General features: G+C 71.1%; 52 protein-coding genes, 1 tRNA gene and 3 pseudogenes (2 of these 56 cut by a window edge). 24 read left to right on the plus strand and 32 right to left on the minus strand.

Annotated elements, in window-relative coordinates; translation table 11 throughout:
- The 4 genes from OG310_RS04305 to OG310_RS04320 all read right to left on the minus strand — a co-directional run.
- Window positions 1-23, minus strand: the 5' end (the start) of a protein-coding gene (locus OG310_RS04305; RefSeq protein ID WP_329454533.1) for an ATP-binding protein. 448 nt of this gene lie to the left of the window's left edge; 23 of the gene's 471 nt are visible here — the first part of the coding sequence; it begins with the start codon at window positions 21-23; its stop codon lies off the left edge, out of view.
- Window positions 24-126: 103 nt separating this feature from the next.
- A complete protein-coding gene (locus OG310_RS04310; RefSeq protein ID WP_329454534.1) occupies window positions 127-576 on the minus strand; it encodes a response regulator in 450 nt (149 codons plus the stop codon).
- Window positions 573-2,210: a sensor histidine kinase gene (locus tag OG310_RS04315; protein WP_329454535.1), complete on the minus strand. Its 1,638-nt coding sequence runs from the start codon at window positions 2,208-2,210 to the stop codon at window positions 573-575. The genes OG310_RS04310 and OG310_RS04315 overlap by 4 nt, the downstream gene beginning before the upstream one ends.
- The gene (locus OG310_RS04320) at window positions 2,207-3,487 is read right to left on the minus strand and encodes a PP2C family protein-serine/threonine phosphatase (RefSeq protein ID WP_329454536.1); all 1,281 of its coding nucleotides are present in this window, start codon (window positions 3,485-3,487) and stop codon (window positions 2,207-2,209) included. Before OG310_RS04320 ends, OG310_RS04315 begins: the two co-directional genes overlap by 4 nt.
- 232 nt (window positions 3,488-3,719) lie before the next feature.
- Between OG310_RS04320 and OG310_RS04325 the strand changes: the two genes are divergently transcribed.
- Together OG310_RS04325 and OG310_RS04330 are read left to right on the plus strand one after the other, a co-directional pair.
- Window positions 3,720-4,142, plus strand: coding sequence for an ATP-binding protein (locus OG310_RS04325; RefSeq protein ID WP_329454537.1), 423 nt, complete (start codon window positions 3,720-3,722; stop codon window positions 4,140-4,142).
- Window positions 4,143-4,675: 533 nt separating this feature from the next.
- Window positions 4,676-5,497, plus strand: coding sequence for an MmyB family transcriptional regulator (locus OG310_RS04330; protein ID WP_329454538.1), 822 nt, complete (start codon window positions 4,676-4,678; stop codon window positions 5,495-5,497).
- 125 nt (window positions 5,498-5,622) lie between these two features.
- Here the strand turns inward: OG310_RS04330 and OG310_RS04335 are convergent, their stop codons facing one another.
- The 3 genes and pseudogenes from OG310_RS04335 to OG310_RS04345 all read right to left on the minus strand — a co-directional run.
- Window positions 5,623-6,696 carry a transporter substrate-binding domain-containing protein gene (locus tag OG310_RS04335; RefSeq protein WP_329454539.1) on the minus strand — a complete coding sequence of 358 codons (1,074 nt, stop codon included), beginning with the start codon at window positions 6,694-6,696 and terminating at the stop codon, window positions 5,623-5,625.
- A gap of 126 nt (window positions 6,697-6,822) precedes the next feature.
- Window positions 6,823-7,572 (minus strand): amino acid ABC transporter ATP-binding protein, encoded by a 750-nt coding sequence (locus OG310_RS04340; protein ID WP_329460017.1) that lies wholly within the window; start codon window positions 7,570-7,572, stop codon window positions 6,823-6,825.
- A gap of 126 nt (window positions 7,573-7,698) precedes the next feature.
- Window positions 7,699-8,691, minus strand: a pseudogene (locus OG310_RS04345) (amino acid ABC transporter permease); the annotation flags it as partial.
- Window positions 8,692-9,915: 1,224 nt separating this feature from the next.
- Between OG310_RS04345 and OG310_RS04350 the strand changes: the two are divergent.
- The 7 genes and pseudogenes from OG310_RS04350 to OG310_RS04380 form a co-directional block, all read left to right on the plus strand.
- A pseudogene (locus tag OG310_RS04350) lies at window positions 9,916-10,410 on the plus strand (GNAT family N-acetyltransferase); the annotation flags it as partial.
- Window positions 10,411-10,541: 131 nt separating this feature from the next.
- A complete protein-coding gene (locus OG310_RS04355; RefSeq protein ID WP_329454540.1) occupies window positions 10,542-11,873 on the plus strand; it encodes an MFS transporter in 1,332 nt (443 codons plus the stop codon).
- Between the two features lie 223 nt (window positions 11,874-12,096).
- Window positions 12,097-12,681, plus strand: coding sequence for a GNAT family N-acetyltransferase (locus OG310_RS04360; RefSeq protein ID WP_443078545.1), 585 nt, complete (start codon window positions 12,097-12,099; stop codon window positions 12,679-12,681).
- 145 nt (window positions 12,682-12,826) lie between these two features.
- Window positions 12,827-13,633, plus strand: a complete 807-nt coding sequence (locus OG310_RS04365; protein WP_329454542.1) for a DUF427 domain-containing protein — start codon at window positions 12,827-12,829, stop codon at window positions 13,631-13,633.
- A 211-nt stretch (window positions 13,634-13,844) separates the two neighbouring features.
- Entirely contained in the window at window positions 13,845-14,444 is a 600-nt protein-coding gene (locus OG310_RS04370) for a molybdopterin-dependent oxidoreductase (RefSeq protein WP_329454543.1), read from the plus strand.
- On the plus strand, window positions 14,414-15,169 hold the full coding sequence (locus OG310_RS04375) for a ferredoxin reductase (RefSeq protein WP_329454544.1): 756 nt from the start codon (window positions 14,414-14,416) through the stop codon (window positions 15,167-15,169). Before OG310_RS04370 ends, OG310_RS04375 begins: the two co-directional genes overlap by 31 nt.
- Before the next feature lies 1 nt (window position 15,170).
- Complete coding sequence (locus OG310_RS04380; RefSeq protein ID WP_329454545.1) at window positions 15,171-15,554, plus strand: DUF6510 family protein; 384 nt, start codon at window positions 15,171-15,173, stop codon at window positions 15,552-15,554.
- A 161-nt stretch (window positions 15,555-15,715) separates the two neighbouring features.
- Here OG310_RS04380 and OG310_RS04385 read toward each other — a convergent pair whose 3' ends face one another.
- Complete coding sequence (locus OG310_RS04385) at window positions 15,716-16,573, minus strand: NAD-dependent epimerase/dehydratase family protein (protein WP_329454546.1); 858 nt, start codon at window positions 16,571-16,573, stop codon at window positions 15,716-15,718.
- A 545-nt stretch (window positions 16,574-17,118) separates the two neighbouring features.
- The gene (locus OG310_RS04390; protein ID WP_329454547.1) at window positions 17,119-17,688 is read right to left on the minus strand and encodes a hypothetical protein; all 570 of its coding nucleotides are present in this window, start codon (window positions 17,686-17,688) and stop codon (window positions 17,119-17,121) included.
- Between the two features lie 148 nt (window positions 17,689-17,836).
- On the opposite strand from OG310_RS04390, the gene OG310_RS04395 reads away from it, so the two are divergent.
- On the plus strand, window positions 17,837-18,484 hold the full coding sequence (locus OG310_RS04395) for a TetR/AcrR family transcriptional regulator (RefSeq protein ID WP_329454548.1): 648 nt from the start codon (window positions 17,837-17,839) through the stop codon (window positions 18,482-18,484).
- A gap of 418 nt (window positions 18,485-18,902) precedes the next feature.
- On the opposite strand, the gene OG310_RS04400 is transcribed toward OG310_RS04395, so the two are convergent.
- Window positions 18,903-19,046 carry a hypothetical protein gene (locus tag OG310_RS04400; RefSeq protein WP_329460533.1) on the minus strand — a complete coding sequence of 48 codons (144 nt, stop codon included), beginning with the start codon at window positions 19,044-19,046 and terminating at the stop codon, window positions 18,903-18,905.
- Here OG310_RS04400 and OG310_RS04405 point away from each other — a divergent pair.
- Window positions 19,020-19,604: a helix-turn-helix domain-containing protein gene (locus OG310_RS04405; RefSeq protein WP_329454549.1), complete on the plus strand. Its 585-nt coding sequence runs from the start codon at window positions 19,020-19,022 to the stop codon at window positions 19,602-19,604. The genes OG310_RS04400 and OG310_RS04405 overlap by 27 nt on opposite strands.
- On the opposite strand, the gene OG310_RS04410 is transcribed toward OG310_RS04405, so the two are convergent.
- A complete protein-coding gene (locus OG310_RS04410) occupies window positions 19,586-20,050 on the minus strand; it encodes an RrF2 family transcriptional regulator (RefSeq protein WP_329454550.1) in 465 nt (154 codons plus the stop codon). The two genes, OG310_RS04405 and OG310_RS04410, sit on opposite strands and share 19 nt — an antisense overlap.
- Before the next feature lie 218 nt (window positions 20,051-20,268).
- On the opposite strand from OG310_RS04410, the gene OG310_RS04415 reads away from it, so the two are divergent.
- Window positions 20,269-20,742 (plus strand): nuclear transport factor 2 family protein, encoded by a 474-nt coding sequence (locus tag OG310_RS04415; protein WP_329454551.1) that lies wholly within the window; start codon window positions 20,269-20,271, stop codon window positions 20,740-20,742.
- 214 nt (window positions 20,743-20,956) lie between these two features.
- On the opposite strand, the gene OG310_RS04420 is transcribed toward OG310_RS04415, so the two are convergent.
- The gene (locus tag OG310_RS04420; protein ID WP_329454552.1) at window positions 20,957-21,190 is read right to left on the minus strand and encodes a hypothetical protein; all 234 of its coding nucleotides are present in this window, start codon (window positions 21,188-21,190) and stop codon (window positions 20,957-20,959) included.
- A gap of 266 nt (window positions 21,191-21,456) precedes the next feature.
- On the opposite strand from OG310_RS04420, the gene OG310_RS04425 reads away from it, so the two are divergent.
- The 3 genes from OG310_RS04425 to OG310_RS04435 all read left to right on the plus strand — a co-directional run bounded on the left by OG310_RS04425 (window position 21,457) and on the right by OG310_RS04435 (window position 23,968).
- The gene (locus OG310_RS04425; RefSeq protein ID WP_329454553.1) at window positions 21,457-21,858 is read left to right on the plus strand and encodes a BatC protein; all 402 of its coding nucleotides are present in this window, start codon (window positions 21,457-21,459) and stop codon (window positions 21,856-21,858) included.
- The gene (locus OG310_RS04430; RefSeq protein ID WP_443078546.1) at window positions 21,855-23,060 is read left to right on the plus strand and encodes a cupin domain-containing protein; all 1,206 of its coding nucleotides are present in this window, start codon (window positions 21,855-21,857) and stop codon (window positions 23,058-23,060) included. Before OG310_RS04425 ends, OG310_RS04430 begins: the two co-directional genes overlap by 4 nt.
- Before the next feature lie 68 nt (window positions 23,061-23,128).
- Window positions 23,129-23,968 (plus strand): sucrase ferredoxin, encoded by an 840-nt coding sequence (locus OG310_RS04435; protein WP_329460019.1) that lies wholly within the window; start codon window positions 23,129-23,131, stop codon window positions 23,966-23,968.
- Between the two features lie 302 nt (window positions 23,969-24,270).
- On the opposite strand, the gene OG310_RS04440 is transcribed toward OG310_RS04435, so the two are convergent.
- Window positions 24,271-24,344 (minus strand) — tRNA-Pro (locus tag OG310_RS04440).
- A 162-nt stretch (window positions 24,345-24,506) separates the two neighbouring features.
- Here OG310_RS04440 and OG310_RS04445 point away from each other — a divergent pair.
- Window positions 24,507-25,019 (plus strand): mycothiol transferase, encoded by a 513-nt coding sequence (locus OG310_RS04445; protein WP_329454554.1) that lies wholly within the window; start codon window positions 24,507-24,509, stop codon window positions 25,017-25,019.
- Here OG310_RS04445 and OG310_RS04450 read toward each other — a convergent pair.
- Window positions 24,991-26,046 (minus strand): LysR family transcriptional regulator, encoded by a 1,056-nt coding sequence (locus OG310_RS04450; RefSeq protein WP_329454555.1) that lies wholly within the window; start codon window positions 26,044-26,046, stop codon window positions 24,991-24,993. The two genes, OG310_RS04445 and OG310_RS04450, sit on opposite strands and share 29 nt — an antisense overlap.
- A gap of 110 nt (window positions 26,047-26,156) precedes the next feature.
- Here OG310_RS04450 and OG310_RS04455 point away from each other — a divergent pair, with 110 nt between their 5' ends.
- Window positions 26,157-27,014: an aldo/keto reductase gene (locus tag OG310_RS04455; RefSeq protein ID WP_329454556.1), complete on the plus strand. Its 858-nt coding sequence runs from the start codon at window positions 26,157-26,159 to the stop codon at window positions 27,012-27,014.
- Between the two features lie 266 nt (window positions 27,015-27,280).
- Here the strand turns inward: OG310_RS04455 and OG310_RS04460 are convergent, their stop codons facing one another.
- The 6 genes from OG310_RS04460 to OG310_RS04485 all read right to left on the minus strand — a co-directional run bounded on the left by OG310_RS04460 (window position 27,281) and on the right by OG310_RS04485 (window position 32,298).
- Window positions 27,281-28,213 carry an alpha/beta hydrolase gene (locus OG310_RS04460; protein ID WP_329460020.1) on the minus strand — a complete coding sequence of 311 codons (933 nt, stop codon included), beginning with the start codon at window positions 28,211-28,213 and terminating at the stop codon, window positions 27,281-27,283.
- Window positions 28,214-28,303: 90 nt separating this feature from the next.
- The gene (locus tag OG310_RS04465; RefSeq protein ID WP_329454557.1) at window positions 28,304-28,834 is read right to left on the minus strand and encodes a GAF domain-containing protein; all 531 of its coding nucleotides are present in this window, start codon (window positions 28,832-28,834) and stop codon (window positions 28,304-28,306) included.
- Window positions 28,831-29,394, minus strand: a complete 564-nt coding sequence (locus OG310_RS04470; RefSeq protein WP_329460021.1) for a GTP-binding protein — start codon at window positions 29,392-29,394, stop codon at window positions 28,831-28,833. Before OG310_RS04470 ends, OG310_RS04465 begins: the two co-directional genes overlap by 4 nt.
- 211 nt (window positions 29,395-29,605) lie before the next feature.
- A complete protein-coding gene (locus OG310_RS04475; protein WP_329454558.1) occupies window positions 29,606-29,977 on the minus strand; it encodes a DUF742 domain-containing protein in 372 nt (123 codons plus the stop codon).
- Between the two features lie 3 nt (window positions 29,978-29,980).
- Complete coding sequence (locus OG310_RS04480; RefSeq protein WP_329454559.1) at window positions 29,981-30,415, minus strand: roadblock/LC7 domain-containing protein; 435 nt, start codon at window positions 30,413-30,415, stop codon at window positions 29,981-29,983.
- Between the two features lie 8 nt (window positions 30,416-30,423).
- Entirely contained in the window at window positions 30,424-32,298 is a 1,875-nt protein-coding gene (locus OG310_RS04485) for an ATP-binding protein (RefSeq protein ID WP_329454560.1), read from the minus strand.
- A gap of 663 nt (window positions 32,299-32,961) precedes the next feature.
- Here OG310_RS04485 and OG310_RS04490 point away from each other — a divergent pair.
- The gene (locus tag OG310_RS04490; protein ID WP_329454561.1) at window positions 32,962-35,322 is read left to right on the plus strand and encodes a GH92 family glycosyl hydrolase; all 2,361 of its coding nucleotides are present in this window, start codon (window positions 32,962-32,964) and stop codon (window positions 35,320-35,322) included.
- A gap of 537 nt (window positions 35,323-35,859) precedes the next feature.
- On the plus strand, window positions 35,860-36,675 hold the full coding sequence (locus OG310_RS04495) for a response regulator (protein ID WP_329454562.1): 816 nt from the start codon (window positions 35,860-35,862) through the stop codon (window positions 36,673-36,675).
- 285 nt (window positions 36,676-36,960) lie between these two features.
- Here OG310_RS04495 and OG310_RS04500 read toward each other — a convergent pair.
- The 4 genes and pseudogenes from OG310_RS04500 to OG310_RS04515 all read right to left on the minus strand — a co-directional run bounded on the left by OG310_RS04500 (window position 36,961) and on the right by OG310_RS04515 (window position 39,709).
- Window positions 36,961-37,492: pseudogene (locus OG310_RS04500) on the minus strand (hypothetical protein).
- Between the two features lie 325 nt (window positions 37,493-37,817).
- The gene (locus OG310_RS04505; protein WP_329454563.1) at window positions 37,818-38,561 is read right to left on the minus strand and encodes a (2Fe-2S)-binding protein; all 744 of its coding nucleotides are present in this window, start codon (window positions 38,559-38,561) and stop codon (window positions 37,818-37,820) included.
- Entirely contained in the window at window positions 38,558-39,436 is an 879-nt protein-coding gene (locus OG310_RS04510; RefSeq protein WP_329454564.1) for a CbtA family protein, read from the minus strand. Before OG310_RS04510 ends, OG310_RS04505 begins: the two co-directional genes overlap by 4 nt.
- 51 nt (window positions 39,437-39,487) lie before the next feature.
- Complete coding sequence (locus tag OG310_RS04515) at window positions 39,488-39,709, minus strand: CbtB domain-containing protein (protein WP_443078547.1); 222 nt, start codon at window positions 39,707-39,709, stop codon at window positions 39,488-39,490.
- A gap of 555 nt (window positions 39,710-40,264) precedes the next feature.
- On the opposite strand from OG310_RS04515, the gene OG310_RS04520 reads away from it, so the two are divergent.
- Window positions 40,265-41,059 carry an SDR family NAD(P)-dependent oxidoreductase gene (locus tag OG310_RS04520; protein WP_329454565.1) on the plus strand — a complete coding sequence of 265 codons (795 nt, stop codon included), beginning with the start codon at window positions 40,265-40,267 and terminating at the stop codon, window positions 41,057-41,059.
- 165 nt (window positions 41,060-41,224) lie between these two features.
- Here the strand turns inward: OG310_RS04520 and OG310_RS04525 are convergent, their stop codons facing one another.
- Window positions 41,225-44,680, minus strand: a complete 3,456-nt coding sequence (locus tag OG310_RS04525) for a phosphodiester glycosidase family protein (RefSeq protein ID WP_329454566.1) — start codon at window positions 44,678-44,680, stop codon at window positions 41,225-41,227.
- A gap of 795 nt (window positions 44,681-45,475) precedes the next feature.
- Here OG310_RS04525 and OG310_RS04530 point away from each other — a divergent pair.
- Window positions 45,476-47,170, plus strand: a complete 1,695-nt coding sequence (locus OG310_RS04530) for a hypothetical protein (protein WP_329454567.1) — start codon at window positions 45,476-45,478, stop codon at window positions 47,168-47,170.
- Between the two features lie 309 nt (window positions 47,171-47,479).
- Here the strand turns inward: OG310_RS04530 and OG310_RS04535 are convergent, their stop codons facing one another.
- A complete protein-coding gene (locus OG310_RS04535; RefSeq protein WP_329454568.1) occupies window positions 47,480-48,334 on the minus strand; it encodes an EamA family transporter in 855 nt (284 codons plus the stop codon).
- Window positions 48,335-48,380: 46 nt separating this feature from the next.
- Between OG310_RS04535 and OG310_RS04540 the strand changes: the two genes are divergently transcribed.
- On the plus strand, window positions 48,381-49,220 hold the full coding sequence (locus tag OG310_RS04540) for a MurR/RpiR family transcriptional regulator (RefSeq protein ID WP_329454569.1): 840 nt from the start codon (window positions 48,381-48,383) through the stop codon (window positions 49,218-49,220).
- A gap of 348 nt (window positions 49,221-49,568) precedes the next feature.
- Entirely contained in the window at window positions 49,569-49,871 is a 303-nt protein-coding gene (locus tag OG310_RS04545) for a hypothetical protein (protein WP_329454570.1), read from the plus strand.
- 353 nt (window positions 49,872-50,224) lie between these two features.
- Here the strand turns inward: OG310_RS04545 and OG310_RS04550 are convergent, their stop codons facing one another.
- From OG310_RS04550 to OG310_RS04570, 5 genes are all read right to left on the minus strand, one after another.
- The gene (locus tag OG310_RS04550) at window positions 50,225-50,749 is read right to left on the minus strand and encodes an Ig-like domain-containing protein (protein WP_329454571.1); all 525 of its coding nucleotides are present in this window, start codon (window positions 50,747-50,749) and stop codon (window positions 50,225-50,227) included.
- Window positions 50,750-50,923: 174 nt separating this feature from the next.
- Window positions 50,924-51,976: an IPT/TIG domain-containing protein gene (locus tag OG310_RS04555; protein WP_329454572.1), complete on the minus strand. Its 1,053-nt coding sequence runs from the start codon at window positions 51,974-51,976 to the stop codon at window positions 50,924-50,926.
- Window positions 51,977-52,107: 131 nt separating this feature from the next.
- Window positions 52,108-52,851, minus strand: coding sequence for an IPT/TIG domain-containing protein (locus OG310_RS04560; RefSeq protein WP_329454573.1), 744 nt, complete (start codon window positions 52,849-52,851; stop codon window positions 52,108-52,110).
- 778 nt (window positions 52,852-53,629) lie between these two features.
- Window positions 53,630-53,890 (minus strand): hypothetical protein, encoded by a 261-nt coding sequence (locus OG310_RS04565; protein WP_329454574.1) that lies wholly within the window; start codon window positions 53,888-53,890, stop codon window positions 53,630-53,632.
- 313 nt (window positions 53,891-54,203) lie between these two features.
- Window positions 54,204-54,452, minus strand: a complete 249-nt coding sequence (locus OG310_RS04570; RefSeq protein ID WP_329454575.1) for a hypothetical protein — start codon at window positions 54,450-54,452, stop codon at window positions 54,204-54,206.
- Between the two features lie 92 nt (window positions 54,453-54,544).
- Here OG310_RS04570 and OG310_RS04575 point away from each other — a divergent pair, with 92 nt between their 5' ends.
- Window positions 54,545-55,312 carry a class I SAM-dependent methyltransferase gene (locus OG310_RS04575; protein WP_329454576.1) on the plus strand — a complete coding sequence of 256 codons (768 nt, stop codon included), beginning with the start codon at window positions 54,545-54,547 and terminating at the stop codon, window positions 55,310-55,312.
- Window positions 55,313-55,768: 456 nt separating this feature from the next.
- On the opposite strand, the gene OG310_RS04580 is transcribed toward OG310_RS04575, so the two are convergent.
- A protein-coding gene (locus OG310_RS04580; protein ID WP_329454577.1) for a ricin-type beta-trefoil lectin domain protein crosses the window boundary here: on the minus strand, window positions 55,769-56,547 show its 3' portion. Its footprint extends 358 nt past the window's final position; only the last 779 of its 1,137 coding nucleotides appear in the window; its start codon lies beyond the right edge, outside the window — the gene reads right to left on this strand; the stop codon is at window positions 55,769-55,771.

Consider the following 56,547-nt stretch of genomic DNA (forward strand, 5'->3'; position numbering starts at 1 on the left):
CCTGAGATGGTCTGTTCGTTCATTCGCTCCTGCCCGCGCACCTGTGGGCGTCCGGGATCTCCCTCGTCCGTCCCGGCTTATGCCCTCTCAGACGCATCTCATGCACACGACCGTCGGTGAACGCCGTCATGAACGGCCGGGAAGCCGCACCACGGTCACGAAGAACTCGTCGATCTGCCGGACGGCGGCGATGAACTGGTCGAGGTCGACCGGCTTCGTGACATAGGCGTTGGCGTGCAGTTTGTAGCTGCGCAGGATGTCCTCCTCGGCGGAGGAGGTGGTGAGGACGACCACCGGGATGAGTGCCATCTCGGGGTCGGTCTTGATGCGTTCGAGAACCTGGCGCCCGTCGTAGCGGGGCAGGTTGAGGTCGAGCAGGATCAGGTCGGGACGCGGTGCGTCCTCGTGGGGGGCGAGCCGGTACAGGAAGTCCAGCGCTTCCTGGCCGTCGCGGACCACATGCAGCGTGTTGCGGATCTTGTTGTCCTCGAACGCCTCGCGGGTCATCAGCTCGTCACCCGCGTCGTCCTCGACCAGGAGGACCTCGATCGGCCGCGGCTGTGCGGGGTTGGTCATGCGACTGCTCCTGGAGTGGTGCCGACGGTGGCAGGGGCGGAGAGTGCCGGCGGCCTGGCCCCTGAGTGCTGGTCCGCGGCGGCGACGGGCAGGAGGAAGTGGAGGGCGGTGCCGCCGGTGGGCACCGGCTCCAGCCAGATCCGGCCGCCGTGGAACTCCACGATCTTCCGGCACAGGGCGAGTCCGATGCCGGTTCCCTCGTACTCGTCGCGCGCGTGCAGGCGCTGGAAGATGACGAACACCTTCTCGCTGAACTCGGGGGCGACCCCGATGCCGTTGTCGGTCACGCTGAGGTGCCACGCGGCGCCGTCCCCCGCACCCGGTTCCGAGTCCTCGCGCACGCAGTCGATCACGATGCGGCTGGGCCGGTCGGGCTTGCGGAACTTGATGGCGTTGCCGACGAGGTTCTGCCAGAGCATCGCGAGGGTGGTGGGATCGCCGTGCACCTCGGGCAGCGGCGCCTCGCGTACGACGGTGACCCCGTTCTCCTCGATGACCATCGCGAGGTTGCCGAGAGCGCGGTCGAGGGTCGTTTCCAGCTCGACGGCCTGCCAGGCGTCGTGGACGCGTCCGACGCGGGAGAACGTCAGCAGGTCGTTGATGAGGACCTGCATGCGCTTGGCTCCGTCGACGGCGAAGTCGATGTACTGCTTGCCCCGGTCGTCCATCCGGTCCCCGTACCGCTTCTCCAGGAGCTGGCAGAACGAGGCGACCTTGCGCAGCGGCTCCTGGAGGTCGTGCGAGGCGACGTACGCGAACTGCTCCAGCTCCGAGTTCGAGCGGCGCAGTTCCTCCGTCTGCTCGGCGAGGAGCGCCTCGCGCTCGTTGCTGGCTTCCAGTTCCTCGACGATGCGGGCACGCATCGCCTCGACGGCGGCTCCGACGGCGCGCAGATCCGACGGGCCCGCGACCTCGATACGGCTGCCGAAGGCGCCGGCCCGCACCCCGTCCGAGGCGGCCCGGAGCTGGTTCAGCGGCCGGCCGACCATGAAGTGGAGGAGGAAGGCCAGGGCCACCACGGCGGCCACGAACACCGCCAGCATGATGAGGAAGACGACCTCGCTGACGTGCCGGCTGTGATCGAGCCGGGTCCGCGCCTGGTCCCTGGCCGCATCGAGGTGGTTCCCCTGGATGGTGAACAGGGCCCGCAGCCTGTCGAACTGGGTCTTGCTGCGGTTGAGCTGGGCGCCGGATGCGGTGAGCTTGCCGTTCTGCCGGACCTGGGCGATGAGCGGATCGGCGATGTCGCGCCGCCAGGTGGCGGCTGCGCGCGAGATGGCGTCGCTGTCGCCGAGGAGCTTCGGGTCACCCGCCAGGATGCGGTGCACGTTGGCCGTGAACTGCCGTTCGCCCGTGACACCGTCGGTGTAGGGCTGCAGGAAGGACGGGTCCCCCGTCAGCGCGTAGCCCCGTACGCCGGTCTCCTGGTCGAGCAGGGACTTCTGGAGCTGGAAGACGGCGGCGCGGGCCGGCTGGATGCGGTCGGTCAGCTCGTTGCTGCGGTCGTTGGTCTGGGAGATCAGCACACCGCCGACGGCGGCGCAGCCGCACACCACGACGGCCATGGCGGCCAGGATGAGCCGGCCCCAGCCCTGTACGGACAGCCGGTCGCGGGTCAGGTGCCAGAGTTTCATGCGGGGCCTCCCCAGCCGAGGTGGAGCACGGCGACATCGTCGGCGAGCCCGCCGAAGGGCGCGGCGCCCGCCGTGGCCTCGGCGACCAGCGTGTCGACGAAATCCCGGGCGGGCAGCGTGCTGTGCCGTCTCGCGAGGTCGAGCAGACCCTCCTCGCCGAGGCGGCTGGTCGGGCCGGTACGGCCCTCGAAGAGGCCGTCGGTGAACAGGACGACATGCCCGCCGGGCGGCAGCGGCACCGTGCTCTCGGTCCAGCGGCCGGCGCCGGGCAGCAGGCCGAGCGCCATGCCGACGCGCGGCTCCACCCAGGTCACGGAGGAGCCGTCGCGCACCAGCAGGCCGGGGTGGCCGGCCCGGACGATGCGCACCTCGGTGCCACCGGGCGGGAAGGCCAGCGAGGTCACGGTCGCGAAGACGTGGTGGTCGGAGCGCTCCGCGACGAGGATCTCCTCCAGCAGCCCCGCAAGGGCCAGGGGCGGGGTGCCGCACAGGATGGCCGTGCGCCAGGCGACCCGCAGGCAGACTCCGAGAGCGGCCTCCGCGGCGCCGTGGCCCGACACGTCTCCTATGACGGCGTGCACGGTGCCGTCGGCGGTCTGCACGACGTCGTAGAAGTCGCCGCTGAGAAGAGCGTGGGCGCGGCCCGGCTCGTAACGGGCGAACGCCTGGAAGTCGTCGCCGCGCAGCAGCGGTACGGGCAGCAGCCCCCGCTCCAGGCGTGCGTTCTCGCGGGCCATCAGCTCGTTGGCGCGCAGGGCCGCCGTGGTGCGCTCGACCTGCTTGCGCTGGAGCGCGTAGCGGACGGCGCGGCTGAGGATCTCCGGGTCGAGCCGGTCCTTGACGAGGTAGTCCTGGGCGCCGGTGGCGACCGCGGTGAGGCCGGTCCCGCCCTCCGCCATGCCGGTGAGGACCACGATGGCCGCGTCGGGTGCGGCACTGACGATCCGGGTCACGGCGTCGACGCCGTGGGCGTCGGGGAGGTGGAGGTCGAGCAGGACGCAGACGGGTCCAGTGGACGCGGTGAGGTGCCGCTGTGCCTCGGTGATCGTCTTGCACCAGGTGAGGGTGGACTCCAGATCGCTGTCCGTGAGCATCTCCTCGACGAGCAGCGCGTCGCCGGGGTCGTCCTCCACGAGAAGCAGCACGGGGTCCACGGCACGCCGCGGATCGTGTACTCCCGTGGCGCTCTCCTGCGCGGGTACGGTGCGGGAGACCCGCGCGCGCACTCGTCCTGGCCGCAGTTGCGGCGAAGGCACCCCCAGGGGCGACTCAGCCACGGCTCACACCCCCACTCACCACGCGACGCCCGGGTACGACGCCACTCTTCGGCGCGAAGCATATGCGACAACCGCTGTGGTGTTTCCAGGGCGGCCGGATACCGGCCCACGGGCCTTGGGGCATATGCCCGAGGGCTCAGGACCGGATCCGTACCAGGAAGGACGCGTCACCTCCGGGCTCAGCGGGCAGACGGACCGGCATGGACAAGAGCCGCAAACGGGGGGTGCGAGGATGACCACCGTGGATGAGGGGCCCAGGAGCACGGTCGCCGGGAACGCGGTGCGGCTGGATGCCTTGCCCGCGGGCGCCGCCGAGGCACGCGATCTCACCGCCACGTATCTGTCCGGACACCGCGACCGGGTACCGGGACCCGTCCTGGACGACGTCCTGCTCGTGGTCTCCGAACTCGTGACGAACGCGCTGCGCCACGCGGGCGGGGTGACCGGTATGAGTGTCGCCCTGCGGCGCGGCGGCGTGGAGGTGACCGTTCAGGACGGCAGCCGCAAGCGGCCCGTGGCACGCCACCATGGCGCGAACTGGCTCCCGGGCGGGTACGGCTGGCAGATGGTGTCGCGGCTCGCGAAGGCCTGTGTGCTGCCGCTCGGCGCCGACGGCAAGCTCGTGCGGGCGACGGTCCCGCTGCACCGCGCGTGACCGGGCTCCGCCGGAGACAACCGGGGCAGGAGCAGACGGTGCGGGCCGCGCGGGAGCGACGGGGCACGGCCTGCCCGGGATTCGGGGCACGGCAGGCTCGGTGATCATGTACGGGACACGGGCGCCGGCCGCGCGCCGAGCGGGCCGTCGCGGCACCTCTTCGGGACGGGCACGGGAAGGGCCGACCACCGCGGGCGAGCAGGAGAGCGGAGTCCGGCCCCTCGGGCCCCGGCACCTGGGCCCAGGCCGTCGACCGTACGAGATGGCGACGGCTCTTCCGGCTGCCACCGGGCATCGCGGCCGGCGCCGGGGCCGCTCATGAAGGAGTGCCGGCACCGACCGCGATCCAGTGGCCGCGCGCTGCGGAGGCTTCCGCCCCCCGCTTCCCCCCAGAACCGGTTCGCAGCGCGCTGTACGAGAAGGATGACGCAGCGAGCCGCTCATTTCTTCGTTCAGCTTCTCTTACGAAATACCGTGTGAATAATTAAGAGTCCTAGGACCCCTCTCCCCTTCCCCCCGGAGGGCCACCGGACATGCACAAGAAGGCGCTCAGCGCCATGCTGCGCGAACGCCGCGCCCTGATCACCCCCGAGTCGCACGGGCTGCTCCGGCCCACCGGTCAGGGCAGGCGCGCGCCCGGCCTCTCCCAGCAGCAGGTGGACCTGCTGCTGAACCGGGCCATCCACACCTACCACCGCCTGGAGTCGGGCACCTACCACAACCCCCCGGTCAGCCTGTTGCGCGAAGTGGCTCAGCTGTTCAAGCTCGACGAGCAGGAATGGGTCTCCCTGTGCCGCTACGCCCGCGACGAGGACCCGCCCGGGCCGCTGCGGCCCTCGGCGGGCAAGGAGATCCCCGGCATGTGGCAGGAGGCCGTCGAGGGCATCCTGCATCCCGCGTACATCACGGACGCCTCCTGGGACATGCTCGCGTGCAACAGCCCGTTCACCGAGATGCTCCCGGAGGGGCGCGTACCGGCGAACATGATGCGCTACATGCTGCTCGACCCCGACGGTCGCACGATCCTCGGTGACTGGGAGACCGCCTGGGCACCGCTGCTGGTCCCGCAGTTGCGCGCCGCGCTGGTCGCCAGGCCCGCCGACCCGGTCCTCCGCGAGATCGAACGCGCGGTGCTCTGCGACCCGCTGGCGGCGCCGCTGTACGAGGCCGGCGGGGCGGTCATCCACCCCGACGGCGACGAACGGCCCATCCGGCACGTCAAACTGGGGCCCGGCTGGCTGCGGATGTGCGCGGCCCAGCCGCTCGCGTCGCCGGGCGCGCGGCTCATCATCCTGATGTACCGGCAGGGGCCGCGGCACGGTGAGGCGCCGGCGATCCGGTCGCACCCGGCCTGAGCCGGGTGCGGGCGGGAGAGCCGATCCGCCCGCACCCGTGCCACGGCCGGAGCCTCGGCCCTTACCCGCGCCCTGGGCCGAGCCGCAGCCGCCGTCATCCGCCGCCGGATGACGGCGCGCGGCCGTCAGGAGTTCCCGAGGGGCAGTCCCGGCGGGTTGACGCGGGAGGTCGCGACGGCCTCGTTCGTCAGGTTCCACGCCTTCAGCCAGGCGGCGTACTGGCCGTTCTTGATCAGGTAGTTCACGGCGTCGGCGAGGGGCTTGGCGAGACCGCTGTCCTTCTTGGCCGTGGCGCAGATCAGCCCCTGGAGGGTGGAGCCCGCCCCCGAGTACGTGCCCGCGCTGCGGGTGGCGTTGGGCGTGTTCGCGGTGCGGACGGTGTGGTACGCGACGCTGGGGTTGGGCGCGAGGTACGCGTCGATCCGGCCCGCGTTGAGCGCCAGATAGGTGCTGTTGGCGTCCTGGAAGTACTTGACGGTCAGGGTCTTGCCCGCGGCTTCGAGCTGGTCCCGCCAGTGCAGCAGGAGCTTCTCCTGGTTGGTTCCCGCGCCCACGGCGACCGTCTTGCCGGCCAGGCTGCGGTAGGTTCCGTCGAACGTCCAGCCGTCCGACTTGCGCACCTCGAAGCCGAGGTTGTCCTTGCGGTAGCAGGCGAACTCGTACTTCTCCTTCCGTTGTTCGGTGTCCGTGATGTTGGAGAAGCCGACATCGGTGCGACCGCTGTCGATGCCGACGAAGAGGTTGTCCCAGGTCGCGTTGGCGAGTTGGGGCCGCAGGCCGAACACCGCCGCGACAAGACGGCCGAGGTCGGGTTCCGAACCTGTCAGGGACTTCTGGTCGTCACCGACGTATCCGAGCGGAGGCGAACCGGCCGGCAGGAAGCCCAGCCCGATGTCGAGGCTGCCCTTCTTCACCAGGCTTTTCGGCAGTTCCGCCCGGATGGCGGCCACTTCGGGGACCTTGACGGTGGCCTGGCGGGCTGCCCCGTTGGACAGGGCCCCGACGACGACCGCGCCCTTCGCCGTGGCACCGCCCCCGGCGCCGGCGACGGCGTCTGACGAAGGGGAGCTGCCACCGCAGGCGGTGAGGGCTACGGCCAGGGCCAGGACGGCGGACGCTCCGACGAGCCCCCGCGCGAGGCGAGGGCGAAGAGCGGGCCGGGTGCGTCGGGTGCGGACGCGCGTACGGAAGGACGGCATGGGAATCCTCGGGCTTCAGGAGTGGGAAGAAGGAAGAAGTCGGGCGAGAGCGGGGAGTAGAGGGGAACAGGACGCGACGGGCGCGGCCGGACGCGCAGCGGGCGGAGGAAGGGGAAGGCGGGGCGGTCAGATGACGCGGCTGAGGAACTCGCGCGTACGAGGCTGCTCGGGGTGCACCAACACCCTGTCGGGCGGACCCTGTTCGACGATCCGGCCGCCGTCGAGGAAGACGACGTCGTCGGCCACCTCGCGGGCGAAGCCGATCTCGTGCGTCACCACGATCAGGGTCGTACCGCTGTCGGCGAGGGACTTGATGACGGACAGCACCTCGCCGACGAGCTCCGGGTCGAGGGCGGAGGTGGGTTCGTCGAAGAGGATCACGCCGGGTTCCATGGCGAGCGCCCGCGCGATGGCCACGCGCTGCTGCTGCCCGCCCGAGAGCTGTCGCGGGTAGGCGTCGGTCTTGCCGGCGAGCCCGACGCGGCCGAGCAGGGTCCCGGCCCACTCCCGCGCGTCGGCCCGCGTCCTGCGCCCGGTGGCCACCGGCGCTGCGGCCACGTTCTCCGCCGCTGTCAGGTGGGGGAAGAGGTTGAAGTCCTGGAAGACGAAGCCGATACGGCTGCGTTGGGCACGGATCGCGCGGTCGCCGAGTTCCCGCAGCCGCTCCCCCTGCCGGCGTACTCCGATCAGTTCACCGTTCACCCGGACGTGCCCGGCGTCGAGTTTCTCCAGATGGTTGACGGCGCGCAGCAGGGTGGACTTGCCGCTGCCGGACGGCCCGAGCACGACGGTGACGCGCCCCGCGGGGACCGTCAGGTCGACGCCGTCGAGCACATGGTGGGCGCCGTACCACTTGTGGGCGCCGCACACCTCCACGGCCGCGGGTGCCGCCGGGGCGCCGGGAGCGGAGTCGGCGCCGGGAAGAGCCCCGGTGCCGGCGTACGCCGTGCCCGCCGCGGCGGGAGGGTCGGTGTGTGTGCTCACGAGGCGGCCCCCCAGGGCGATCCGGGCCCGCAGGCCGCGCACGGCGGTGCGCACTCTGGCGAGCGGGGTGGGCGGCAGCGCTCGCAGCGCGCCGCGGGCGAAGTGCCGTTCCACGTAGTACTGGACGACGGAGACGGCGCTGGTGAGGATGACGTACCAGACGGTGGCGACGAGCAGCAGCGGCACCACGTCACCCGGGAAGGTGCTGCCCATGTTCTGGACCTGGCCGAACAGGTCGAGCAGGGAGACGTAGAAGACCAGGGACGTACTTTTGACCAGTCCGATCAGCTGGTTCACGTAGGACGGCACGATGGCTCGAAGCGCCTGGGGCAGGACGATGCGGGTGAACCGGTAGCCGCCGGGCAACCCGAGTGCGTCGGCCGCCTCGTGCTGTCCCTGATCGACCGAGAGCAGTCCCGCACGGACCACTTCGGCGGCGTACGCCGCTTCGTTGAGACTCAGCCCCACCACGGCGATGACGAGGTCGGTGGCGAGACGGGACTCGTCCAAATGGACGAAGCCGGGCCCGAAGGGGACACCGAGGGTCAGGGACTTGTACAGGGCCGAGAAGTTGTAGAGGAACAACAGGACGACGATGAGCGGCACCGACCGGAACAGCCATATGTAGAGCCAACTGACCGTTTGGAGAACGGGGTTGCGTGACAGTCGGCCGAGGGCCAGCAGGATGCCGCCGACCGGACCCAGCACCGCGCTGTACGCGGTGACCTTGAGTGTGATCAGCAGTCCGCCGAGGATGGACGGCCGCAGGAACCAGTACTGGAACCGGTCCCACTGGTAGAACGGGTTGGTTGCCAGGCCATGGGCGACCTGGGCCACCACCACCAGCACCACCAGTGTGGCGACCCAGCGCCAGGGGCGACGCAGCGGCAGCACACGCTGTGCGGCGGCCGGCGGCCCCCCGGCGCCTTTCGCCGGCGGGGGCGCGGACAGGACGGGCGGGGCGGCCGGCGCGAGAACGGGCGCCGGCGCGGCTGCGGGTGGCTCACTCATGACAAGGCTCCAGCGGAGTCGGATCAGGCGGAACGAACACGTCGGGACGCGCGCCGCCCCCGGAGGTGGACGGCGGGCTGGGTCGACTCGGCCGTCGCGGGGGACGGCGAAGCGGTACGGGGTGACGGCAGCCCACCACCCACCGCTGCCGCCCGCGCCGGCTCCCAGCCGCTCACTCCCCCGTCGCAGTGGGCGAGGGGACCGAGCCGGGCGGAGCGAAGTGGTGTCGGGAGCGTGGCAGTGGTGGCCGGACGACGGCACGGCGGAACACACCGGTCACGACCGGCCACCAGGGAGCCGTAGGAGGAACGCCCAGCAACGCGCGATGCGTTGAGGGGCGGAGACCGCGTCACACCGGCACGCGGATATTCCTACCGGTGCCTGGCCGGGTCCGGGGGAACCCGTCATCCGAGGACCCGCCGGGCCGAGGGGCGGCCACGGCGGCCGAACAGCGGGGAAAGGACCGCGGATTCAGCGGCGGTGGGGACGAGGACAGCACATACAGAGGGCGCTGCTGACCCGAAGCAGGTCGACACTGCGGTCCAGGACCGCGAAGAACCGGCCGTGGCAGAGCCGCTTGGCCTCATCCGCTCCTGTGCACATCGCTGTCACCGCCGCCACTCTCCAGCGCCCCGTGAGGCGTCGCGAACCGCCGGAAGGCCTCCGGGGGCCTCAGTTAGGCACGGCGGCGGCGCCGGTGTCAACGCCGGGAACGACCGTCCCACCCGTCAGGACACCTGTTGACGTGACCCGGTGCGGATGGTCGACTGAGCGCATGCAGAGGCGAGTCGCGCTGGTCACCCGCGGACACATCGACTTCGGTCGCGTGTGGTCCGCCTCGTGTCGCGCCTGACGGCTTCTCCCGCCGCGCTCCCCGTTCTCTTTCCGCCCCCGCCCCGGTATCCCGGCTCCCGTTGCGCCCCGTGGTGGTTCCGCCCTGTGGTAGTTGCGCGACGTCGGAGTTCCGCCAGGTCGGAGTCCTGTTCCGTCGGGGCTCCGTTCCGTCGGAGTTCCGTTCCGTCGGAGTTCCGTTCCGTCGGAGTTCCGTTCCGTCGGAGTTCCGGTCCCGTAGGCCCGCGGACCCGGGGCGGGTCACCCGCCCCACGGGGCACCCCCGCGCGTCCGTCCCCGGCACTGGCGCCGGTGATCCCGTTCTCCCCGCGCGGGCCCACTTCCGGGCCCCGTACCGTGCTCCGCCTCCACCAGCAGGAAGGTCCTTCCGTCATGACCGCTGTGCCCTCCACCGGCTCCCCGGACGCCACCTGGCTGCGTACGGTCGTCTCCGACCCACTGGTGGCGCCGATGCTGCGCCAGCTCGGTGACGAGTACTCCGCCCGCTACGGCAAGGACGCCCACGCGGAGATGGCGCGCTATCCGGGCGCGGAGTTCGAACCGCCGGACGGTGTCCTGCTGTTGTTGCTGGAGCGGGGTGAGCCGGTGGCGGGCGGCGCCTATCGCCGCTACGACGCGAGGACCGCCGAGCTCAAGCGGATCTGGACACACGCCGCGCAGCGCAGACGAGGGCTCGCGCGGCGCGTCGTCGCCGAGTTGGAGCGCACCGCCGCCTCGTCCGGGTACCGGCGTGTGTACCTCACCACGGGCCCTCGCCAGCCGGAGGCCCGCGCGCTGTATCTGGCCGCCGGATACTCGCCGTTGTTCGATCTGACGGCGGATCCCGAGACCATCGGCCCCCTGCCGTTCACAAAGGATCTCGCAACGCTGGTGACGGAACGGCCCTCCGCCGGTGGGTGTGAAGCGGGCCCCGCCGGGAAAGAGGTTCCGACGATCGCGGCCACCGCCCCGGTGGGACGCGCCGACGAGCCCGTACGAGCGAAGGACTTCCGGACGACATGAATGAGCGGGCACCGACCGGTCGGGCACACACGGGCCGTCAGGCCACGCCGGGCCCGTCCGGCGGTGCACCGCGCCTGTCCCGGCTGCCGCTCCGCCAGCTCGCGGCGGCCTCGGTGGGCAACGCGGCGGAGTGGTACGACTGGTATGCCTACTCCTTCCTCGCCGTGTACTTCGCGGACCGGGTGTTCCCCGAGGGTTCCGGCACGTCCCTCGTCCCGCTGCTGTCGGCCTTCGCGGTCTTCGCGGTCGGCTTCTTCATGCGGCCCGTCGGCGGGCTGCTGATGGGGGCCCTCGCGGACCGGCGGGGCCGCCGCGCGGCCCTGACGGTGACCATCCTGCTCATGGGCGGCGGCAGTCTGCTGGTGGGCCTGACGCCCACCTATGCCGCGACGGGCGTTCTCGCCCCCGTGGTCCTCGTCGTCGCCCGGCTCGTGCAGGGCCTCTCGGTGGGCGGGGAGTTCGCCGCGTCCACGACGTTCCTGGTCGAGTCGGCGGGGCCCGGCAGGCGCGGGCTGTTCTCCAGTTTCCAGTACGTCTCCACGACCTGCGGCCAGTTGCTCGCATCCGGCATCGCGGCTCTCCTCGCCCACGTGCTGCCGGATAGTCACATGTCGACGTGGGGCTGGCGGGTGCCCTTCCTGTTCGGCGCGGTCATCGCGCTCGTCGGCTTCTGGATCCGGCGCGGAGCCGTCGAGACCCGCGAGGCGGCCGACGGCGCCACGCGGCCCGGCCTGTTCGAGGCGCTGCGGCACCACCCGCGCGCGTCGCTGCTGATCTGCGGGATCACCGCGGGCGGCACGATCGCGTACTACACCTGGACCACCTACCTGCCCACCTACGCCACGGTCGAGGCGGGCTTCGACAAGGGCGACGCGCTGACCGTCGGCACCCTCTCGCTCGCCTTCTTCGCGGTGCTCCAGCCGCTCGGCGGAATGCTGTCCGACCGGGTGGGCCGCAAACCGCCGCTGATCACCTTCGCCGTCGGGTTCGCGGTGCTCGCGGTGCCGCTGCTGCACCTGATCTCCAGCGCCTTCTGGTCGCTGCTCCTCGTGCAGTGCGCGGGGATGGTGCTGCTCACCGGGTACACCGCGGTCGCGGCGGCCGTGAACGCGGAGGTCTTCCCCGCTCGGGTGCGGGCGGCCGGCATCGGGTTCCCGTACTCCCTGACGGTCGCCCTGTTCGGCGGCACGGCACCGTACGTCGGCACCTGGTTCGGCGAGGCCGGGCACGCCGGGTGGTTTCCCTGGTACGTGGCGGTGCTCTGCCTGCTGTCGGCAGCCGTCTACGTGAGGCTGCCGGAGACGGCGCACCGTCCGCTGGACCGCTGATGACCCGTCCCGACCCCGTGCATCCGCCCCACCGGTTCGGCGTGTTCCCCGCGACGAGACCACAGGAAGAGGACGGCGGAACCGGCGCCCGCACGACGCCAGGCGGTCCGCGGCGACCGGGTGCCGCCCGCGCGCCACCCGGTCGCCGCCCCTGTGCCGGGCCGGATCGCCGGGCCTTCTTCCGCCCCCGCCTGGCCCGCGTCGCCGGTGGTACCGTCGGCCCATGGTTGACGATATCCACCCAATTACTGTCAAAGGTGAACACATTACTACGCGACGTCTTCACCTCCGCCCCTGGGTGCGGGAAGACGCCGCCGCCGCGCTGGCCGTCTACGGAGCCGAACAGGTTTCCCGGTGGCTCGCCCCGGCGATGGAGCGGATCCCGGACGCCGACGCGATGGGGACGGTCGTCGGCCGGTGGGTGGACGAGGCCGCATCGCTGGTGGCCCCTCAGGGCAGGTGGGCGATCGAACTGCGGGAGAGCGGCGAGCTGGTCGGCGGGGTCGCCCTGCTGCCGCTGCCGCCCCACGGCGGTGACCTGGAGATCGGATGGCAGCTGGCTCCGGACGCCTGGGGCAGGGGCCTCGCCGCCGAGGCCGGGCATGCCGTGGCGCACCGGGCCTTCGAATCCGACACGGAGGAACTGTTCGCCGTGGTGCGGCCCCGCAACGAACGCGGCGCCGCGACCGCCCGCCGGGTCGGGATGGAGTGGGTCGGCGAGACCGACAAGTACTACGGCCTCCAGCTCCAGGTCTACCGCCTGCGCAAGGGCGACCTGGACGACAGCGGGCTCTCCGGCCGTTTCTGAAGGCTCCCCCAGGGGACCCGGCGGAGCGAACCACGACGGCACCCCGCGCGCACCGCGCCCGCACCACCGTGGAGCATGTCCGCGGGAGCCCCTCGCCCGCTCACGGACACCCGTGACGGCGCGGAGAGGCACGCGAGGAGGGACCATGGCACCGTACACACCGGACTACCCCGGGATGATCGTCCCGGTCGGCCACGTCGAACCGGTACCGCGCCGCCTGCGGGGGTTCGTGGCGGGCCGCCTGCTCTTCGACACCGTGGGGGCCCGGTACGTGTGGCTGTGGCCCGGCTACCCGCAGTTCTGCCTCCCCCGCGAGGACATCGCCGAGGGCGCCCTCGTCGACGAGGGCACGTCCCTGGCACTGAGCGTGGGCCACGCCGGGCGCCACACGCTGAGGACCAGCGAGGTGGAACGCCCCGGAGCGGCCTGGGTGTGGAGTGACGACGCCCCCGAGGGCATCGTGGGCCTCGTCAGCCTGCGCTGGGAGTCCGTGGACGCCTGGTTCGAGGAGGACGAGCAGGTGTTCGTGCACCCGAGGAGCCCGTACACCCGGGTCGACGCGCTCCGCTCGGGGCGCGGCGTGCGCGTCGAGGTGGACGGCACCGTCGTGGCCGACGCCCCTTCGTCGGTGGCGGTCTTCGAGACGGGGCTGCCGACCCGGTACTACCTGGACCGCGTACACGTCGACTGGACCCGCATGGTGCCCACGGACACCGCCACGAGCTGTCCGTACAAGGGCACCACGAGCGGCTACTGGTCGGTGAGGACCGGCGCCACGACCCACCCCGACCTCGCCTGGGCCTACGACTTCCCGACCCGCCAGCTCACGCCCGTCGCCGGACTGGTGGCCTTCTACAACGAGCATGTCGATCTCTTCCTCGACGGCCGGCCGCTCCCCCGGCCCGCAGCGGTCAGCCGGGTCGAGTGGGAGAAGGGGCAGCGGCGCGCCTGAGACCGCCCGCGGTGACGAGCGTTCGCGCGGCACGGCCGTGGCCCCGGTGGCCGACGTGCACGGCGCGGCAAAGGGGACGAGCATGGCTGGTGAGGCGGGCGGGGCCCGGAGGGGACCGCGCGCAGTGGCCGTCGGCGGTCGTGCCGGGGGCCGGCCGCCACGTCGCAGCGCTCCGTGACGGCCGGCGGCGTCGAGGGAAAGGACCTTGCGCATGCCCATCGTTTCCCGTGGGTTCCACGGGCGCCGCCCCGCCGGTACGCACCGGCTGCCCCCGGGGCAGTACGAGACCTCCGACTTCCCGGTCCTGTCCGCAGGACCGACACCGCGGATCGACCACGAGGAGTGGCGCTTCACGCTCACCACCGAGACCGGCGCCGAGCACACCTGGGACTGGGCGGGGCTGATGGCACTGCCCGCTCAGACGCCGACGGTGGACCTGCACTGCGTGACGAAGTGGTCGAAGTTCGAGACGAAGTGGCGAGGCGTGTCCCTCGACGTGCTCCTTGAGGGCGTCGAAACGGCCGCCACCCACACGCTGGTGGACGCGTACGGCGGCTACACGACGAACCTGCCGCTCGGGGACCTCCTCGGTGGTCGTGCCTGGCTCGCCCACCGCTACGAGGGCGAGGAACTCGCACCCGAACACGGCGGTCCCGTGCGGCTGCTCGTACCGCATCTCTACCTGTGGAAGTCCGCGAAATGGGTGCGCGGGATGCGCCTCACGCGCGAGGACGAACCCGGGTTCTGGGAGAGCGTCGGCTACCACGACTACGGAGACCCATGGCGCGAACAGCGGTACCAGGGCGACTAGGCGGCCGGCTGCGCTGGCTGGCGGCCAAGCTGGTGGAGCGCCGCACCGAGACGCGGACGGCGCGGACGCTGGTGCTCGACGTACCCGGCTGGCCGGGCCATCTGGCGGGTCAGCACGTCGACGTACGGCTGACGGCCGAGGACGGCTACAGCACGCAGCGCAGCTACTCGGTGGCCTCCGCCCCGGCCGACGGTTCGGTCGAGCTGACCGTGCAACGCGTGGCGGACGGCGAGGTGTCCCCGTACCTGACGGACGTGTTCTCGCCCAGGGACCAGGTCGAGATCCGGGGGCCGGTGGGCGGCTGGTTCGTCTGGCGGCAGGGGCAGCCGGAGCCGGTGCTGCTGGTGGCGGGAGGCTCGGGCATCGTCCCTCTGATGTCGATGGTCAGGGCGCGGGCCGCCGCCGGGAGCCGGGTGCCGTTCCGGCTGCTGTACTCCGTGCGCACGCCGGAGGACCGGCTGTACGCCCCCGAACTCGCCAGGGGCCTGCCGGGTATGGACACCGCGTACGTCTACACCCGGTCGGCGCCCGAGGGAGAGCCGAGGCCCCCCGGCCGGATCACACCCCGGGACGTCACGGAACGCGGCTGGCCACCGGATGTCGAACCCACCTGCTACGTGTGCGGGCCGACCGCCTTCGTCGAGACGGCCGCCGCGTCCCTGGTCGCCCTGGGCCACGATCCGGGCCGTATCCGCACCGAACGATTCGGCCCGAGCGGAGGATGACATGAACACCCCTGACCCGTACCCGGCCCCCGGGGTCCACGCGGCCGAGGAAACGCACCGGCCGCGTACGGCCCGCCCACCGCGCGAGCCGTACGATCCCTCCCCGACGAACCCGGACGACGACGGGTACGAGGACGGCAACGCGCTCGCGGGGCCGCTCTCCGAGATCTTCACCCCGGACATGACCCGGGCGCTCACGCACTGCGCCGGGTGCGGAACCACCGGCCCCATGGCACTGCTGCGGCTCTACGAGCACGCACCGGGGCTCGTCGCCCGGTGCCCCACGTGCGGCGACGTCGTCCTGCGCATGGTCCGCACCGAGGACGCGGCCTGGCTCGACCTGCGCGGCACCGTATCGCTCGACATCCCGCTCACGGCCCCCTGAGCACGGGGTCCGCACGGGCCGGACGCGGGCCACGTGCGGGGCGCGTCACGGCACATCGCGGGACGACCGTGGACGTGGGCGCGCGGTGCACATGAACAGCCGTTCGGACATGCTTCGCCGGCCGCGGCTTCCCCACCGAGCAGGCAGGCCCGGCTCGCCGGTCACCCCTGTGCGAGGAGCGCCAGGGGGTCGGTGTGCACGGGCGTCCAGCCGAGCTCGTCGCGGGCGCGCGCAGGAGTGAACTGCTGGTCCAGGGCGAAGGCGTCGGCGACGTCGCCCATCTGCTCGCGAGCCTCCTCCAGGGTGATGGAGACGGTCCTGCCGCCGAGCCCCAGGCCCCGGCTGACGGCCGTGGCGGTCTCCAAGGCGGTCGGGTTCACTCCGCCGACGCCCACGTACACGGAACCGGGCTCGGCCCGAAGCGCCGCCACGTAGAGTTCCGCCAGGTCCTCGACGTGGATGAGGGCCCAGCGCTGCGAGCCGTCCCCGATGTGGGCGACGGCCCCCGCCTTCCTGCCCGGCTGGGCGAAGAAGATGTCGATGAGCCGGTTGCCGCCGCCGTACAGCAGGCCCGCCCGGATCACGACAGGACGGCCGCCGCGAGCGGCCCGTGCGAGGACGGCGTCCTCGACGGGGTGGCGCCAGGCGACCAGGGCCGGGGGGTTCCAGGGCGCGTCCTCGTCGGCGACTCCGACGGTGTCCCCGTACACCCACGTCCCGCCGGTGTGCAGGTACGGGCCCGCGCCGACTCCGTCCTGCATCGCGGTGGCCGCGGCGAGGTCCTCGTCGCCGGTGCGGGCCTGCGCGAGATGGATGACGGCGTCGGCCTGCGCGGCCGCCCCGCCGAGTACCTCCAGGTCCGCGAGTCCGCCGTGCACGGGGGCCGCTCCGAGCGCCTCGACCACACTCGCGGACTGCTCACTGCGGGCCAGCGCCCCCACCGTGTGTCCGGTGCGGAGCAGGGTGCTGATCACGGCCTTGCCGATGTAACCGGAGCCGCCGGTGACGAATACCTTCACGGTCTTACGCCTTTCCTCTCGAACCTCTCGGCCCCCTCGGGGCCTCCTCCAGACTGCGGCCAAACCGGCACCGCGTCCAAGACCTGGTGTGTCGCGTGTGATGCCCTTCCGGTATCAGGCGGCCCGCGGCGGCTCCGGGTCCCCTGCCGCGCGCGGCGGCCCACGCGGTGAGCCGGGCCCAAGCCGCCGAAGGCGTGGGCGCGGGTGTGGGCGTGGGTGTGGGCGACGAAGCCACGGGGATCGTGTCGCCGCCTGCACCGCCACGGATACCGGTCGACGATCGCCCCGGACGCCCTCACCCGCTCACCGTCGACGACGGGGGCCGCCGGGATGGTGGTCCTCCGTCGGTTGGCATCGACGGAGGCGGTGGCGCCGTGCGCGACGAACGCGGCCTGGGAGAGCAACACATCGAAATTCAGGCCTGGTTCGCAGGCCAGGTCCGCCGCGACTCCCTCCGAGGGCACAGACCACGTGGCTCTCCCCTGGCGCGGGGGTTGGAGGACCGAGGCCGCTCGCGTCTGGCCCGTGGCGCCTGCCGACCAGGCTCAGGTGTTCGCGCCGGCGCGCTTCAGGCGAAGGGCCGAGACGAGGAAGAAGACGCCGCCGAGGAGGGCGTAGCCGGCGAGGTCTGCCAGCGAGGGGTCGTCGCCGCCGGCCGAGGCGACGAAGGAGGCGCCGGCGAGGGTGGAGATGGCGCCACTGATGATCATCGGCCACTGACCGCCCAGCTGACGGCGGACGGCACCCGCGACGAGCTGGACGAGCCCCGAGGTGATGGCCCAGGCTCCCCACACCCGCAGGGCGGCCGGGACACCTGACGTGGCGGCGACGGCCAGGCCGATGGCGGCCAGCGAGCTGATCGCGATGTTGACGTACAGGGCCGGAGCCTTGCGGCCGTTCGCCTTGGCGGATCGGACGTCCACGACCGCGGCCGCCACGTCGAAGAGCGGGTAGATCACCAGCAGCACCGCGCTGAGCGCGCCCAGGGTGCCGGAGGTCGCGAACAGCAAGGCGGCCCAGACGGCGGCGAACGCGAAGCGCGTGAAGTACAGCTTGCGCAGGGCCGCGGGGACGCTGAGGGAGGCGGTGGGGGTGGTGGCGACAGTGGTGTCCACGGAAGTGCCCTTCAATGACGGTGAAGTGAGGGAACGGGCGAGCGAGAGCATGAGGGAGAACATTCGGTCTTGACGAGATCTAAAGGGTCCGGGGCACCTCTTGTCAAGACCGAACGTTCTCCCTTGATGGCTTGATAAGGTGGGCGACATGAGCCGGAGCACAGAACGCGGCAGTACGTCCGAGGCGCGATCGCGACTGCTCAGTACCGCGACCAAGGTCTTCTACGCGGAGGGGATCCACTCGGTCGGAATCGACCGGATCATCGCGGAGGCGCAGGTGACCCGGGCCACGCTGTACCGGCACTTCTCGGGCAAGGAAGAACTCGTCCTCGCGTATCTCGACCAGGCCGACCAGGCCGTCCGCGGCCAGGTCGAGGCCGCCCGGGCGGGCGACGGGTCGGCGGCGGACCGGGTCCGGTCGGTCGGCCGGTCCATCACCGACGGGATCCGGTCACCGGGTTTCCGCGGATGCGCCTTCCTCAACGCGGTGGCCGAATACCCCGATCCGTCCCACCCGATCCACCAGGCCGTCCTGACGCACCGGCAATGGTTCCTGGACGCGGTCACGGATCTGTTGGCGCAGACCGGCGACGCTCCCGCCGAGGCGGCCGGCCGGCACCTCGTCATGCTCAGGGACGGCGCGATGGCGGCCGGTTGCCTCTTCGACCCGCTTCTGGTCTCCGAAACCTTCCTCCACGGCGTCGACGGGATCCTGCAAGCGCGCACCGCGGCTCCGCCGGCGGATTCCCGCACCGCCACGCCGGACACGAACGCGGAGCAGGACGCGCACCACTGACACCCTTCGGGTACTCCGGTCCGAAGGCGTGATCCCACCTGGCCGCGGCTCCGACGGCGCGCGGCGTCAGCGCGGGGGTGCCGGCCTCGTTCGCCCACGCGGCGGTCCAGGCGCCGTCCCGCCGGATCGCCTGCCACGACGCCCCGACCTCGGAACGACGCCATCCGCACCGGGACATCCACAAGATCACAACTGCCGGAGCGGCGCTCTCCGTCCGCCTCGGCGCGCCGCACGAAGATCTACCTGCTGCCGCCGCGACACCGACACCAGGTGTCGCTCGGCCTCACCGCCCTGCGCCCGGACGGCACTTGGACGCCGCACGTCACCAAGGACGACCTCCTACGGTGGAGGGCTTCGACGAGGGCCTCGTGGCCATCACGCGCGACCTCGACATGGCCGGCGTCACCATCCGCGCGGTCTACGACATCGACCCCGTCGACACCTGGCACACGGACTCCGTCGTCCCCATGGGCGACGCGGCCCACTCGATGCCGCACCACCAGCGCCAGGGCGCGAACTCGGCCACCGCACCCAGATGCCGGAACGCGACGTGCGCACTCACGTCGTCGCTGCCGGAACGCGGAGGCGCCGATTCGCGGTCGGCCGGGTGCCCGCCCTGGCCGACCGCGAGCGGTCGGGGCGGCCTCCGACGTCCACCGCGCCGCAGACCGCCGAAGTCAAAGCGCTGGCCTGTCAGTTGCCCACCGAGTCCGGAGCCCCGCTCTCGCGCTGGTCATGCCCCGAGCTCGCGCGCGAGGCCGTCACCCGGACCATCGCCGACACGATCTCCGTCTCCACTGTGCGCCGCCGGCCCGAGGACGACGCACTCAAGCCCTGGCGGCACCGTTCCTGGATCTTCATCAGTGACCCGGAGGTGACGTGCAGCGCAAGGTCGTCTCGCCCAGGGACTTCACCGACCTCACCCAGGGTCGGGGACCGGCTCCGAGCATTCGAAGACCGCTACGACGCCGCAGCACAGCCGCTCCCGTGGAAGTTCACCACCTCCGACCTCGACTCCGCCGGCCGGACTCGACCGGCACACCGCCGATCACCAGGAAGAATCCTCCGCCGCACCGGCAGCTTGATCAACCCCCGAAGGACTTACGACGCCGACCACTGAGCTGGAGGGCCGGCGGTGCGGTCCATGGCGCGCAACTCGTCGAGGCTGTCGGCGAGGGTGCGGCCTGCCAATGTGCCGAGGACGGCTGCCTCGGTCTGCTCAGTGAGCCTGACGAAGTACTCGGCGGAGTGGTTGGTGACCAAGCACTCCCGGGGTCCCTCCGGTCGGCGCGCCCACAGCGGCTTGTCGCCTATGGATGAGCGGTAGATCTCCCGCAGTGTGATCTGGTCCGCGGGCCGGCCGAGGCGGACACCGCCGCTGCGGCCCTTGATGGACGCGACAAGTGCGTCCTGCACCAGCGGGACCATCAGCTTGCGCACCAGGCTCGGGTTCGTGTTCAGACTCCTGGCAAGTTGGGTCGAGCTGAGGACCGGGCTGCCCTCTTCCTCGGCGTGGCCCAGCAGGAGCATGGCCTTCAGCGCGCTGGAGAACCTCACGTCCAGCATGGGTGCACCTCTTTCTTCCGCCGCTTGGTCCAGGTACCTCCCGGCGCCCCCATATTAGCAACTCCTACAGTTGCGCTTCTGTCGGGAGATACGTACTTTTCACACATGCAGATCGCGATCGGCCCGAGGCGCCTGTCTGTGGAGCAGCTGCGGGCGGTCACTCCCCTGCCACACGAACCGGCCACCGACGAGCACCACAGAGAAAACCGGAGGATGTCATGAACACCGAGAACGAGGTCAGGGAGATTGTCTCCCGATACACCCGGGCTGCCGACTGGCGTGACGGTGAGGCACTCTCACAGCTCTTCGCAGCCGACGCGGTCGTCGAGATCCACTACCGCGGGCCCGATGGGATGGAATTGCTGGGGACGCTTTCCGGCGGGACGCAGATCGCAGGTGCCATGTCCACGGCCATGGCACCGCACCCGCCTCTGGGCTGGAGCCACCACACCACTTACGATCCTCTGGTCTCCGTCGACGGCGACGAAGCCAGCATCGATACCCAGTTCATCACCTTTGACGTCGTAGGAACCAGGAAGCCCGAGGGCGGGTGGCCGGCCGGCACCTTCGGCGCCCAAGGCACCATTAAGCCCATCGAGTCCGGGTACTACCGCTTCACCCTCCACCGGACCGACAGCGCCTGGCGCATCCATTATCTCGACGTCATACACGACATCCCCTACGTCTTCTGACCATGCAGCCGGTCCCCGACGCCCGCACTACGGGTTACGCGGACCGGCAATCAGGTTTGCGGCGCCGCAACCGTGTCCTTGTCCGCAGCCAGGGATTCCGGACTTGCCCGCGGCGTGCCGGTGCCGGCCCCGTTACGCGGGCGTCTCAGGCACCGCTTCGAACTTCGTTCAGTCCGGCTGTCGCGACCTTGCGACCTGAGTCGGAGATTCGTCGTCAGTATGCGGCGACTTTGCCGAGGATCCGGTCGGCGGTCTTCGTCCAGACGAAGAGACGTGCGTGTTCGTCCGAGTCGGCGAGCCTGGTGCGGATGTCGTGTTCGAGGGACTGGACGGAGCGGTGGACGCCTCGCTTGAGTTTTTCCGCGTGAGCTCGGCGAACCGCCGCTCCACCAGGTTCAGCCAGGAGCAGCCCGTCGGTGTGACGTGCGGTCGGCGCTGTGGCTTTCACCGCGCGCGACACTGGCGCGACGCGCGGGGCGGGAATTGAACAAAAGGGATCAGAATTTCATTTGCACGGACTGCAGCCGAACCGCCGCCAGCCTAGACAAGTCCGGTGAACATCTCGGGTGGGCGTCGCGCTCTCGCTCAAATCGATGCTTCGGTTCGGCGGCTATACCCTGTTTTGGAGGGGCGCTGCCCACACGGGGCCACCTTTTTCGGACCGCCGTCCGCCGCGGGAGCCTGTCGTAACCTGCCCGACCTGCAGGAGGAATCATGACTCATTCCCAGCAAGACCCCGACCGACAGGAAGGCCCCGCGGACAGCGGCGCAGCCGGCACCCCCGGCGTCCACGACGGCGGAGCCGACGGAGGCGCAGAAGGCCCCGCGGACAGCGGCGCAGCCGGCACCCCCGGCGTCCACGACGGCGGAGCCGACGGAGGCGCAGAAGGCCCCGCCGACGGCGGCGCAGCCGGCACCCCCGGCGTCCACGACGGCGGAGCCGACGGAGGCGCAGAAGGCCCCGCCGACGGCGGCGCAGCCGGCACCCCCGGCGTCCACGACGGCGGAGCCGACGGAGGCGCAGAAGGCCCCGCCGACGGCGGCGCAGCCGGCACCCCCGGCGTCCACGACGGCGGAGCCGACGGAGGCGCGGACGAGTCGGCCGGCAGCCGTTGAGCACCTCTCGGACCGGATTCCACCGCTCCGGCACCGAGCTGACAAGTGCCGGGGCGCTGGCCCGCCTGATCGGCCCGGATCTGGAGGGATTCGCGCAGGACGTCTGGGCGAAGACAGCGCAACTCACGCAGAAGGCAGGGGAGTTCTCCGCCTTGTTTTCCGCCGACGCAGTTGACGAACTGGTCTCACGCCGCGGGCTGCGTACGCCCTTCCTTCGCGTAGCCAAGGACGGATCCGCGCTCCCTGACTCGTCGTTCACCTCTTCGGCCGGCGTCGGTGCGACGATTTCCGATCAGCTCGACGACACTGCGGTGTGGCGTGAGTTCGCCGGCGGCGCCACGCTCGTCCTGCAGGCGCTGCAACGCACCTGGGAGCCAGTGGGCGACTTCGTCTCCGCGCTGGGCAGGGAACTCGGACACCCGGTGCAGGCCAATGCCTACATCACACCGCCGCAGAGTCGTGGGTTCGATGCCCACTACGACGTCCACGATGTCTTCGTCCTGCAGATCGAGGGCAGCAAACGCTGGCTGATCCATGAGCCGGTCCGCGCGGACCCGCTGCGCGACGAGCCCTGGACCGACAGACGATCCGCCGTCGAGGAGGCCGCGAAGGGCCCAGCGTTCATCGACACCGTGCTGGAGCCCGGCGACACCCTGTACCTGCCGCGCGGATGGCTGCACTCCGCGCAGGCGCGGGGCGCGGTCTCGATCCACCTGACGCTGGGGATCCACAACTGGACGCGCTACGCGTTGGCCGAACAGCTCACCCAGTCGGCACTCGCCGCGCTGCGGGGTGACCCCCGTATGCGCAGCACCCTTCCCCTCGGCGTACAGGGACCGGCCGACGAGATCGACATCGTCCGCGAACTCCTCCTCGGCGCCCTTGCGGAGGCGGACCCGGCACCGCTGTTCCACCGCGCCCGGCTGGGGCAGGGCCGCCCGACGCCGCTGGGGCCGCTTCTCCAATACAAGGCCGTCGCAGGACTTGGTCCTGAATCCACCGTGCGGCTCCGGGAGGGCCTGGAGGCACATCTGGAGGGCCTGCGGCTGCATACCCGCGTGGGCTGGCTCGATTTCCGCGAAGGCGACCTCGCCTCTGTCGCTCGCGTGCTCGACGGTGCTGTATGCACGGCGGGTGACCTCGGCACCGTGTTCGTCAGGAGACTGCTGTGTGCGGGCGTGCTGGTGCCCGCCGGACCGTGACGTTCCCCGGATCCGGGAGTGGCCGGTTCTTCTGCTCCGACACCTCTCGCGTACGCGGCGACTCGTTCATGGGCACCGCACCCCACGCCGTCGTGTGGGTTGTTGTCGAGTATCCCGGGGCCTGGCCGGCCAACGGGTTCGACGGCCTCGGCCTTGAGCCCGGGGTCAAAGGAGGCATATACCGTGCGGCCCAGGCGGCGCGGGCGCGTGTACTCCTGGTGCGGCGGCATGGCCGCCGCGCGCGTGCGGCGCCCGACCGCCGATGGGGCGTACTGCGTTTCGAGGGTTCCGGGGCCCACCGTCAGCAATGGGGGACGTGGAGCAGAGACGAAGATCTGGCGGGGATCGTCGAAGCTCTCGGCACCCCGGGAGAGGTGGGACACCCACCCGTCGTCCTGGTGTGCGCGCATGGTCGGCACGACGCCTGCTGTGCAAGGCGCGGACGGCCCGTGGCGCATGCGCTCAGTGAATCGTGGCCGGACCTGGTGTGGGAATGCACGCACGTGGGGGGCGACAGGTTCGCCGCCAATGTCGTCGTCGCGCCCGACGGCGTCTACTACGGAGCTCTCGACCAGGGATCGTCCGTCACAGCCGTCGAGGAGCATCTGGCCGATCGCATCCACGCGGAGCACCTGCGGGGGTACACGGATCTCTTCCCTCCGCAGCAGGCGGCCGTGACAGCCGTTCTCGACCGCTTCGGACCAGCCGGGCGACACGACTACGCCGTCACCGGAACCGTCCGCGACGGCGACCGCTGGAAGATCCGCATCAGCGGCCGCCCGCCAGGACCCGGGTCACTGACCGTCGAGGTGCGGGCGCACCGCACCGCGCCGACCCAGTTGACCTGCCGCGGAACGGCCAGGAGTTCGGCTGTGGTCTATGAGGTCACGTCCATCCGCGGCGAGTGAGCCCGTCCGGCGTCCGAAAGGGGCTTTCGCGACGTCGCCACGCGGCGCCTTGTGCGGCCCTGTGTCTACCCAGCGCTACGTGTCTACCCAGCGCTACCTTCACCCGGACGTACAAGATCACGGCCGCCGGGGCGGCCCTCCCCGCACACCCTGGCGTACTCCGCGCCCCGCGCTCGCTCCCGAGCCCGATCGTCCTGACCCAGTGGACCCGGTCAAGGAGGGGTCTCCGACTGGTCCCCAAAACAAGGAAGGGCTGGTGGCGGATTCCTCCGATACCAGCCCTTACCTGCGACTCTTTCGAGTCGGGACGACAGGATTTGAACCTGCGACCCCTTGACCCCCAGTCAAGTGCGCTACCAAGCTGCGCCACGTCCCGATGCCCGTATGACCTGGGGTTTCCCCTGGCCGACGTGCAAGAGAACAATACCGCACTCATCTCACTGCTCACGAACCGGTTCTCGGGGCGCGTCTGACGGCGGCGCGAGGGAAGCTTTACGTGGGATACGGGATTGTTCGGCCACACGGAAGGAACAACGTCATGCCCGCAAGCAGTGACCTGCTCATCGACGGCTTCGGCCGGATCAAGGAGGTCGTGCACCAGGCGGTGGAGGGACTGAGTCCCAAGGAACTGGCGACACGGCTCGACGGTGGCGCGAACTCGATCACGTGGCTGGTCTGGCATCTCACCCGCATCCAGGACGACCACATCGCCGATGCGGCCGGATCGGACCAGGTGTGGACCTCCGAGGGGTGGTCGGACCGGTTCGAACTGCCCTTCAATCCCGGCGCCACCGGCTACGGGCACTCCTCACGCGACGTGGCGGCGGTCGACGGCGTATCCGCCGAACTCCTCACCGGCTACCACGACGCCGTCCACGACCGGACCGTCGCCTACGTCGGCACGCTCAAGGACAAGGATTTCGCGCGGATCGTCGACGACTCCTGGACACCGGCCGTCACTCTCGGTGTCCGGCTGATCAGTGTCATCTCGGACGACCTCCAGCACGCCGGGCAGGCCTCGTTCATCCGCGGGGCGCTGGAACGCGGATAGCGGCGGCACCGGAGGAGTCTGCCCCGCGCGCGGCAGCGGGGGCGGGCGGGCCTTCGGCGTCCGCGGCGGCGGACGCGACCCCTGGGCCCTCGGCGTCCGGGCCGGCCGCGGACGAGGAATCCTCCACGGCCGCACCGTCGTGGACGCCCGCGGCCGGCAGGTACGAGAGCAGTTCGCGGGCCGCCGGCGTCGTGCGCCGGTCGTCGGGCACGGCAGCCGAGACCTCCCAGGCGCAGGCGTCGGCCTCGGTGAGCTCCACCGTCCGCAGTCCCGCCGCCTGTGGCTTCAGCGCCACCGGCCGCGGGACCACCGCCACGCCGAGGCCGTGTCCGACCAGCTCGATCAGACTGTGTACGTCGTTGACCTCCAGTGCGACCCGCCGCTCGGTGCCCGCCCCGGCGAACGCCTGGTCGGTACGGCGGCGCGCGCCCCAGTCCGCGTGGAAGTCGACGAACGTCTCGCCGCCGAGATCGCTCCAGCCGACGCGGTCACGGCCCGCCAGCCGGTGCTCGGGCCGGCAGAGCAGAACCATGCGGTCCCGCCCCAGCGCCAGCAGCCGGATGCCTTCGGGGACGGTGCCCGACAGCGCGACGAACGCCAGGTCGAGCCTGCCCTCGGCGACGTCCGCCGCGAGCGCGGCGGATCCCGCCTGGCGCAGCCGGATCTCGACCTCGGGATGCTCGGCCCGGAAGCGGGCCAGCAGGCCGGGGACGTTCACGCCGGCGATGCACTGCTCGGTGCCGACGGCGAGCGTCCCCCGCATCAGCCCCTGGACCGCCGCCACCGCTTCCTTGGCCGATCTGACGCTCGCCAGCGCGCGCGAGGCCTCCACGAACAGGGCCCGCCCGGCCTCCGTCAGCTCCACGCGGCGCGTCGAGCGTACGAACAGCCGGGCGTCCAGCTCGCGCTCCAGGGCGCGCACCGAGGCCGAGAGCCCCGATTGGGAGACCATGAGCCGCTGGGCGGCGCGAGTGAAGTGCCGCTCTTCCGCGACGGCGACGAAGTATTCGAGATGGCGCAGTTCCACATTGAGAAGCGTAGTCGCTTAATGCGTTCACTTTCTTCTATTGGACGAAATGCCTCCGCTGCGACCAAGCTGCTGGGGCCAACTGATCGAAGAGGAAGGTGCACCCCACCATGAAGACTCGCCGCATCGGGGCCGTGGAAGTCAGTTCGATCGGCCTGGGCGGTATGCCGATGTCGATCGAGGGGCGGCCGGACGAGACCCGGTCCGTCGCGACCGTCCACGCGGCGCTGGACGCCGGTGTGACGTTCATCGACACGGCCGACGCCTACCACCTGCACGCCGATGACGTCGGTCACAACGAGTCGCTGATCGCGAAGGCCCTCGCGACCCACGAGCGGGGATCCGAGGTGCTCGTCGCGACGAAGGGCGGCCACCTCCGCCCCGGCGACGGCTCGTGGACCCTCAACGGATCCCCGGAGTACCTCAAGCGCGCCTGCGAGGCGTCCCTCGGCCGACTCGGCGTCGAGGCCATCGGCCTCTACCAGTTCCACCGCCCCGACCCCGGCGTACCGTACGAGGAGTCCGTCGGCGCGATCCGTGACCTGCTGGACGAGGGCAAGATCCTCCAGGCGGGAATCTCGAACGCGAACCCGGAGCAGATCAGGGCCGCCAACGAGATCCTCGGCGGCCGGCTGGTGTCCGTGCAGAACCAGCTCTCGCCCGCGTTCCGCTCCAGCGAGCAGGAACTCGACGTGTGCACCGAGCTGGGCATCGCGTTCCTGCCGTGGAGCCCGTTCGGCGGCATCCGCAACGCGGGCGAGCTCGGCTCCCGCTTCGCCCCGTTCGCGGAGGTCGCACAGGCGCACGGGGTCAGCCCGCACCAGGTCTGCCTGGCCTGGCTGCTGGCGAAGTCGCCGGTTACCGTGCCGATCCCGGGCGCGAGCCGGCCTGCCTCCGTGCGCGATTCGGTCGAGGCCGCCGAACTGGTCCTCAGCAGCGATGAGTTCGAGCGGCTGAACGCGGCCTGAACCCCTGCGCGGGCCGGCGCGCCGCCGGCCCGCGTACCGGCGGCTCCTCGTGCGGCCGAAAAGGCCGGACGGGGTCGCCGCGGCGCCGCACACCCGCTCCCGTGCACCGGTCGGGTCCGGCCGGGCCGGTCACTGCCGGCGGAGCGGACAGCACACGCCCGCGGCGCCTCGTACGTCCACGAGGTGCCGCGGGCGTGCTCCCGCTCTCCGGGCGACGTAACGGATTTCGCCCGCCCCCGGGATCGGGGCGTACGGGCCGCCGGGACTCACAGGACGCGCTCCGTCAGCCAGTCCGTGAGGTCCCTGTGGACCTCGTCGCGGTTCGTCTCGTTGAGGATCTCGTGCCGGGCCCCGGGATACGCCTTCCAGGTCAGATCGCTCGTGCCGAGGTAGCGGAAGTCCTCAAGCAGCTCGTACACGAGGGTCATCCGCTGGTGGCACGGGTCCTGTGCGCCGACGGCCACATGGACCGGCAGATCGGCGGGGATCCGGGCGAGCGCCCTCGGGTCGTTGATCTTGCGGACGCCGAGCACCCAGTCGAGCGCGAGCCCCGCCGAGAACGGGAAGCCGCAGCGCTCGTCCGCCGCGTAGGCGTCGACCTCCGTCTCGTCCCGCGAGAGCCATTCGTATCCCGTGCGGTGCTCGTACGGCTCGTTGAACGAGGCGAAGAGGTCACCGAGGAAGGGCGAGCGTGCGTCGCGGCCCTCCTCCTCGATCTCCAGTTCCAGCCGTACGGCGCTCTCCGCGATCTCGCAGCCGGGCAGCGAACGGAACGCCCCGGTGAGGATCAGGCCCCCGAGATCGTCCGGGTACTCCTGCGCGTAGTCCCTGGCGAGCATCGAGCCCATGCTGTGCCCGAGCAGGAAGACGGGCACACCCGGGTACAGGGCGCGGGCCTTGTCTCCTGCCGTCCGCAGGTCCTCGACATCGGCGCGCCAGCTGTCGCCCTCCCCGCCGGCCGCCCCGTACCCGCCGCCGGCCGCGGCCGTCGCACCGTGGCCGCGCAGGTCCGTGGCCAGTACGCCGTAGCCGTGCGCGGTCAGGTGCCGCGCGAAACGGTCATAGCGCAGGGCGTGTTCCGCCGCGCCGTGCGCGATCTGGACCAGGGCGCGCGGCCTGCCGCTCTCGGGCAGCCAGGTGTAGCCGGCGATCTGGGCGCCGTCGTGCGCGGTCAGCAGTCCCGGGGTGTAGTGGATCATGGGCAGCGCCTCCGGTGCGGGGTACGGGGTGGTCGTTCGCTGGACGTACTTCCCCCTGCCTCTGTCCCCGTCACGGCGCGTCATGCCCGCTCAGAACAGACCGGCCTCCCTGCGGTTCAGGTCGGCGGTGAGTTCCGCCGCGAAGGACTTGACCATGTCCAGGCCTGCCCGGCCCCATCTCCGGGGCTCCGTGTCACCGGCGCAGACCGTGCCGAGCACCATCCCGGCCCGGTCGGTGACCGGAGCGCCCAGGTACGAGCGGATGCCGGCCTCGTCGACCAGCGGGTTCGCCGCGAATCGGGGGAAGTCCCGTACGTCCTCCAGGACGAGCGCCTTCCGCCGGGCCACGACGTGCGGGCAGAAGCCGCGCCCCCGCGCGAGATCGCGGCAGGCCGCCGGGCCGAGCGGCGTGTGCAGGCCCGCGAAGAACTGGCCCTCCTCCCCGAGGAAGTTGACGCCGGCGTACGGCGCACCGGTGAGCCGGGCCAGCCGGAGCGCCAGGGCGTCGAACGCCGGCTCGGGGCGTTTGCCGAGCCCCAGTCCGCGCAGCCGCCTGGCCCGCTCCGGTGCCTCCCGGTCCTCCGGGGTGATCAGCATTCTGCCGATCGGGTCGTAGGTCACGAAGCGGCCTCCCCGGCCGTGACAGAGGTGAGCAGGTGCTGGACGAGGGTGACGAGCGTACGGATGCCGGAACTCGCGGTGCGGGCGTCGCACAGCACGACCGGCACCTCGGGAGCGAGCCCGATGGCGGACCTGATCTCCTCGGGGTCGTAGCGGAACGAGCCGTCGAACTCGTTGACGGCGACGACGAACTGGATGCCGCGCCGTTCGAAGAAGTCCACGGCGGAGAAGGACTGCTCCAGACGGCGGGTGTCGGCCAGCACGACCGCGCCGAGGGCTCCCGCACACAGTTCGTCCCACAGGAACCAGAACCGCTCCTGGCCCGGTGTACCGAACAGGTAGAGCACGTGGTGCGGGTCGAGCGTGATCCGGCCGAAGTCCATCGCCACGGTCGTCGACGTCTTGGCCTCGACGCCCGTGAGGTCGTCGAGGCCGGCGCCGACCTGAGTGAGGAGTTCCTCCGTACTGAGCGGGGCGATCTCGCTGACCGCCCCCACGAAGGTCGTCTTCCCGGCCCCGAACCCGCCCGCGACGAGCACTTTCAGCGCCTGCGGGAACACGTCGGGGCCGGCCGGCGGCGGGGCGGGGGCCGGCGCGGCGGGCGCACGGGTACCGGACCCTGCCCCGGCGTGCGCGGGCGGGCCGGCGGCGCGCGTGGGTGAGCGCTGCGCCGGGGTACGGGCCGGCGACACGTCGCCGACGGACCCCGCACCGGCGTCCCGGAACGAGCCGGTGTCCGGTGCGGTGTCGACCGCGGATCCGGACACGGGGTCAGAGCTGTCGTCGTAGGCCATCGAGCACCGCCTCAAGCAGTAACTGGTCGGTGGGGTCCTGGAACCGGGAGGGCGGACGCACGGTGATCGCGCCGCACTGCACCAGGTCGGCAAGGAGGATCTTGGTGACGGTCGCGGGCAGCCCCATCCGGCCCGCGATCTCCGCGACGGGCGTGGGCCCCGGGCACAGCCCGAGCACCTCGCCGTGTTCGGGGCCGAGGGGTGCCTCGGGCGTGCTTCCGGTGGATATCACCAGCGTCAGCAGGTCGAGGGCCACGGCGGGCCGGGTCCTGCCCCCGCTCACGGTGTACGGGCGGATCAGCCGCCCGGCCGCTCCGTCGAGCCAGGGGCCGTCCTTCGCGACCGTCACCCGTCACCGCCCCGTGGCGTCGGGCGCCTGCGCGGGCCTGCGCGCGGGCGTGACGAGGTACGGCCGCACGCTCTTGACCAGCATGGCCATCTCGTACCCGAGGATGGCGGCGTCGGCCTCGCGGCCCGCCAGCACCGCGAGGCAGGTGCCAGTGCCCGCGGTGGTCACGAACAGGAGCGTGGAGTCGAGTTCCACGACGACCTGCCGCACCGTGCCGCTGTCGCCGAAGCGCGCGCCCGCGCTGCGGCCGAGGGAGTAGAGGCCGGAGGCCAGGGCCGCCATGTGGTCGGCGCTGTCGGCGTCGAGGCCGTGCAGCGATCTGACCAGTCCGTCCGAGGAGAGCAGCACGGCGCTGCGGGTGTGGGGGACGCGCTGGACCAGACCGGCAAGCAGCCAGTCCAGGTCCTGGGTATGACCCGTCGTTACATCGCTCGCCATTCGTGTCTCTACTCCTCGGTGGTGGGGGTGTGGCGGTGCGCCTCACGCGGACGCGGAGCCGGTCGCTCCGAGGGCTGCCGCTGCGGAAGGTCCGGCTTCGGTGCGGCGCCGCGCGGGCGCGGCTCCTCGGGTGGCCGCGCCGCCGCGGCAGGGGCGGTGCCCGCATCGGCCGCGGCCTTCGCGCCCGCCTCGGTCTCGGCGAGGCCGATGCCGCGCCGGAAGGCGGCCATCAGTCCCGGATCGTGCACGGCGGGCTCGCCGGGGCCCTCGGCGGGTGGGGCCGCGGGGCGTTCCCTGAGCTGCGGTGCGAGATACTCCTGCTCCTGCCGCTTGGGGAGTTCAGGGCGGCCGGGCTGGGCCCGCCGGGAGGCGCGCCGCCCGGCCGCGGGGGGCACCGGCGACGTGGGCGTCCGCCGTACGGGCGTGGCGTGCCGGTCGCTGTCGGCCCGGGCCGGCACCGCGGCACCGGAAGGCGCCGGGGAGGCGGGTGCGGTGGGCCCGCCCTGGGAGTTCGATGCGGGAACGGCACCGGGCGGGGAGATCTGCGCGGGCAGCGGGGCGGATGCGGACGGCGGCGCGATCGGGGGCGCCGGGAGAGCCGTGAGCGGCGGGCGCGCGTCGGGCGGGAGCGCGTCGGGCGGGAGCGCGTCGTCCTCGACACCGAGCAGGGCCTCGGGCAGCACGAGGACGGCCTGGACTCCCCCGTAGATGTTGGACTGGAGACGCACCGCGATCCCGTGCCTGCGGGCCAGCGCGGAGACCACGAAGAGGCCGATCCTGCCGTCCTGCAGCAGGTGCGCGACATCCACCTGGTCCGGGTCGGCGAGCAGGCCGTTCATGTGCTTCTGCTCCTCCGGGGGCATGCCGAGGCCGCGGTCCTCGACCTCCAGGGCGAGCCCGGCCGTGACCCGCTGGGCGCGCAGCAGCACCTGGGTGTGCGGCGCCGAGAACAGCGTCGCGTTCTCCACGAGTTCGGCGAGCAGGTGGATGACGTCGGCGACAGCGTGCCCTCGCAGGGTGCCCTCGACCGGCGGTACGAGGGTGACGCGGGGATACTGCTCGACCTCCGCGACGGCCGACCGCAGCACCTCCGTCACGGTGACCGGCCTGCTCCACTGACGTCGGGAGACGGCACCGCCCAGCACGGCGAGGTTCTCCGCGTGCCGGCGGATCCGGGTGGCCAGGTGGTCGACGTGGAAGAGCCCCTTGAGCAGTTCCGGGTCCTCGACCTCGTTCTCCAGCTCGTCCAGGAGCTGGATCTCCCGGTGCACGAGCGACTGCAGCCGCCGTGCGAGGTTGACGAACACCTCGACGCGCTGTTCGTCGCCCGCGCTGCTGGAGAGCTGGGAGGCCTGCACGACCGCGCCGACGGCCGCCTCCTGTGAACGGGTCAGCTCGCGGGCCAGCCGGTCGATCTCGTCGCCCGACGTGTGCGGGTCGGGCGGCGTCCGGCGCACCGTCACCCGGTCACCGCGCCGCAGCTGTTCCAGGACGGAACGCAGTTCCTCCTGACCCCGCGCGCTGGTACGGCGCAGGGCATGGCAGCGCTCGATGACGCTCCGCGCGGTGCGTTCGGCGCCGAGCGCGGCGACCGCGACCGACCCCAAGGCGACGAGAGCCGTGCCCGCGAGCGCGGCCCACGCGCCGGCGGTGGGGTCGGTGCCGGCCGAGCGCAGCACGACCACCACCGCCGCCGCGCCGCTGAGCGAGGCGACTATGGCGGGCAGGACCGCCGCCCGCAGCAACTGCGGGCGTATCCGGGTGTCCTGGCCCTGCCGGGGCGCCGGACGGACGCCCGCTGTTCTGCCGCGGGCGCCCGGCCTGCCGTGCCGCCCGCCCTCGCGGCGGTCGGGCCGCGTCGCGGGTGCGCGAAGTTGAGACATGCCGTCAGTGCCCTCCGTTGATCATCAAGCACTCACGGTAGTCGCGGTGCGCGGGGACACGAACGGCAGTTGGCAAACTTGCCCGTGCAACGTCCCGCTCTGGTATGAGGGTCAGGACGTGCGTTCGATCATCTCGGCGCGGTTGTCGCGGCCGTCGCGATCGAAACAGGGAGCTCGTCGCACCGGTGGCGGGGGCCGCCCGCCGAAAGCCGTCCCTCCGGGATCCGCACGTCCGCACGGGCCTGACGATCCCCTGCGGGGCACTGTGGCGGGGCCGCCGCGACCGGGCGGCCCGCGGGCCCCGCAGGCCCCCTGGGGACTCTCAGGAGGCGCCAGGGCCACCGCCGCTGGAACAGGGGGCTCCCTTGTGACGGGATGGGCGAACGTCCCTCACCATCGCCGTCCGGCTGCTTCTCGGCCCACCCCTGGCGCAGTCCCGACAGCACCGACAGCTCCGACAGTTCCGACAGCTCCGACAAGCAGTGTCGCGAGCAGCCGCGATCATGAACATGCCTTTTCGGCCGACAAGCCGCATCGGCGACACCCGGGGGCCGGGGCGAGGCCGGCGCGCCAACCGATGGCGGCCGCGGCCGGATTGACGGGCCGTGCGAGGAAGGCGAGGATCACAGGGAATTGACAACGTTGTCTCAGAAAAGGATCGCGATGAGAGCGCTGAAACGCGTGTTCACCGCCATGGTGATCGCCACCACCATGGCCGCGGTTTCCGTCACCTCGGGTGTCGCGAACGCCGGGGAACACCAGCCGAAGTTCGCCGCCGACCCCACAAGCCTGGTCGACACCTCGATCGGCAACAACGGCGACGGGACGACCTTCCCGGGGGCCGCCGACCCGTTCGGCATGGTGCAGCTGAGCCCCGACACGCAGCTGAACCAGTACGCCTCCTACGACTACAAGCAGGACACGATCCTCGGCTTCAGCCACACCCACCTCTCGGGCGTCGGCTGCCAGACGATGGGCAACTTCCGGTTCATGCCGACCACGGGCGCGGTCACCTCGTCCGACCCGGCGCAGTACGGCGCGAAGTTCAGCCACGACAACGAGACCCGGGCGCCGGGTTACTACGGCGTGAAGTTCGACAACGGGATCCAGGCCGAGCTCACCGCGACACAGCGCACCGGCCAGCACCGCTACACCTACCCCGCCGGCTCGGGCCCCGAGAACGTACTCATCGAGGCCGGAGAGAGCAACGGCAGCACCTACGCCGGCGACGTCAAGGTGGTCGGCAACGACACCGTGGAAGGCTGGGTGCAGGGCGGCAACTTCTGCGGTGAGACCGGTAAGGAACGCTACCGGATCTTCTTCAGCGCCACGTTCGACCGTACGTTCTCCACCTTCGGCACATGGACCGACGGCACTCTCACACCGGGACAGCGTGAGGCGTCACGCGGCACGAAGCGCGCCGGTGCCTGGTTGACGTTCGACCCCGCCAAGGGCGACCAGGTCGGCGCGTCCGTGGGCATCTCCTACACCTCCGTCAAAGGCGCGCGCCTCAACCGCGAGGCCGAGCAGCCGAAATCGTTCGACAAGGCCCGCACGGCCGCCCACAACTCCTGGCAGGACGAGCTGAACCGCATGCGCGTGGCCGGCGGCAGCCCCGCCGACCAGCGCACGTACTACAGCGCGCTCCACCACTCGCTCCTGCACCCCTCGATCGGATCCGATGTCGACAACCGCTACCGCGGCTTCGACGACCGGGTGCACCGCGCGGATTCGACCTATTACCAGATGTTCTCGCTCTGGGACACCTACCGCTCGCAGAACCAACTGGTGGACCTGCTGAATCCGGACAAGGCCGCCGACATGGCCAAATCCGTGCTGCACATCTACCAGGACGGCGGCTGGCTGCCACGCTGGGGCCTCGGCAACAGCGAGACCAACGTGATGAGCGGCGATCCCATCACCCCGTGGATCGTGGACATCTACAACCGCGGCCTGCTCGACAAACACACCTCGCGCCAGCTGTTCGACGCGCTGTGGAAGAACGTCAACGAGGTCCCCGCTGACCAGTCCGTCTTCCGTGGCCGTGACGGGAACCCGACCTACGTCAAGAACGGCTGGGTCGGCTACCAGAACCTGCCCGGCTACACGTACGGCGACAGCCGCCAGGCGGGTTCCGCCACGCTGGAGTACTCGCTCGCCGACTGCGCGCTGTCCACGATGGCCGACGGCCTCGGCTACCAGGACAAGGCCACGACGCTCGCCTCGCGCTGCGACAACTTCAGCAAGCTCTGGGACCCGGCCGTCACCTCGCAGGGCTACTCCGGGTTCCCGGTCACGCGGAACGCGGACGGGACCGTCGCCGGTGACCCCGACCCCACCCAGGCCGGCGCGTTCCACGAGGGCACCGCCTGGCAGTACCAGTGGCTCGCCCAGCAGGACCCGGAAACCCTGTTCGGACTCATGGGCGGCCCGGCGAAGGCCGAACAGCGTCTCGACACGTTCTTCGACATGCCGACCGTGCTCACCGACCCGGCGAAGGCCGCCTCCGATTCGTGGGTGACCGGCGCGTACGACTATCACAACAACTTCGCCTTCAACCCCAACAACGAGCCCGACTTCCACGCGCCGTGGATGTACACCTGGACCGGCGCGCCGTGGAAGACCTCGGCCGTGCTGCGCGCGATGCGGACACTCTTCACCGACAGCGTGTACGGCATGCCCGGCAACGACGACCTCGGTGCGACCTCGTCACTGCTCGTCTTCGCCATGGCAGGTGTCTTCGAGGCACAGCCCGGGTCCGCGACGTACGTGCTCTCCGCGCCCATGTTCGACAAGGTGGAGATCCGGCCGGCGAACGGCCGCAAGATCAGCATCGAGGCCCCGGGCGCCGACGCGTCCAAGCTGCAGTACGTGTCCTCCGTCACGACGGACAAGGGCGCGCTGCGCCAGAGCTGGCTGTCCCACAAGGACCTGCTCCGCTCCGGCACGATCAAGATCAAACTCTCCGGCAAGCCGACGAACTGGGGCGTCGACGCCGCCCCGCCCGCCATGTCCCAGGACTGAGGTCCCAGGACTGAGGTCCCAGGGGTGCGGTTCCTGCACGAGGAGCCGCACCCCGGCATCATCCACGGCCGCCGGTTTCCGTCTCACCGGATGAGCTCGGGCCGGAGCGGCCCCGCGCACCGCGCACCGCGAGTCCGCGAGTCCGCCACGGAACCTCGCACCTGGGGCTCCCCGTCGATCAGCCGGTCGCCGGCGACCGGCCACCGGTCGCCGCTCGTCGTCCGCCGAACGTCGTCCGCCGTCCGCCGGACGTCGGCCGTCGTCCGCCGGTGGACTACGCCAGGATCAACGCGCCCGCCGCACCGAGGAGAGGCCGCGTCATCGCCGCCGCCTCAAGCCCGCGCAGAGCCGACGCCCCGTCGTCCGCTCCCTGAGCCCTCCCGGCCCGGGCCCCGTCTGCCGCCCCGGGATCTCCGCCGCCCGAGACGCGCGCCGCCGTATCTCCGATCCGGCAGCCCGGCTTCCCGCGAGGCAACGCCGGACCCGACCGGACAACCCTCGTTGTCGGCGCCGGGGTGACGCCCGTAGAGTGTGTACATGGCAGCCGATCCGACCGTGCGTGCCGCCCACGACGACCTGACCGGACTCGCCGACTCCGCCGTGGCGCAACTCGCCCTCCAGCTCTCCGCACCGGCCCGCGTGACCATGCGGGCGGACGCCGTACTGCCGGAACCGGCAGCCGACGGCGGCGGCGATCCGCTCGCCCGGTTGCGGGCACTGTCCTACTTGAGCAGGGCCGTGGCACAGCAGGCTCGGCAGGAGGCCGCCGCGGCGGCCCGTGCAGGCGCCAACTACCCACAGCTCGGGCACGCATGGGGCATCAGCCGGCAGGGCGCCCGTCAGCGCTGGCCCGGCCTGGTCTTCACCGCCGAGCAGAAAACCCGTCCCCTCCCCGCCGACTTCAGGAGCGCCTCCGTGAACAACTCCCCCACAGGCCGCCCCTACAGCGTGCTGCTCGTCGAAGACGACGCCGCCGATGTGATGCTCATCGAGGACGCGTTCGCCGAACGCGGCATGACACGCGCCATCACCCACGTCAGCGATGGCCTGATCGCCCTGGAACACCTGCGCGACCCGCGGCACGAACGACCGGACCTGATCGTGCTGGACCTGAACATGCCCCGGATGAACGGACGGGAACTCCTCAGCGTCCTCAAGGACGACCCCTCCCTCAGCGCCATCCCCGTCGTCGTCCTCACCACCTCCTCCGCTCCGGACGACATCGAGGACGCATACCGTCAGCACGCCAACGCGTACGTCACCAAGCCCGTCAACCTCGACGACTTCATCCAGGCGGTGCAGGGTATCGACGCGTTCTTCCTCGACACCGTGACCCGCCCGTCCCGTCCCTGACGGGGGCCTGAGCGAGCCGGTTCAGCCGCTTGTGAGCCGGGCTGGTCCGTGACGTGCTCGTGGCGGGGTGGTGGCCGGGGCACCGGTCGCACAGCTGCCGCCCCGGTCCGTCCGGGACCGGCCCCGGACGATCAAGAAGCCGACGCGGTGCGCGGTCCTCAGGACTCGGAGCGGCCGCGGCAAGGTCGAGCCGGGGCGACGGGCGCACGACCAGACCACCGAACGCGCAAACACAGGTGCCCCCGGCGGACCCGTGCCGCGAGCTCAACCGCCTTGGCCGTCCCCTTACAGCTGGTCCCCCGTGCCGGCCGGTTCCGGAGGATGCATCCCGCCACCGTCCTTCATGTCCTGCTCGCAGGTCCGTCGTTCGCAGGACTGGTCATTGGGGATCAACAGCACGCCGGCAACCTGGTCAGGGTGCTCGACGGCGAGCCAGTCGTCGCCCGTGAGGGCGCCGTCCGGCTCGGGCCACGCGTCGGACGAATAGATCGTCCGACACCCCAGCGCCACGCGCTTCTTGTCGACTGCGCAGGCATCCAGGGCAGGGCCGGATGTCTCGTCTGTGCCGTCGAAGCGGTAGTGGAAGTGGACCTTGTCACCTTCGGAGAGCGACTGCGGGTGGGGGCTCAAGGCGCCAGTCGACGACCTCGGCGGTGACACCGGGAGACCGACCGTCCGTGTCCTCGGCCTGCACCCTGACACCTGCCTCAGCGCGCTTCGCTGTCGTGTCGGTGCAGCCCCAGGGCGAAGAGCAGCCGGACAGAGCGAGGAACACCAGAGCCAACGGAGCACCGGCACGAACCCGGGCAGGTAACACTGGGACGACCTCCCGTCGGGGTGGGGCGGAGCAGTGTATCCCGGGCCTGGCAGCTGCGGGTCAGGGCGGCAAGCGCCTGCGGCGGTGAAGCCGGAGCGCGGAGGAGCCTGGTGAACTGGGCGGGCAGGGACAGCATCTCGATGCCGCCCGCTCGCCAAGTGAAGCGATGTCAAAAGCGAGGGCGTTGGCCTGAGCGAGCCCCCGGCGCGGCCCGATTCAGAGCCGGCGCTCCGGGCGCTCCGGGCGCTCCGGGCCGTAGCGGTCAGCGGTCAGCGGTCAGCGGTCAGCGGTCAGCGGTCAGCGGTCAACGGTCAACGGTCAACGGTCAACGGTCAGCGAGGACACAGTCGCCGCAGACGGCCGCTGCCCGGTCGGTGCCGGGCATCGCGCGGTAGATGAGGCAGCAGTTGCGCCGCCGGAACGGCTGCCCGCCCGCAGCATCCGCGTACGTCCCGCGCAGCGCCTCGTGTGCGAGGAACACACCGCAGCTCCGGGCGATCCGCTCTTCCCCGGTGGGGGCGGTCGCGGTGAGGACCGTACGTGCGCCGTTCACCGCCGACGCGACGTTTCCCCACAACGTCCGCGGAGAAACGGACAGTTCGCCGACCGCGCGGGTGAGCGGGGCAACCAGTCCTTCGAGGACCAGCGCCGCGGTCTCCCGCGCGGGCCTACCGGAGGACGTGAGGGTGTCCCGGGGCAGTGACAGCGGGAACGTGCCGCCGAGGTGTGGTTGCCACCGCACCTCGCGCAGCACGGGTACGGACGGCGCCCCGTGCAGCGCGGTGAGGGCGAGCAGTGGCGAGACGACGCGCGCGACGAGACCCAGGTGGGTCACGGACGCCGCCACCCGCCACTCGACGGCACCGGTCGTACATCCCCTGCCCGTCGCGAGGTATGTACGTACCGCCTCGACTCGTGTGCGCAGGACGGACGGCTCCTCGACCAGTTCGGCCAGCGAACGCCACGGCCCCTGGAGCGGGCTACGGGGGGTGTGGACCGTGACGGCGAAGAAGGGCCCGCAGGCCGCGAGGGCGTCGAGCGGCGCGGCCTGCGGGTCCGCCGGTGTCATGCTCGGGCGACCGGCTCGGCTCGCGCGGGCGCGGAGGCCTCGGTCCTGCCGGATGCCGTGCCCCGAGCCAGTACCCGTTCTGCCATCGGCGCGAAGAGGAGCCCCAGCGCGCCCCACAGCACGAGTTGTGCCGCGAGCGAGAAGAGACGGAAGGAGAACAGCACGTCGGCCGGGAAGCCCGGATAGACGATCGCGCCCTTCGCATTGGTCAGTGGCAGCGGGGTCTCTGTGGCCTGGTGTCCGAACTCCTGGACATTGGCGGTCAGTTCACCGAGTGCCGGCAGGATCGCCATCACGATGCCCATCACGACCACGTAGCCGAGCCCGGCCAGCAGCGTCGCGTTCCAGTTCCCGAACCGTTCCGCGAGTCGCTTGCCCAGCCACACCGCGAGAACGAGGAAGAGAATCGAGCACGCCACCATGACGAGGTACAGGTTGCCGCGGTCCTTGATCGTGTCGGGATGCCCGATCGAGGGCGGGTTGGCGGGGTACTTCACGAACGGGACCAGGTAGAAGCCGAGGAACCCGCCCAACGCCACCAGCATCGCGAGGTTGCGTGCGCGCAGCTTGCCCACGCGGCCCAGGGATATGGCGTAGGCGATGGCGAAGAGCGCCCCCATGGCCACGCCGAAGAAGACCATGCCCACGCCGATGCCGACGTTGGCCTGGATCGTACGGCTGAAGAGGTCAGGTCCGGCCGCTTCCGGGACCAGTCCCGCGGCCTTGTCGAGTGCGGCCTGGGCCGCGTCGCGCCCGCTCTCGTAGTCGATCGCCTTGCCGATCAGCGGCTCGGCGAAGATCCGCGCGAAGAGGAAGGCGAGCAACCCGGCGGCTGCGCCGGCGATGATGCCGCGCAGTATGAGTCGTTTTTCCATGGTCCAGCTGTCCACTTTCCTGAATTACCGCTGGTCGGCCGGGAATCCGGGTCAGTGGCAGGGGAAGCCGAGGAAGTGGCGCGCGTCGTGCACGAACTCGTGCACGTGCATGTCGTTGCCGAACACGGAGTAGGCACCCTGGTCGACGCCGATGAAGTAGTACACCGCCAGCGCGACGACCGCGGTGCCCACCAGCCACAGGACGGCCTTGGACACGGGCAGGACGAGCGGTGTGGAAGTGGGGGTCGCGCTGGGCGCGGACAGACTGCTCACGAGGAGTCTCCTTCGGGGATCTGGCGTCCCGCGTTCGGTGGAGCATCGTGATGGTGAAGGGTCTGACTGCGGGCCCGAGTTGCCGGGGCCCGATCACAGTGGCGCGACCGCGCTGGAATCTCACCAGCTTCCTTACACCATCTTCAGCCAGGAGCGTACGGACGCCGGCAGTGCTACGTCAATCGGGCGGACCGCTTCACGGCGTGATGGACGTCTCCCCGACCAGCGCGCGGGCTGGACCCCGCACCGGCGCGGTGTCCTTGTGCGCCGCTCCTGAATCCGTGTACGGACACACCCGTAGCCGCTCCTGAATCCGTGCACGGGCGCACCCGGGACGAGGGCCGGCCGACGGGGAGACGTCTCACCGCGGGCCCCGGTGCCGCCACCGGGCCCTCCCGCCGGCACTCTCGTCGGCGTTCCGGGCCACCGGGCTCGATCCGGATGGGCCGCACGGTCACGGCGCCACCCCGTTCGGCGGTGCTCCGGCGGCCCCCGGGGCCACTCCTGCCTAGGCTCGACCTGTACCGGCCGACCCCAGTCAGGAAGCGACGTTCCATGGACCTCCACCTGAAGGACAAGGTTGCCGTCGTCACCGGAGCCAGCAAGGGCATCGGCCTGACCGTCGCCGAGACGCTCGGCCGGGAGGGCGCCAAGGTCGTGGCCGGCAGCCGCACGTCCACCCCGGAACTGGAGGCCCTGGCCGACCGGTACGGCGTGACCGTCGTCCTGGACGACCTGAGCACCCCGGAAGGCCCCGCGAGGCTGGTGCAGCGCGCCGTCGACGTCCACGGCCGGCTGGACATCCTGATCAACGGCCTGGGGGCGGCGAAACCGCGTACCGGATTCCTCGACGTCGACGATGCCGAGTGGCAGCGGATCTTCAACGTCTCCTTCTTCGGCACCGTGCGCGCCACCAGGGCGGCCCTGCCCCATCTGCTGGCCTCGGGCGGCGGCTCCATCGTCAACATCGGCTCGATCAACGCCCGGCTGCCCTCCGTCATGGTGGTGGACTACTCCGCCGCCAAGGCCGCGCTCGCCAACCTCACCAAGTCCCTGTCCGAGGAGTTCGCCTCACGCGGCGTGCGCGTCAACTCGGTGGCCCCCGGGCCGGTCCGCACCCCCTTCTGGACCGCCCCCGGCGGCTTCGCGGAGGCCGCCGCGGCCGGCGCGGGCACCACCGCCCAGGAGGCCATCGACGTGGTGATCCCCCGCAGCACCGGCATCACCACCGGCCGGGTCAACGAACCGCAGGAGGTGGCGGACCTGGTGGTCTTCCTCGCCTCTCCCCTGACCGGCAACATCACGGGGGCCGACTTCGTCATCGACGGCGGCCAGAACAAGACGCTCTGACGGCACGGGCGGGCACCGGCGCGTCTCGTGCTTCGACGGCGCCCCGGCCGGCGCGGGCGTGGCGGTTCGCGGGCGGGTGGGGCGGCCTGGCGCCGGGCCGGACCACCGCGGGCGGGTACCCGGAGGAACCCGGGGACCCGCCCGCGGTCTGTCAGGCCTCCCGTGTCAGTGGACGGTGACCTTCGTGCTGCCGGTGACGCCGCCGGACGTCACCGTGAGGGTGGCGGTGCCGGAGCGGCGGGCGGTCAGCTCGCCGGTGCGGCTGTCCACGGACACCACCTTGGGGTTGCTCGACGTCCACACGTGGGACGCCGGGTCGGCGATCGGGATGGACAGCGGCGCGATGTTGTCGCCGGGGACCATGTCGCCGGTCGCGCTCAGGGTGACGTGGTCCTTCGGTGAGATCGGGTCCTCGGGCGCCTGGACGGTGATGGAGGCCAGGGCCGGTTCGACGCTGAACTGCAGGCCGCCGTCGCTGCCGACGCGGATCAGGCCGAAGTGGTAGAAGCCGCCCTGGTCGGCCGGGGCGTAGGCGGGCATGCCGAGGTCAGCGAAGGCGAACTGCGGGATGCCGCCCTGGGCGGTGGACACGCTCCGGCCCTCGGGGTCGAGGATCTGCTCGGAGAACCCGCGGGCGTGGCCGTACATCATGATCACGTGTTGCGCGGGGTGCGTCTGCTGGTAGCGCTGCACCAGGCGCAGGTACATCCGCGCCTCCCACCGGTCCGTGAACTGGCTGTTCGCGGCGGGGTGCGGATCGTAGGCCGGCATGTGCGTGACGACCAGCACGTCCTTGGCGGTGGCATCGGTCAACTGCTGGACGAGCCAGGGGTACTGCTGGCCCATCGGGTCCTGGAACGGGTCCGAGGACTGCAGGCTGCCGTGGGAGTTGTCAGTGACGATCAACCGCGCCTTGCCGAGACCGTAGGCGTAATGCGTGTCGCCGAAGGTGTCGCTGTAGTTGCCGTTCTCGGCGTCCGAGCCCTGGGTGATCTCGTGGTTGCCGACGATGTCGCGCTCGGGGATTTTGAGGGAGTCCATCTTCGACTTGGCGTACTGCAGGTCGGCGAGCTTGCCGTCGTCGGACATGTCGCCGAGGAACTGCGCGGCGTCCGGCCGGGCCTGCGGGGAGAGGGCGGGCAGCCGCTTCGCGATGGAGCCCATGACGTTGCTGCTGACCGAACCCGGGTCGCTTGCGAGCAGGTGCGCGTCGTCACCGGCGAGCACGGTGGTGCCGTGCTTGTCGAAGTCGGCGGAGTCCTCCTCGAACTTCAGCCAGGAGGGGTTGTCCGGGATAGCGTGGTAGTCGGGCTGGACGACCGGCCGCGGCGAGTACAGCGCCTGCAGCCCGGCGACGTTCAGTGAACCGGTGTAGGTGGTGCTGGGGCTGATGGCCAGGAAGTCGAGGTAGCTGACGGTCAGCGGGAACGTGTAGCCCGGCGGCAGTTGGGCGACCGCGAGGCGCCACCCGTCCGATGTGACACCGGTCAGGTACAGCGGGGTGTTGGCGGTCCCGTCGACGTTGATGTACTTCTCGGCGAGCTCAAGGCCGTCGGGGCCGCCGCCCTTGACCCACACGCCGATGCCTGTCGGCACCTGGCCGTTGTCGCTGTCGGTCGTCAGTGTGGTCTTCGGCGCCAGCACGAGCTGCTTCACACCGGAGCCGGCCGGCATGGTGTAGTCGAGACGCAGCGAACCGGTCGCGCCGGAGTCCGGCGGCGCGACACCGGGGTCCGCGCTCAGGGTGGCCGTCACACCGGTGGTGTTGTTGCTGAGCTTCCACGTGTCCGTGCTGGTCATCGGGTCGATGACCTTGCGGACGCGGCCCACCGCTACGGACATGGTGGCGGTGGTGCCCGCGACCTTGGCGCTGACCTCGGCGAGGCCTCCGCTTTCGGGGTCCGCGGTGAACAGGCCCTGCTTGTCGATGGTGCCCAGGTTGTCCGGAGTGACCTTCCAGGTGGCCGCCTCGGTGGGGACCTGCACCGTGCCGCCGCCCTTGACGGTGGCGGACAGGCTGAGCTGCTGGGTGGCGCCGTTGTCCAGGTCGGCCTGGCCGGGCGAGAGGGTCAGGGACGTCAGCGAGGCCACGACGTCGAGCTTCTCGGAGGTCGTCACCCGCCCGTCGGAGGCGATGATCCGGCCCGTGCCCGTACGACGCGGGGTCAGCTTCCCGTCCTTGTACGAGGCGAGGGACGACGGCTCGACGCGGACCTCGACCTGGCCGGCCGCCGGGTTGGAGAACCGGTCCAGCGCGTGCACCGGCACCGGGATGGAGCCGCCGCTGACGGTGGTGACCGTCTTGCCGTCGTTCACGACGACCTTGACGGCCGACCCGGCCTCCTTGGCCGTGGTGGAGAAGAAGATGCCGTTCGCGACCGGGCGCTCGGTGTTGCCGGGGAGGTCGGACGGGGTGTTGACGACCTCGGCCTGGTCGGCGCCGGGGGCCCGGCTGACCATGCCGGTGGAACCGCCGCCGTCGAAGAGCATGGCGGTGTACGCGCCGTGAGCGACCAGGTAGCCCGCGGCCTGATCGGCTGTCACACCGAAGGCGCTGTCGGAGCCGCCGTGGCCGTCGATGGCGACGACGATGGCGTGCTTGCGGTCCTTGGTGACGCCGACCGCGGTCTCGGGATTGGCGCCGCTCGGGGGGGTGCCGGTCGGGTCCTTGTAGACGTGACCGTCCTTCACCAGGGTGTCGACACCGCTGACGAGCTGGGTGAGGTCGTTGTCGGGCGACAGCCGGGTGGCCACGGCGACCGTGGCGCCCGCGTGCGCGTTGTCCGACAGCCACTGGCCGCCGGCGCCCGCTCCGAGCAGGCCCAGCTGGCCGGTGTTCAGTCGCGGCACGGTGGTGACACCGTTCGTCACCGTGTCGACGACGAAGCCGCCGTCGGCGGTGTGACCGACCACCAGGGTGGATGCGGTCGTCCCGGGAGTCTCACCGAGGTCGGGGGTGACCTCGGTGATGCCGCCGCCCGCCAGGTCGTCGACGGTGTTCACGGAGGTGAGCGCGCGCGTGGCGGCGCCGGCCGTGATCGTCCCCGAGAAGGTCTGCGGACCCATCACGATGGTGCCGTCGGGCTTGACGCCCAGCTGGGAGGCGAAGCCCGGCTTGGGGCTCTTGAGCAGGTGCCCGTCGCTCACGACACCGCCGAGCGGACGGCCACTGGCGTGGATCTCGAAGTAGTCGCCGTTGACACCGGCCACCGCGTGCGTGCGGTGGGCCATCGACGAGGGGGTCTCGTCCGCCGGGTCGGTGATCGTGTCACCGGCCTCGACCACGCGGGTCCGCAGGTTCGGGTCGCTCAGGTCGGCGGAGAGCACCTGGATGTGCTGGCGCCCGCCGACGGTGTCGTAGGTCTCGCTGTAGTGCTGCAGTCCGCGGGTGACCGTCTCGGCCGGGGTACGGGTGTAGTCCACCACCAGCGGCCAGTTCTCCGGCGTGGTGGGCAGCCAGCTCCGATCCGCCGGGTGCCGGGCGGTCGCTGCCGTGTTGTCGGCCGCGCCCGACGCGGTGGTCGCCGCACCCGTGACGGTGCCGGCGAGTGCCAGCACGAGTGCGGCGGCCACCGCGGTGCGACGTCTGCCGCCCCCGGCTCTGGTTCCACGAAGTCTCATTGCTTGTTCCTTTGGATGTGCGAGCCGTTATGCAACCGGCGATCGCCCACTCGACACCGGTGCGGCAAACCGGGGGTTTCCGGCCGGGGTTGGACAGATGACGCGTAGCGGTGTGGTTGGCTACGTTTTCGGTCTGGCAACCCGCCGGAGAGAGGTACTCCACGGCCCGGCTCCGGCCCCGGTGACCTGGACGGGTTCGCACGTTCACACCGTCACGGCCCGGAGCGCGCCGGGCGGGCCTGCTCGGGCCGGTGAGGTGGCGGGCCGTCATGTGGGGCATTCCGGGGGCAGGGAGCGCCCGGTGGCGTTCGGCGCCGGGGAGCAGGCGCCTCCCCGGCCAGCGGGCGCACCTGAATCACCGGCCTCCGGCGTGTTCGTGCACGTGGTCCGACGTCGTCGTTCGGAGCCGACCACGGGCGACCCGGCGAGGCGCGCCCTCCGGAGCCGGCAACGAGGCCGTGCCCTTGGAGGCTGAGGCCATCCACGGGCGCGCCGGGCCGCGGCCCCCGTCGGCTGACCCGCGTCGACCCGAACGACCCACCGCTGCTCGAAGGTCCCTGCACGCGGGCCGGCTCCGTACGGGACCGGGACACCGCCCGGTGCCATGCCTCCCCCGTCACCCGGGCGAACGCCGAGGTCAGGGGCGGCCCCGCCGGCACCTCACTCCGCGGGCCCGAGAGCGCAACCATTCCGATACCGGAGTGACAACGGGGGTTATTCCTAGAGCAGATGATCCCATGAAATGATCGGCACGCTACGTCGTATCTCCACCGCCTCTGAACGCTTGGACATCGCATGAGCCGAACGCCAGGGAGTCCAGCGAAGGTCTCCGGCACCGCCACGGACGACGAGGTCGAGTCCTGGGGCACCATGACCGATGACGACCTCAAGACCTGGGGCATGGCGCCGGCCGACGAGGCCGGCGCCGAACCGGCCATTGCGGAAGGCGCCGACGCGGAAGCCGGCCCTCGGGCGACCGGCTCGGCCGTCGCGCCGGCAGCGCACGACGCACAGGACCAGGACCCGGCCGCCGCGGTGCACCAGGCCTCGGCCGACGACGAGCCCGCGGAGGCTGAGGCGGAGGCAGTAGCGGACACTCAGGCGCCGGCCGCCGAGACCGCGAACTCCCTCACCCCGGGCGACGGTTCGGCCGTCGCGGCGGCGGACCCCGCAGAACTCGCGGCACCGGCCGAAGTGGCGGAATCCGCCGAAGTGGCCGAACTCGCGGCACCCGCGCAGGCGGCCGAACGCGCGGAACCCGCAGCGCGGACGGCGGAAGAGCCCGTGGACGTCGTGGCCTCGCCCGGCCCGTCCACACCACAGGGCTCCCCCGCCGGCGCCGGGGCACCGCCGGAGCACGAGGTGACCGACAACGGCGCCGAGCCCCGCGCCGAGGCCCCGGCCGCTCAGCCGCTGCCCCCGGAACAGCCGGTCGTGCCGGTCCCCGCTCGCCGGGAAGGGGACGGCGAAGCGCCGCGCACGGCACAGACGGTCATGGCGGACGAGGACGCGCCGACGGCGGCCGAACCACCGGCGACCGCCGGCGTTGTGCCCGAGAAGCCGGCGCCCACCCGGTCGGCCCGGCGCGCTCCCCTCCCCGCCGAACCGCTCATCCGGAGCCACCCGCCCACCGGCCACGCCGAGAGCGCGCTTCGTGTGGTGGAACCGACCCTCTCCGTGTCCGGCACCGGATCGGCTCAGGAGAGCGGCGCCGTCGACCCGGCACGCACCGCCCGCCGTCGCGGCAAGCCGCTGCTCGCCGCCGCGGGCGCCGCAGGAGTCCTTCTCGTAGGGATGCCGCTGCTGCTGCTCGGCCGCGGCCATGACGGCGAGAAGCAGGAGGCCCGGTCGGACGTCCCGGTCGGCACCGTTCTCGACAGCACGGACACCGAAGTCGGCCACGTCATCACGGACATACCCACCTCGCCGGGGCCGGGCAAACACCGGGGGCCCACCGCGAAGAGCACGGCGCACCCCGTCGCGCACGTGTCACCGAGCGCCCTGCTCAAGCAGAAGACGGCGAAGCACGCCGCCAACGACTCCTCGACGCACGGCATCCAGGTGCACACCGCGCAGCCGAAGTCCGACGGCGGAACACCCGCCCCGAACAAGGTCAAGAGCAAGACCACGACCAGGGCCACCGACATCCGCGCGCACGCGACGACGGTGGTGATCCAGGCGACACGCACGCTCTCCGCGGGAGAGTCGTGGTCCGCCACCCTCGCCCGCATGACGATGCGCAGCGACGGCGACCTCGTCATCTACGACGAGCACGGCCAGGTCCGCTGGAGCTCGCACACGTCCGGGACGGGCAACAGGGCGGCGTTCCAGGGGGACGGCAACCTGGTCGTCTACAACACCGCCAACCAGCCCCTGTGGGCCTCGGGCACCGCCGGGCACAACGGCGCAGCACTGGTGCTGCAGGCCGACGGGAACGTGGTCATCAGTCAGAACGGCGCCGCGCTCTGGGCCTCCGGCACACAGCACTGAGCAGCGCTCCGGGAGGCCGGGGGCATGACAGCGCCCCCGGTCCGGTGGCACCGCGTGCCCAGGACCGCGCCGGCGCCGACGGACCGCCGACCGGCCTCACCCTTCGGCTTCCCGGCACCCGTCGTACGTCGCCCGGGCCCGGCGCCTCGCGTGCTTGCGGGTCAGTCCCGCACCGCGGGCGAACGCCGCCGCGAAGGCGGTCGCTCCGGGAACAGCCCGGGCCGCCTCGGTGACGCGGTCGACGTCGCCCGGGAGGTGAGGGCGATCGCGCCGGGAGAACGGCACCCGGAGCGAGAGCGGCGAATGGCTCTACCTGGGCGTGAGTTCGAGGACGGCGATGCCGACGAGGACCACCGTACTGGCGGCGGTACGGGCGCGGCCGAGCCTCTCGTGGAAGAGGAAGGTACTCATCAGGACACCGAGGATGATGCTCGTCTCGCGCAGTGCGGCGATGGCGGGCAGGTTTTCCGGAGCTCGGGACTGTGCCCACACGACCAGTCCATAGGCGGCCAGGGACAGGACGCCTCCGGTCATGCCGCGCGGCCAGGTGGGGCGCAGATCTGTCAGCAGCGACCGTCGGCGCCGGATGAGGGCGAACAGGGGCAGGGGCAGTGCTTGTGCCAGGAACATCCAGCCGACGTAGCCGACGACGGTTCCCGCACGGCGAACGCCGGTCGCGTCGACGACGGTGTAGGAGGCGATCATGACGCCGGTCGCGACGGCAGCCGACAAGGCGGGGAGTTGGGCCCGTCCGGGTCGTCCGTCAGCGAAGGCGAGGATCGCCAGGCCCGCGGACAGCACCAGGACACCCGTCAGTTCAGCGGTCGGAAGAGACTCACCAAGTGCGCAGACCGAGAGCACCGCTACGACCCAGGGCGAGGTCCCGCGGGCGAGCGGGTACACCTGACCGAAGTCCCCGAGCCGGTAGGACTGGAGCAGCAACAGTTGATAGAGGATCTGCAGCGCTGCCGAGCCGGCGATGAACGGCCAGGCCGCCCGGTCGGGGACGGGGGCAAGGGTCACGATCACCGCGGAGCATGCCAGATAGCCCAGATCGATGAGGGCGAAGGCGACGAGTTTGTCCTGGGCGGCGTGCGCCAAGGCGTTCCAGGCCGCGTGAAGCAGCGCCGCCCCCAGCACCGCGATGACTATCGGCAGCGGCATGAGCATCATCCCCCCAGGGAATGTGATTCTCCAGTACGATCAATCCATGGAATCACATTCCCTGGGGAGCCAACTTGCCGCCCGCGTCCGGACTCAGCTGCCGCTACTGAAAGATGCCGAGGCGCGGGTTGCTCAGGTCCTCCTCGACCAAGGGCGGGACCTGGTCACACTCAGCGTCAGCGACGTCGCGACCCTTGCGCACACCGCCTCGTCCACCGTGGTGCGCGCCTGCCAGCGTCTCGGCTTCCGGGGCTTCCAAGAAGTCAAGATCCTCGCCGCGGCCGGCGCACCGCCGCCCGTTCCGGTCGGCGGCCCCCAAGCCGACGCCCTCACACGAACCGTGCACACCGCTCGCGAGACCCTGGACGGCCTGACCACAACCGTCTCCCAGACCCAGATGGACGACGTCGCCCGCGTCCTCTCCCTCGCGCCACACACCCTGGTCGTCGGTGCGGGTCTGTCCTCGGCAGTCTGCCTGGACGCCGCCTACCGACTGCGCGCCCTGGGAATGACCGTCGACGCGCCCTGCGACCCCATCACCGCCGAACTCGCCGCCGGACTGCTCCCGCCCTCTGCCGCCTGCCTGGCAGTCAGCCACACCGGCGCCACACGCAGTACGGTTGCCGCCGCCGAGCGAGCCCGCACAGCGGGAGCCACAGTCATCGCCCTCACCAGCTACGCGCACACACCACTGACGGAAGCCAGCACACACACCCTCCTCGCCGGAGGACAAGACCTGATCCTCGGACTTGAAGCCGTCGCCAGCAGGCTGGCACACCTCGCGGTGATCGACGCCCTCACGCTTACCCTCTTGGAGACACAAGGCCCCCGTGCCCGGGCGGCCTTGAGGCTTTCCGCCGAAGTCACGGCCGCGCACGCGTACTGATGGCGCGGGCGACGAACGCGATACCGCAGTCGAAGGGCGTGTTCAGCCACTTGTGCGCGTCGGTCGTCCAGGAGTGGGCCAGATGTGTGCCCCGGAGAGCCGCCTACGGTGCTCGTCGCCCGCGGCCAGGGCCCCCAGGCCGATCGCCCCGTAGACGTATACCCATCCCCCGCGGGCCTGCACCCGCTCGGACACCGCGCCGGGCGGATCGACCGCGCCGGTGTTGATGTCGCCGGCCTGGACGCACACGACCGGTGGGCGTTCGGTCCGCCGCCAGGGCCTCGTCGAGGGCGGTGAGGTCCATGGCACCGTCGGCATCGCACGCCACACGTGCCCACGTGCGCGCCCATGTCCAGAAAGCGCAGCGCCCGGTCGATCGAGGCGTACCGCTCCTCACCTACCCTCACCGGGATCCGGGGGGCGTTCCACAAGCAGTCCGGCTCGACGTTCCACCCGGCGGCGCTCAGCAGGTGGTGGCGCGCCGCGGCGAGGCCGGTGAACGCGGCCATCCGGGGTCCCCGTGGTGAAGCCGACGGACGTGGTGCGCGGCAGGCCGAGCAGTTCCACCAGCCGGCGGCCGCACTCGTCCTCGACGACGCCGGCGAACGGGCCGCAACGAGTGGAGCACCGCGTTTTGGTCCGACGCGGTGACCATCCAGTCCGCGGCCGGCGTCACCGGCGGCGAGGAGCCGATGACGTAGCCGAACCACCGCGACCCGGCGCCGGCCGTCGCCCCGGCCTCGCCTGCGCGCGCGAGTGCGGCCAAGGTCGCAGCCGTTGCCTCGCCCTTGTCAGGGATGCCGCTGGACTGCCCCAGCGCGGCCCGGATCTCCTCGGGGCCGGCGGCCGGGAAGACCTGCCTCTGCGAGAGCGAGGACCGCCGCCGCACCGCATGCTCGTACGCCCACCGCAACACGCCGGGACGTCGGCGGCGTGCTGCCCTCCGGCCACGGCGCACGCCGCTTGCTGTCGGCACGGGCGGTCCACCGCATGTCCCGGAGACTTCAGTGCAGGTGGATATTGTTCTTGACGTCGTTGCCGATGTTGTTGTTGATGTTGCCCGTACTGAAGTTGATCAGGGACGTTCCCAGAGTCGGCGTGCAAAGGAGCAGGCAGGGCCCGGGGTTGGGGGGCGTCGGGCGTTCTGTCACCGTGACTGTGGTGGTCGTGCTCGAAGCCCCGCAGCCGACGCCTCCCTCTTGGTTTCCGTTGTAGGCAGCTGTGATGGTATGCGTGCCGGTGGTGTCGAACTCCGTGGTGTCGGTGGCTTGGCCACTGTCATCCAGCAGCACGGTTTTCAACGGGTCGCCGCCGTCGAAGAAGGTCACGCCCAGGCCACCGCTGGGGTCTTCGGGGCAGGTGACGGTGGCAGTGAGCGTGACCGGGCTTTCGAGGGCGGCCGTCGACGGCGACGCCTGGACGGTGGTCTCGGAATCCGCCGCCGCGGCCGGAGTAGCCAAGCCGACCACGGTCGCCAGCGCGGCTGCGGCCATGAGTGTGCCCTGCGAACGCAGTTGTCTACGTGCCATGTGCCTGCTCCTCGTTCATCGTGGGCTTGCGCCCGCAATCATCCGACGGAGCGACACCTTATGACGGACTTGTTGGCATATGCGGGAAATGCTGCCCGTGGTTCGCCCCGTCGGGCGAGGGATCAGCTCCCCCGCATGGCCCTGCGCTGTCCAGGGAGCGCGAAGTGTGCCAGGTCAGATGTGTGGCGCGGAGACGCGCGTGTACGGCAGGGAATTGCTGGTCCCGCCCGAGGTGGTCACGGTGACGAGAACGGTGCCGGCCGGTCCCGAGGGGACGGAGGCGGTGATCGTGGCGTCCGACAGCAGGGTGAATGCGGCCGGTACTGCTCCGAAGCGGACAGCGGTGGTGGTGGTCAGGCCGCTGCCGGTGAGGGTGATCACGGTTCCCGGATCGAGGGGTCCCTGGCTCGGGGAGAGGCCGGACAGGTGAGGCGCGGGCACGTAGGTGTAGGCCAGCGAGTTGCTGGAGCCAGCCGGCGTGGTGACCGTCACCGGCGCCGTTCCGCTGCCGGGCGGGGTGACGGCGGTGAGCTGCGTCGGGGAGTCGACGGTGAACGTGGTCGCGAGGGTGGCCCCGAAGAGCACCGCGGTGGTCCCCGTCAGGTCGGCGCCCCTCAGGGTGACGCCGGCACCTCCGGACGCGGGTCCTTGGGTGGGGGTCACGGAGATGAGAGTGGGGGCGGTGAGGTAGAAGAAGAAGACCGGCCCTGTTGTGCCGCCGGGGGTCGTGACGGTGATCGGGACGGCTCCCGAGCCGGCGGGTGCGACGGCGGTGATCTGGGTGGACGAGTCGACGGTGAACGTGGTGGCGGGCGTGGCGCCGAACACGACCGAGGTCGCTGCCGACAGGCCGGTGCCGACAAGAACGACCGTCGTGCCGCCGGAAGCGGGCCCCTGGCTGGGCGAGACGGATGTCAGGGTCGGGGCCGCGGCGTAGGTGTAAGTGACAGGGTTACTGGTGCCCCCGGGGTTCCTGACGGTGACAGCGACGGCGCCCGTGCCGGGCGGTGCCACGGCAGTGATCTTCGTCGTGGAATTCACGGTGTAGGTGAGGGCCGGTGTGCTGCCGAAGGCAACCGCGGTGACGCCGGCAAAACCACTGCCGTTGAGTGTCACGGTGTTGTTGCCGGCAGCGGGCCCGGTAGAAGGAACGACCGAGGTCAGTACGGGTCCTGCCGCTGGAGCGGCCAAGCGCGCGGTGGTCGACGTGGAGCGTGCGTCGTTCATGCGTTTTCCTCGACAGTCGATGGCGGGTGAGGCACAAAGCCCCTCGGCCCCCGAATTCGGGAGCCGAGGGACTCCGCGGATGACAGACCACGCCAAGCGCGGCGTATCCATCCCTTGGGCGGGAGCATCCGTCAGATGCCGGGTCCTGCCACGTAGGTGAAGCCGTCCGCGGCGGTCGCGCTGCCCGCGTCGTTACTGATCACGACGTCGACGGCGCCGGCCGCCCCCGGCGGCGTGACGGCCGACACGGCGGTGTCGGAGATCACGGTGAAGGGTGCCGGGTTGCCGTCGAAGGTGACCTCGGTGGTGCTGGCGAGGCCGGTTCCGGTGATGGTCACAGCCGTGCCGCCCGACGTCGGCCCCTCGTCCGGGGCGACCGCGGTCACGGTCGGGACCGCGACGTAGGTGTAGGACAGACCGTTGTTGCTGCCGCCGGCCGTCGTGACGCTGACGCCCACCGTTCCGGCGGTGCCGGCCGGTGCGACGGCGGTGATCTGGCTGTCCGAGATCACCGTCGGCGTCGCACTGTTGGCGCCGAAGGCCACGCTGGTGGCCGTCGACAGGCCCGTGCCGGTGATGGTGACGGTCTCGCCTCCGGCAGTCGAGCCCGAGGTGGGGCTCAACGACTGCTTGAAGGGCGGCCCGACGTAGAAGAACGAGAGCGGGTTGCTCGTGCCGCCCGGAGTGGTGACGGTGACGCCGACCACGCCGTTACCGGACGGGGAGACAGCGGTGACCTGCGTCGGGGAGACGTTGGTGACCGAGGTGGCCGGCCGGGTGCCGAAGCGCACCGCGGTCGTGCCGGACAAGTTGGTCCCGGTGATGGTGACAAGCGTGCCACCACCACTGGATCCCTGATTCGGACTGATGGGCATGACGGACTCCTCCTGGCTCGGCACACGACACAGCGCAACCGAGCACGATCAGGTGATACGACTCCGCCGCTCCACGGGCACGTGCGTCAGCTTCCACGTCCACTGGCCAGGTGGGATCTTGAGGACCTTGCGCTGAATCCCGGGCCGGCGCTGGTGGGCGAGCCGCCGCCAGAGATCTCACGCGAGGTCTCAGGAAAAGGGAAAGCCGACGGGCACTCAGCAGTGCTCCATCGCGGGCCCACACACTTCCGCGGGGCACCTGTCCGCTGAGGCGGATACAACGAGTAACGCACCACGCCGTATCGGTGGCAAGGCCCAGCACAGTAAACAAATCCACCAGACCCGCGCATCAGAGCGCAACCAGGCGTATATACGGAATAAATATTACAAGTTCTACGAACTCATCGAGCTCCACCAGCCATGATCGCGCCACATCCGCCCTGGCTCCCCTCTCCCGCCCGACAGGACCCTCGACGACCGCTTACGAAACGTCACCCCACAGAACGAGACCCCTCTCCCCCTCCCATCCCACTCCCCCACGCACCATCTGCGCCTCAACGCCGACTTCGGCTTCAGGCACCCGCCGTACACCGCGCCGCACCCCCGTCCATCTCCCGTCGACCTGACGCTGCGTGACGGCATGGCCATCTCACCGGGCGCAGCGCGCACATCCCGACGATCGCCTCGGGCTCGTCGTAGGCACAGCGCTCCCGGCAGTACGGAGAGGAGGGCCGGGCGGGCTTCGGCGCAGCCAGCCGGCGTCCGTTTCGTGCTCTCCTCACCGCGCCACTCCGACGCCGGACTCGAACAGTTCGCCTACGTGACCTCGCACGACCCCCAGGACTCTCCTGGCAAGGCTCAGGTCCGCTCGCGCGGAGAGCACGTCGGGCACCCGGCCCGTTCCGTGGGGATCTCGGTCCGAGGTCCATGGGACGGGCTCGGTCTCGCCGACCACCAGTTCGTTCGTGGTCCTTCTGGCCGACGAGCCGGGCGGGAGCCCGGCCCACCGGCCGAGCGCGAAGGACAGCCAGACGTGCACGGACCGAGGGCGGGGACCGCGGCAGCCGTGAACGTCGTTCCGCTCAGCCGGTGGTTCTCCATCACGCGGGTCATGACGTACGCGTCGGTCTGGCGCACGCCAGGGAAACGGCCTTGTGCCCGGGGCGGACGTCCAGTGTGACCTTCCGTGGGTCCACCTCGTACACACTCCGCCCGGCGGGCGTCAGTCGCGGCACTCCGTCGGCGGCACCGGCTGTCAGGTGAACTGACCCGCGCCATCGGGGCAGGATGAACCAGTGGGCGACGACACGGCCGAGCGCAGCGGTGGGGCCTCCGTAGGAAGTGCCGTCGGTTCAGCCGCTCACAGCATCCCTGGCGAAGACCGGCGGGCCGAAGTCGCCTTCAGGCAGCATCAGTTCGGCGCGGTCCATGAGGGCGAGGCGGTGGTTTTCGGTGTGCACCTGGCCCGCATGCAAAATACTCGCCGACAGGGCTGTGCGGCACCGGCCTGTCATCACGGAGGGGCGCTCGATGAACGCGTCGTACGGCGACTGGTAATTCGGTTCGGACGGCATGCCGTCCGCGCGTGATACCTGCGGCACACGGTTGCGAAGTCCTATGGAGGGCCCGGACCGAACGCCCAGTAGCGAAATGGGTGTGCGGACCATCTGTCCGTCTGCCAGGATGACCGGCCATGACCGCAGCGCGAGCTACCGCCCTCTTCGACCAGGTGGCCTCGGTATATGACGAGGTACTGCCGTTCTTCACCGGGTTCGGCCGACAGCATATGGAGTGGCTCGCTCCGGTGCACGACACCCGTGTCCTCGACCTGGGCGCCGGGCGCGGCGCCCTGACCGCTGCCGCGCTCACCCGCGGCCGCCACGTGACGGCGGTGGACTGCGCCCCTGGCATGATCGAGCGGCTCTCGATCCAGCACCCGCGGGTTCACGAAGCGCGGGTGATGGACGCTCACCAACTGGCCTTCCCCGACAGCTCCTTCGACCTGGTCTGTGCGGGATTCGTCGTCCACCTGCTCGATGATCCGGCGGCGGCAGCCCACGAGATCCGTCGAGTCCTCACCCCCGGCGGGGTGTTCTCCTTCTCCGTCCCCGGCCCGGTCGAGGACGCGCCGGAGTGGGAGTTCTACGGTGCTCTCTTCCGCGAGTTTCAGCCCCTGATACCCGTCGGCGAAGGACGGCTCAGTCGGCCCTTGGACGCGGAGCGGTTCCTCGCGACGGCGGGGTTCACCAGCGTCAGTGAGATCGCCATCGAGCAGCGTCTTCCCGTCCCCGACGCCGACACGTTCTGGAACTGGGGGCTCTCGCACGGCTCCCGCGCCTTCTTCGACGCCCTCCCGGCAGATGCCCGAACCGAGTTCGAAGCCCGAGCAGAGCTGTCCGCCATGGACCCGATCGTATTTGCCGCCGGCGCCCACCTCTGGCGCGGCACCTCACCAGCCTGACCTCGCGCTGACGGCCCCGACAGGTCACCGCACAGCCACCGGCACCCCGCCTGGTGACCGGCAGGATTCTCAGCCGTGAGGCGCGTTTTCGCCGGTGGCCCGGCGGTAGTCATCACGGTGCTCAGGGAGGCCACCGAGGTCCACCCGTCGCTGCCGATGCGTCCGGTGCCGGAATCGTAGGACTGCGTGAGGTCCGAGATGCGGTCGGCCGCGGGACTGGGTGTCGCGTGCGCACGGGTGAACAACGTCATCACGCGTGCGCACGGGTGGACACGTCATCAGCAGCGCCACTCCGAGCGGGGCGGCTGTCAACCCAGCTTGACCATCGTCTCAGGTGGGTGATCACGCGTTTCCTCTTCTGCTGGTCGCCGTCGTCGGGGGCTGCGAGGGAGGGCGGGAAGTGCGGCGTCGACGCCCCCGGCGGCGGGTCCGGGCCGATGGAGGATCAGGAGAGGATCAGGAGGTGTACCACTGCTGGTTCGCGCCACCGTTGCAGTCCCAGATCTCCACCTCGGTGCCGTTGCTCGTGGAGGACGCGGGGTCATCGAGGCAGCGGCCGGAAGCGGGGTTGCGGAAGCCGCCGTTGTACGGCTGCCACTGTTGGTTGCCACCGCCGTTGCAGTCCCACACCTCGACCTTGCTGCCGTTCGCGGTGCCTGCGCCGGTCACGTCCAGGCACTTGCCGAGCGCGCGCAGCGTACCGTCCGAGGACGCGGTCCACACTTGCGCGCCGGTGTTGTTGCAGGACCAGATCTGCGCGGCCGTACCGTTGGTGGAGCTGCCGCCGTTGACGTCGAGGCACTTGCCGGAGATGCCCGACCGCACGGATCGACCACCGGTGGCGACGGGGGCCTTGATCCAGCCTGCGCTGTCAGCCGCCTGAATGCCGGCGTTGAAGGCGTCGGCCATCTTGCTGTAGCCGCCGTCGTTGGGGTGCAACTGGTCGGACAGGTCGGCGGCGTTCAGGGCGCTCATGTCGACCAGTCTTACGTGCTTGCCGGCCGCCTGCTCACTCTGGACGATGCCCGGTATCGCGCCGTTGAACGCGGGCCGGTTGGGCTCCTCGGTCGGGTTCGTCGACACGATGAGCGTGCCGACCAGCACCGTGGCGTCGGGTGCGTCGGCGGTGACCTGGTCGATCAGGGCGTGCAGCCGGTCGGTGGCGGTGGAGACCTGGTAGTTCTGGTTGAGGTCGTTGGTGCCGATCTCCAGGGTGACGACATTGGGCCGGTACT

The sequence above is a fragment of the Streptomyces sp. NBC_01497 genome (genome assembly GCF_036250695.1).
GTDB lineage: Bacteria > Actinomycetota > Actinomycetes > Streptomycetales > Streptomycetaceae > Streptomyces.

Coding starts and splice junctions, on each gene's coding strand:
- OG310_RS04310 (WP_329454534.1), bottom strand. CDS start 576: ATGACCAACCCCGCACAGCCGCGGCCGATCGAGGTCCTCCTGGTCGAG.
- OG310_RS04315 (WP_329454535.1), bottom strand. CDS start 2,210: ATGAAACTCTGGCACCTGACCCGCGACCGGCTGTCCGTACAGGGCTGG.
- OG310_RS04325 (WP_329454537.1), top strand. CDS start 3,720: ATGACCACCGTGGATGAGGGGCCCAGGAGCACGGTCGCCGGGAACGCG.
- OG310_RS04330 (WP_329454538.1), top strand. CDS start 4,676: ATGCACAAGAAGGCGCTCAGCGCCATGCTGCGCGAACGCCGCGCCCTG.
- OG310_RS04335 (WP_329454539.1), bottom strand. CDS start 6,696: ATGCCGTCCTTCCGTACGCGCGTCCGCACCCGACGCACCCGGCCCGCT.
- OG310_RS04355 (WP_329454540.1), top strand. CDS start 10,542: ATGAATGAGCGGGCACCGACCGGTCGGGCACACACGGGCCGTCAGGCC.
- OG310_RS04360 (WP_443078545.1), top strand. CDS start 12,097: ATGGTTGACGATATCCACCCAATTACTGTCAAAGGTGAACACATTACT.
- OG310_RS04365 (WP_329454542.1), top strand. CDS start 12,827: ATGGCACCGTACACACCGGACTACCCCGGGATGATCGTCCCGGTCGGC.
- OG310_RS04370 (WP_329454543.1), top strand. CDS start 13,845: ATGCCCATCGTTTCCCGTGGGTTCCACGGGCGCCGCCCCGCCGGTACG.
- OG310_RS04375 (WP_329454544.1), top strand. CDS start 14,414: ATGGCGCGAACAGCGGTACCAGGGCGACTAGGCGGCCGGCTGCGCTGG.
- OG310_RS04380 (WP_329454545.1), top strand. CDS start 15,171: ATGAACACCCCTGACCCGTACCCGGCCCCCGGGGTCCACGCGGCCGAG.
- OG310_RS04395 (WP_329454548.1), top strand. CDS start 17,837: ATGAGCCGGAGCACAGAACGCGGCAGTACGTCCGAGGCGCGATCGCGA.
- OG310_RS04405 (WP_329454549.1), top strand. CDS start 19,020: ATGCCGGAACGCGACGTGCGCACTCACGTCGTCGCTGCCGGAACGCGG.
- OG310_RS04410 (WP_329454550.1), bottom strand. CDS start 20,050: ATGCTGGACGTGAGGTTCTCCAGCGCGCTGAAGGCCATGCTCCTGCTG.
- OG310_RS04415 (WP_329454551.1), top strand. CDS start 20,269: ATGAACACCGAGAACGAGGTCAGGGAGATTGTCTCCCGATACACCCGG.
- OG310_RS04425 (WP_329454553.1), top strand. CDS start 21,457: ATGACTCATTCCCAGCAAGACCCCGACCGACAGGAAGGCCCCGCGGAC.
- OG310_RS04435 (WP_329460019.1), top strand. CDS start 23,129: ATGGGCACCGCACCCCACGCCGTCGTGTGGGTTGTTGTCGAGTATCCC.
- OG310_RS04445 (WP_329454554.1), top strand. CDS start 24,507: ATGCCCGCAAGCAGTGACCTGCTCATCGACGGCTTCGGCCGGATCAAG.
- OG310_RS04455 (WP_329454556.1), top strand. CDS start 26,157: ATGAAGACTCGCCGCATCGGGGCCGTGGAAGTCAGTTCGATCGGCCTG.
- OG310_RS04460 (WP_329460020.1), bottom strand. CDS start 28,213: ATGATCCACTACACCCCGGGACTGCTGACCGCGCACGACGGCGCCCAG.
- OG310_RS04480 (WP_329454559.1), bottom strand. CDS start 30,415: ATGGCGAGCGATGTAACGACGGGTCATACCCAGGACCTGGACTGGCTG.
- OG310_RS04485 (WP_329454560.1), bottom strand. CDS start 32,298: ATGTCTCAACTTCGCGCACCCGCGACGCGGCCCGACCGCCGCGAGGGC.
- OG310_RS04490 (WP_329454561.1), top strand. CDS start 32,962: ATGAGAGCGCTGAAACGCGTGTTCACCGCCATGGTGATCGCCACCACC.
- OG310_RS04495 (WP_329454562.1), top strand. CDS start 35,860: ATGGCAGCCGATCCGACCGTGCGTGCCGCCCACGACGACCTGACCGGA.
- OG310_RS04505 (WP_329454563.1), bottom strand. CDS start 38,561: ATGACACCGGCGGACCCGCAGGCCGCGCCGCTCGACGCCCTCGCGGCC.
- OG310_RS04510 (WP_329454564.1), bottom strand. CDS start 39,436: ATGGAAAAACGACTCATACTGCGCGGCATCATCGCCGGCGCAGCCGCC.
- OG310_RS04520 (WP_329454565.1), top strand. CDS start 40,265: ATGGACCTCCACCTGAAGGACAAGGTTGCCGTCGTCACCGGAGCCAGC.
- OG310_RS04525 (WP_329454566.1), bottom strand. CDS start 44,680: ATGAGACTTCGTGGAACCAGAGCCGGGGGCGGCAGACGTCGCACCGCG.
- OG310_RS04530 (WP_329454567.1), top strand. CDS start 45,476: ATGAGCCGAACGCCAGGGAGTCCAGCGAAGGTCTCCGGCACCGCCACG.
- OG310_RS04535 (WP_329454568.1), bottom strand. CDS start 48,334: ATGCCGCTGCCGATAGTCATCGCGGTGCTGGGGGCGGCGCTGCTTCAC.
- OG310_RS04540 (WP_329454569.1), top strand. CDS start 48,381: ATGGAATCACATTCCCTGGGGAGCCAACTTGCCGCCCGCGTCCGGACT.
- OG310_RS04545 (WP_329454570.1), top strand. CDS start 49,569: ATGTCCAGAAAGCGCAGCGCCCGGTCGATCGAGGCGTACCGCTCCTCA.
- OG310_RS04550 (WP_329454571.1), bottom strand. CDS start 50,749: ATGGCACGTAGACAACTGCGTTCGCAGGGCACACTCATGGCCGCAGCC.
- OG310_RS04555 (WP_329454572.1), bottom strand. CDS start 51,976: ATGAACGACGCACGCTCCACGTCGACCACCGCGCGCTTGGCCGCTCCA.
- OG310_RS04560 (WP_329454573.1), bottom strand. CDS start 52,851: ATGCCCATCAGTCCGAATCAGGGATCCAGTGGTGGTGGCACGCTTGTC.
- OG310_RS04575 (WP_329454576.1), top strand. CDS start 54,545: ATGACCGCAGCGCGAGCTACCGCCCTCTTCGACCAGGTGGCCTCGGTA.